Raw genomic sequence first — 57,671 nt, forward strand, 5'->3', positions numbered from 1 at the left:
GGTTACTTGGCCGCCCACGCGTTAAAGCGCTGCTCCAGTTGCTCACCGTTATCCGCCCAGAAGCTCACGTCGATCTGCACCTGGTTGGCGATGTTTTCCGGGGTAGTCGGCATATCCTTCAGGATGTCCTTCGCCAGCAACGGTACCGCCTGGGTATTGGCCGGGCCGTAGGCGATGTTTTCCGAATAGGTCTTCTGCTGCTGCGGCTGCACCGAGAAGGCGATGAACTTCTTCGCCGCGTCAGCACGGTCCTTGGCCAGGCCTTTTGGAATGGCCCAGGCGTCGAAATCGTAGATCCCGCCGTTCCACACCACTTTCAAATTGCTTTCTTTCTGCACGGCAGCGATCCGGCCGTTGTAGGCAGAACTCATCACCACGTCGCCAGAAGCGAGGTACTGCGGCGGTTGGGCGCCCGCTTCCCACCACTGGATATACGGCTTGAGCTCATCGAGCTTCTTGAACGCACGGTCCTGGCCATCTTTGCCGGCCAGCACCTTGTACACATCCTTCGGCGCCACACCGTCAGCCATCAAGGCGAATTCCAGGGTGTACTTGGCGCCCTTGCGCAGGCCGCGTTTGCCCGGGAATTTCTTGGTGTCCCAGAAATCGGCCCAGCCGCCTGGCGGTGCTTTCAGTTTGTCGGCGTTGTAGGCCAGCACCGTGGACCACACGAAGAAACCCACGCCGCACGGCTGGATCGCGCCCTTCACGTAGTCGCCCGGGTTGCCGAACAGTTTCGGGTCCAGGGGCTCGAACATGTCTTCGTCACAGCCACGGGACAGTTCCGGCGACTCCACTTCCACCAGGTCCCAGGACACGCTCTTGGTGTCGACCATGGCCTTGACCTTGGCCATTTCACCGTTGTATTCGCCGGCGACGATCTTGCCGTTGCCCGCGCTTTCCCACGGTGCATAGAAGGCCTTGACCTGCGCCGCCTTGTTCGCGCCACCAAAGGACACCACCGTCAAATCAGGGCCTGCCATGGCCTGTGTCGCGCCCATCAAGCTCAGAGCCAGGGCGGAATATTTCAGGGATCTCAACATTGTTGTTCTCTCCACGTGCGAGGTTGGTGAAGCAAGGGGGCGATCAATTCGCCTCTAGAAGTGGGTCGAGTGCGCGAACGTGCTCGACTTGCCAGCCAATCGGTACCACGTCGCCGACCGCCAGGGCTGTGTCCAGCTCGGCGATCGGTTGTTTCACAAAAAAATCGGTCTTGCCGCAGACTTCCAGGCGCACCCGCACGTGGTCGCCCAGGTAGATGAACTCGGCCACGCGCCCGGAGAATCGGTTGACGCAGCTTTCACTGGAGCCATTCAGGCTGACGCGCTCGGGGCGCACCGACAGGGTCACCGGGCCGCCGACCTGGCCGACGTTCACCGCCAGCGCCTCGACCTTTTCGCCGCGCGCCAGTTCGACCACGCAGCGGTCGCCGGTGTGGCTGTGCAGGCGGCCATTGAGGCGGTTGTTCTCGCCGATGAAGTTGGCGACGAAGGTGTTTTTCGGTTCTTCGTACAAGGTACGCGGGGCAGCGATCTGCTGGATCTCGCCCTGGTGGAACACCGCCACCCGGTCGGACATGGTCAGTGCTTCGCCCTGGTCGTGGGTCACGTACACCACCGTCACGCCGAGGCGCTGGTGCAGGTGCTTGATCTCCATCTGCATGTGTTCGCGCAGTTGCTTGTCGAGGGCGCCGAGGGGTTCGTCCATCAGCACCAGCTGTGGCTCGAACACCAGCGCCCGGGCCAGGGCCACCCGCTGCTGCTGGCCACCGGAGAGTTGCGCCGGGTAGCGCTGGGCGAAGGCATCGAGCTGGACCATGCTCAGTACACGCTTGACCCGCTCGCTGATGTCGGTCTTGCTCAGGCCGCGTACAGAGAGCGGAAACGCCAGGTTCTCGGAGACGGTCATGTGCGGGAACAGCGCGTAGTTCTGGAACACCATGCCGATGTCGCGYTTGTGSGGCGGMACRTTGTTGATGGAGCGGCCGGCCAGCTGGATCTCGCCGGCGGTGGGGGTTTCGAAACCGGCGAGCATCATCAGGCTGGTGGTCTTGCCAGACCCGGACGGCCCGAGCAGGGTCAGGAACTCGCCCTTGCGAATCTCCAGGTTGAGGTCTTTGACGATCAGGTTCTCGCCGTCGTAGCTCTTCTGCACGCCACGAAAGCTGACCAGCACATCATTTGAATCCACCTCGCTCATACCCGCACCTTTTTGTTTTGGACTGCCGTGGAACAAGCGTAGTCCCAGGGCAAGGCCGCGCAAATCGGGGGCCCGGAGAGATTGGCATCAGCAGGATGGAAGGTTTGGGGTAGGGATTGCCCTACACGGATGGCGGGGATAGAACAGAGCAGTTACAAACCCCACGCTACAAGCAGCAAGACCGGGCAGCGCGGCGCTCGGCAGGCAGTCGCAAACAGGTATGCCGCTATAGGAGTTTGTGCTCCATGGCGTACTTCACCAGTTCCGCCAGGGAGGTGATATTGAGCTTTTGCATCAGGCGCGCCTTGTGGGTACTGATGGTTTTGCTGCTCAACGCCAACTGCTGGGCGATGTCGTTGACGTTGGCGCCCTGGGCCAGGCGCTCGAATACCGAGAACTCGCGCTCCGACAACAACGAGTGCAATGGGCGGGAATCGGTGAGGCCGACTTCGAAGACCATGCGGTCGGCCAGGTCCGGGTCGATGTACCGTCCGCCCGCCGCGACCTTGCGGATCGCGGTCAGCAGCAGCGCCGGGTCGCTGTCCTTGGTGGCATAGCCGGCGGCACCGACCTTCAGCGCACGGGCGGCCATTTGCGCTTCGTCGTGCATCGACAGCACCAGGATCGCCGGGGGATTGTTCAGCGCACGGATCCGCGGGATGGCTTCCAGGCCGTTGACGCCAGGCATCGAGATGTCCAGCAACACCACCTCGCAAGGCACGTGGCGCAGAGTCTCCAGCAACTGCTCGCCATTGCTCGCCTCGCCCACCACCAGCAGGTCCTTGGCCAGGCCGATCAGTTGCTTGATGCCTTCGCGAACGATGGTGTGGTCTTCAGCTACCAGTACACGGATCACTGTGGATGTCCTCTTCTTTTGGTTATCAATCCAGCGGCACCGTCACACTCAGGGTGGTGCCTTCGCCCAATGTGCTGTCCAGGCTCAACTGCCCGCCCATGATCAGCACCCGCTCGCGCATGCCCACCAGGCCAAACGATACCGGGCGCCCGGGAGCCTGGACGAAACCTGCACCGTCGTCGCTGATGGTCAGGCGCAAGTGCGCGCCCTCCACCACCAGCGTCAGCTCGACAGTATGCGCCTGGGCATGGCGCATCACATTGGTCAGTGCCTCTTGCAGGATGCGGAACAGGCCGATGGCCTTGGCGTCGCTCAGCGCCGGCAGATTATCCGGCACCTGCACCAGGCACGGAATCTGCGTGCGGGCCTCGAAACGCCGGGCTTGCCATTCGATTGCCGAGGCAATCCCGGCGTCGAGAATCGGCGGGCGCAGGGCAGTAGCCACGTCGCGCACCAGTTGGAACAGTTGGGCGATCAGGCGCTTCATGCTGTTCAGCCGCTCGTGCAGGCCGGGATCCAGTTGGGCGTAGGTCAGCTCGCACATCGAGGTCTCCAGCTTGAGCACGGTGAGCATCTGCCCCAACTCGTCGTGCACTTCCCGGGCGATGCGGGCCTTCTCTTCCTCGCGCACGGTTTCCAGGTGGGCCGACAATTCCCGCAATTGCGCGCGGGACGCGTCCAGCTCCAGCTCGATGCGCTTGCTCTCGCTGATGTCCCAGACAATTCCGTCCCAAACCACGGCGCCGTCTTCCAGGCGCCGGGTCACGGCCTTGATATCGGCCCAGCGCTGCTCGCCCAGGCGGGTCAGGATGCGGCCCTGCCAGGCCCAGTTGCTCTCGGTCTCGATGGCCTGGTCCTGGGTGCGGTGATAACTGGCGCGGTCGTCGGGATGCACCAGGCTGCGAATGCCCATGGCCGGATGGCTGAGCACTTCCGGCGCGTACCCCACCAGGCCCTCGCTGCCCTGGCTGATGTAGGCGAACTCGATCGCCTCGCTGCGCGGCAAGCGCTCCAGGCGAAACACCAGCCCCGGCACATTGGCGGCGATCCCTTGCAGCCGCGCCTCACTTTCCTGCAAGGCCGCGAGGGCCCGGCGACGCTCGGTGACATCGTTGAGGTAGACCACCAGGTATTCGCCGTCGGCAAAGCGCAGGAAACTCAGGGACACATCGGCTGGCAATACGCTGCCATCGGCGCGCAGGCAATTGGTGGCAAAACTCTGTGGCCCGTCTTCGCTGGCCCGGGCGCGCTTCCACAGGTTGAGCCAGCGGTCCATGGTCAGCGTCGGGTCGAATTCGATCAGCGGTCGTTCGATCAGGGCGCCGGGGCCGTAGCCGAGCATGGTTTCCGCCGCCTGATTGGCGTAGCGCACATGGCTGTCCCAATTGACCCAGAGGATACCGACGGTGCTTTGGTCGATGGAGAACTGGGTCAGGCGCAAGGCTTCGGCACCCGCGGCGCGGGCGGCGCTTTCTTCGCGGGCGGCCAGCAGATTATGCTCCAGGCCGCGTTGCTGGCGGCGCTGCCAGAACACCACGGCCAGGCTGGCGAGCAATAGCAGGCCCAGCAGCAACGTGAGGTTTTGCCAGAAGCCGGGGGACTCGGTCACCCGTGGGTATTTGGGCTGCAGCCAGCGGCTGTGCAACTGGTCCAGATCACGAGCGGGAATCGCGCGCAAGGCGCTTTGCATGATATCGGCCAGCTCGGGCCAGTCGCGCCGCGTGGCCACCCGCAGCAATTGCGGCAGGCCGATATCGCCGACCACGGCAAGGCCGGCGAACTCGGTTTCGCCCGACAACCGGCTCAATTGCGCCTCATCCACCACCGCATACCGCGCCTGCTGGCTCACCAGTAATTGCAGGGCCTGGCGCTCCATGGGCACGCCTTGCAGGTTGAGACTCGGGTAGGTGCTGCGCAGGTAATCCGCCACTGCGCTGGGCATGCGCACGGCGACGCGGGATTGATCGTCGAGTTTCTCCAGGTCGACTGCGGTGCTGCCATCACGAACCCCGACAATGTGCTGGGGCACCCGCATATACGGATCGGAGAATAACCACAGGCGCAGGCCGGCCGGGGTTTGCAGCAGGCCGGGGGCGAGGTCGACCTCGCCGTCACGCACCGCCGCCTCCAGTTGCTCCTGATTGGGAAAGTTGCGCCAGGTCAGTTCGATATTCAGCGCCTTGGCCAACCACTGCATCAATTCGACATTGGCCCCGGACAGCCGCTGCAAGCGCCGATCGTATTGGGCATAAGGCGCCTGTAACACCAGCCCGACCCGCAGGTCGGGATGCTGTTCGAGCCATTCGCGCTGGCCGGCATCGAGCTGCGCCTGGTGAGTGGCAGGCGCAGGCACGGCGCCCGCGATCAAGGGAAAGCATATACAGCCGATAACCAGCAGGTAGCGAAAACCCATGATCCACGTCTCATATCACTGACAAATACTGACCAACCCATTAGGCTGCCGGAATCACTTCTGGCCGGAAATCAACGATGCCACTTTCCCACCGCTCGGCACTGCCAGCATTGTGCCTGTCGCTGCTGTTTACCAGCGCCTTTTGTGTCGAGGCCGCCGACACTCCCGCTCCCGCCCCGGAAAAGCCAGTGGTGCGCCAGCCCTTGCTGGAGCGCAGCCAGGAAGAAGCCAACGCCCTGGAACGACAAATCCCGCAGCAGGAACAACAACAGTTGCAGGCAGGCAGCGATTCTTTCCTGGCTTTGTGGAAGCCGGCCAACAGCGGTGAGCCTGAAGGCGTGGTGATTATCGTCCCGGGCAACGGCGAAAGTGCTGACTGGCCTCAAGCAATCGCGCCGTTGCGCAAGAAATTGCCGGACGCTTCCTGGGGCTCCCTGAGCTTGTCGCTGCCGGACCTGACCCTGGACACCTTGCCACCCCGCGTCATCGAATCGCCCAAGGCGACCGTGGAGACCAGCAGCAAAGACGCCAGCACCGTCGCCAAACCCGTGGAGCAAGCCGCCAGCGCCGAAGCGGAAGGCACTGACCCGGCCGTGGTTCCCGGCACCGATGAACAAGACAAGACCGACGCCACGCGAATCTTCGCGCGCATTGACGCCGCCCTCGCCTTCGCCCAGACCCAAAATGCCCGCAGCGTCGTATTGCTCGGCCACGGCACCGGCGCCTGGTGGGCCGCGCGTTACCTGAGTGAAAAACAACCGGCGCAGGTGCAGAAATTTGTCATGGTGGCCGCGCAGACCCCGGCGGGCCGTGCCCCGGACCTGCAACAACTGGCACCGAAACTGAAGCTGGCCACGGCAGACTTTTTCTACCAGGACAACGCCCAGGCACGCAAAGCGGCCCAGGAACGTTCCCAGGCCAGCAAGCGTTTGAAGAATGACAGCTACAAGCAGGTGTCGTTGAAGGCCTTCCCCGATAACAGCCAGGCCGGACAAGAGCAGCTGTACCGGCGGATTCGCGGGTGGTTGAGCCCGCAAAATCCCGGAGACTGATCGTATAATCTCAAAAACACTGGAGAACAAAATGTGGGAGCGGGCTTGCTCGCGAATGCGGTGAGTCAGTCACTGCATCTGTTACTGATCCACCGCATTCGCGAGCAAGTCGAATCGTCGCACCGCCACTCCCACAGTTGATCCGGTTTACGCCATAAAAAAGCAGCGCCTGATAATTCTGTTAGCGAAAGTCTCGCCTTTCGCGAATCAGCGCGTAGGCGTTGTGCAGCTCGCGGGTACGTTCGGTCGCCTCCCGCACCTGGGCTGGACTGGCGCCACTGCCGGCAATCTTGTCCGGGTGGTGCCGGCTGAGCAGGCGCCGGTAGGCACGCTTGATCACCGCGGGCTCCGTCGTCGACGTCACCCCCAGAATCCGCAACGCCTCCTGATAAGCCCCGCCACGATTGGCCAACGGCTTGCGCTCCGGCTCATAGTCAGCCGCCAGCGCCTGGATCTGCTGGACCGTCCAACCCAGCCATTTGCCCCATTGTTCAATCAACTCGCGCTCGGCCGTACTGGCCTTGCCGTCCGCCCAGGCCATGCGCCAACAGGCACGCAGCACACCTTCCGCCGCATGGGGCTGGGCCTTGAGCACGCCCAGGTAACTGCGTACCCGGTCCGAGCCGGATTTACCTCGATTGAACGCGGCAATCGCACGGCGCTGGGCCGGCTCGGCCATGTCCAGCGAGCGCATTTCCTGGCGCGCCTGCTGGATATGCCCGTCCACCACCCGGCCGTTGCTCTTGGCCAGGCGACCGAGCAACACGAACAGCAGTTCGTCATTGCGCAACGCCGGCCGGCCGCCAAGGCGCTCGCGTAACTGGGCCCAGCTTTGCAGTTCCAGGCGCCGGTCCAGCGCCTGGCCCAGCAGTGCGCCCAACATGGCCCCCGGAATGCTGGCAATGGCAAAGCCCGCCCCGGCTCCGATCAGAGTCCCTGGCCACAACATCCTAGTGCCCCGCTGTCAGCAGGGTTTCGACTTGCGCCAGACGCTCCAGCGTCCCGACATCGATCCAGCGTCCGTTCATGTGTTCCCCCGTCACCAACCCTTTCGCCATGGCGTCACGCAACAGCGGCGCCAGCTTGAAGGCACCCGCACTGCAACCCGCGAACAGCTGGGGGTGGAGTACGGAAATGCCACTGAAGGTCAGGTTATCGGCACCGGCGGCGGCATCATGAAGCGCGCCGTCCTTCAGGTAGAAATCACCACCGGACGGATGGTGCGGCGGGTTGTCGACCATCACCAGGTGGGCCAGCCCATCCAGTGGCTGGTGGAGGCTGGCGAAGTCGTAGTCGGTCCAGATGTCGCCATTGACCACCAGGAACGGTTCGTCCCCCAACAGCGGCAAGGCCTTGAAGATCCCGCCACCGGTTTCCAGCGGCTCGCCTTCGGCCGAGTAGTGGATGCGTACGCCGTACTGCGAGCCATCGCCCAGATAGCCTTCGATCTGCTGGCCGAGCCACGCATGGTTGATGACGATATCGGTAAAGCCCGCTTTCGCCAGCGCCTCGAGGTGGTACTCGATCAGGCGCTTGCCGCCGGCCTGGATCAGCGGCTTGGGCGTGTGCAAGGTCAGCGGGCGCATCCGCTCACCTTTGCCGGCGGCCAGGATCATGGCCTTCATACCACCGCCTCGACGCGCAGGCTCGCCAGCAATTCACCCAGTTCGCTCAATTCTGGTCGGTCCGCGAGCACCGCCTCTATATAAGCGAAGAAGCGCGGCACGTCCGCCAGGTAGCGCGGCTTGCCATCGCGGTGGCAGATGCGCGCAAAGATGCCGATCACCTTGAGGTGACGCTGCACGCCCATCAGGTCGCTGGCCCGCAGGAACTCCTCGAAGTCCGCCTGCACCGGGATACCCAGCGCGCCGGCGCGTTGCCAGTAGCCGCGCTGCCATTCCCGCACGCGGGCCTGCGGCCAACTGAGAAAGGCGTCCTTGAACAGGCACGTGATGTCGTAGGTCACCGGGCCGTAGACTGCGTCCTGGAAGTCCAGCACGCCGGGATTCGGCTCGCTGATCATCAGGTTGCGCGGCATATAGTCGCGATGCACCAGGACCTTGGGCTGGGCCAGGGCGCTGTCAATCAGGTGTTCGCTGACGCGTTGCCACAGGCCAAGCTGCCGGGCGTCAAACTCGATGCCCAGCTCCCGGCGAACGTACCATTCAGGAAACAATTCCAGCTCCCGACGCAACAGCGCGACGTCATAACTGGGCAACGAGGCTTCCATCGGCAATTGCTGGAAAGCCAGCAATGCGTCGATGGCATCGGCGAACAATTGATCGGCATTTTCAGCCGTAATCACGTCCAGATAGGTTTTTTTCCCCAGGTCGTTCAGCAAAAGAAAGCCGCGAAGCAGATCTTGCGCATAAATTTTCGGAACATTTATTCCCGATTGACCGAGTAAATGAGCGATATCGACGAAAGGTTTGCAGTTTTCCTGGGGGGGGGGAGCGTCCATCACGACAAAACTGCGACCTCCTCCCTCCCACCGGAAGTAACGCCTGAAACTCGCGTCACTGCTGGCCGCAGTCAACGTGGCCGGGGGTACGACACCCCAGCCCTGGGTGGTAAAGAGGCCTGGCAATTGCTCATCAAGCCAGACTTTCAGCTGTTGCAAACGTAGATCTTGGTCGGGCATTACAAGGGTCTCCGACGGCGCTAGCCGTCAAGCGGGTCATGCTTTATTATCACGCATCTTTTTCAGACCATCGAGAGGCGTGCGGCCCACACCGCGGGCAGATGGCACGCAGGAAGCCCGGACTAATAAGATGGCATTGAAATCCCCCGCGTTTCGTAGAAAATTTCCGTTGCTGGTAACCGGCAGTCTGCTGGCCATGCAACCTTTCGCCACCTCATTCGTGGTCGCCGCGGAACAGTATGACTGCTCAGTCTCTGCTTCGGGTGCCTGGGATTGCGCGCCGAAAACGGCCGCAGCCCCGCTGCCACCGCGCCCGGTGCATGACGGCAGTGCCGTCAGCTCTGCCAGTGGCACGCCGCAAGGCGAGTCCGGCGGCACCGCCGAGGCCGTGCCGCAGACCGCTCTGGTCACCGAAGCCAAGGGCCGCGGCCTGCGTTCGCGCAGCGCCGACTACAGCCACCTGGACTGGGTCCCTCGCGAGAAGCTCACCGCCGCACAACTGGCCGAAACCGGCCCGTACTGCTCCGGCGCGTACATCGAGCCGATCCGTCCTGGCATGAACGACAAGACGAACAAGAGCGACGCGCCGACCTTCATCGGCGCCAAGGTCTCTCGTTACGAGCAGGAACAACAAGTTGCTTCCCTGGCCGGTGACGTCGTCATGCGCCAGGGCAGCATGCAGGTCGAGGCCGACGAGGCCAACCTGTACCAGGCCGAGAACCGTGGCGAGCTGAACGGCAACGTCCGTCTGCGCGACAACGGTGCCCTGCTGGTGGGCGACCACGCTGAAGTCCAGCTGGACACCGGCGCCGCCAAGGTCGACAACGCCGAATACGTGATGCACAAATCGCGCATCCGCGGTAACGCGCTGTACGCCAAGCGTGCCGAGAACGCGATCATCCGTCTCAAGGACGGTACGTACACCACCTGCGAGCCGAACAGCAACGCCTGGCAGCTCAAGGGCAACAACATCACGCTCAACCCGGCCACCGGTTTCGGTACCGCGACCAACGTGACGTTGCGGGTCAAGGACATTCCGATCCTTTACACCCCGTATATCTATTTCCCGATCGACAACCGTCGTCAATCCGGCTTCCTGCCGCCGAGCTTCAGCACCGGTAGCGAGACTGGCTTTACCCTGGTTACGCCGTACTACTTCAACCTGGCGCCGAACTACGACGCCACGTTGTACCCGCAATACATGACCAAGCGCGGCCTGTTGATGGAAGGCGAATTCCGCTACCTCACCAAGTCCAGCGAAGGCCAGTTCGGCGGCGCGTACCTGAACGATGATAACGACGAGCGCAAAAACCAGACCGACTACGAAAAAACCCGCTACATGCTCAACTGGCAGCACAAGGGCGGTCTGGATTCACGCCTGCTGACACAGGTCGACTACACCAAGATCAGCGACCCGTATTACTTCCAGGACCTGAAGTCGTACCAGATTGGCGTTCAGAGCCAGGAATACGTCAACCAACAGGGTTCCGTAAGCTATCGCGGCGACAGCTATACGGCGCGATTGAACGTCCAAGCTTATCAGCTGGCGACTATCTCCAATATTACGCCTTACAACAGGCTGCCCCAGCTCACGTTCAACGGCACGCTGCCATATCATCCAGCCGGTCTGGAGTTTGCCTACGAGACTGAGGCAGTCAGGTTCGAACGAGACCTTGAGAACGGCACGTTTACCGACGAGGACGGCCTTACATCTGACCGACTCGATAAAAACGTAGCCGGCCTGAACCGTGCGAACGGTAACCGCCTGAACCTGGCACCTAGCGTCTCGCTGCCACTGAACTGGACCTACGGTTTCATCACGCCGAAATTGAAGTACGTTTACACCAAGTACGATCTGGACTTGGACAGCATCGGCAAGAATGACCTGGTCACCAATCGCCTTGGCTCCTCCTCGCTTGGCGAGAGCTTCAAAAGCTCTGAGGACCGTGCAGTACCGATTGCCAGTATCGATAGCGGCCTTTACTTTGACCGCAATACCCAATGGTTCGGCGACAACTATCGCCAAACCCTGGAACCACGCTTGTTCTACCTCTATGTACCTGAGAAAGATCAAACCGACATTCCGGTATTCGACACCAGCGAGACAACGTTTAACTACTCATCGCTGTTCCGCGACAACCGCTTCGTCGGAAGCGACCGTATCGGCGACGAGAACAAACTGTCCCTCGGCGTGACCAGCCGCTGGATTCAGGACAACGGTTTCGAGCGTCAACGCGTCTCCATCGGCCAGGCCCTGTACTTCAAGGATCGCGAAGTCCAGTTGCCAGGTATTGATGCCAAGACCCGCGACGATGCGCATTCGAACGTCTCGCCTATCGCACTGGATTACGAGTTCCGCTTCAACCGCGACTGGCGCGCTACTGCAGACTATAACTGGGACACCGACAGCCACAGCCCACGCTCCGGCAGCGCGATGTTCCACTATCAGCCGGAAGACAACCCGAACAAGGTTATCAACGTCGGCTACCGCTATCGCAATGACCAGGTCGTCTACAACCAGTCGACCGGCAAGTGGCAGTTCGGCGGCGACTATGGCACTCCGGGCACCGACAACTTCGTGAAGGATTACTACAAAATCCAGCAACACGACTTCTCGATGATGTGGCCGATCATTCCGCAGTGGAACCTGATCACCCGCTGGCAGTATGACTATGCCCGCAACCGCACCCTGGAAGCCTTTGGTGGTTTCGAGTACGACAACTGCTGTTGGAAACTGCGTGTGATCAACCGTTACTGGGTCTCCAACGACGAATACACCCAGGCTGCCCCGCTGAACGAAAAGGGTGACCACGGGCTCTTCTTCCAAGTTGTCCTCAAAGGACTCGGCGGCCTGACCGGCGCCAAGGTAGAGAGCTTCCTCGACAAAGGCATTGAAGGTTATCGTGAACGTGAAGACCAAGCTTTCTGATTGTCTGCGCCCGCTGATGCTGGGCGCGCTGTTCCTGGGTACCGCCGCAGCTCACGCTGCGGTTCAACCGCTGGACAAGGTAGTGGCCATCGTCGATAACGACGTGATCATGCAGAGCCAACTGGACCAACGGGTCAAGGAAGTTCAGCAAACCATCGCCAAGCGTGGCGGCGGCGTACCGCCGACCAGCGTGCTGGACCAGCAGGTGCTTGAACGCCTGATCGTTGAAAACCTGCAACTGCAGATCGGCGATCGCTCCGGTATCCGTATCAGCGACGAAGAATTGAACCAGGCTGTCGGCACCATCGCCCAGCGCAACAACATGAGTGTTGATCAGTTCCGCGCAGCCCTGGCTCACGACGGCCTGTCCTATGAGGACGCCCGTGACCAGATTCGCCGGGAAATGATCATCAGCCGTGTACGTCAGCGTCGCGTGGCCGAACGGATTCAGGTGTCCGAGCAGGAAGTGAAGAACTTCCTCGCCTCCGACCTTGGCAAGATGCAGCTTTCCGAAGAACTGCACCTGGCGAACATCCTGGTGCCTACGCCAGACAGCGCCAACGCTGAACAGCTCAATGCTGCCGCAGCGAAAACCCAGGCTATCTATGACCGTCTCAAGCAAGGTGCCGACTTTGCCCAGATGGCCATTGCCCAGTCCGGCAGCGACAACGCCCTCGAAGGCGGTGACATGGGCTGGCGTAAAGCCGCGCAACTGCCACCACCGTTCGACCGCGAGCTGAGTGCCATGGAAGTCGGTGGCATCACCCAGCCTGCCCGTACGCCTGGCGGTTTCATCATCCTCAAGTTGCTCGGCAAGCGCGGTGGCGAAGAAGCGCAGATGAAGGACGAAGTTCACGTTCGTCACATCCTGGTCAAGCCAAGCGAGATCCGTACCGAAGCCCAAACCAAGGAACTGGCCCAGAAGCTCTATGACCGCATCGAAGCGGGCGAAGACTTCGGCGAATTGGCGAAGAGCTATTCCGAAGACCCGGGTTCGGCGCTTAACGGCGGCGATCTGAACTGGATCGATCCGAAGGCACTGGTTCCAGAGTTCCAGGACGTCATGGCCAAGACCCCGCAAGGCGTTCTGTCCAAGCCGTTCAAGACCCAATACGGCTGGCATGTGCTGGAAGTCCTTGGCCGTCGCGCCACTGACAACACCACCCAGGCCCGCGAGCAGCAAGCCCTGACCGTACTGCGTAACCGCAAATACGACGAAGAGCTGCAAACCTGGTTGCGTCAGATCCGTGACGAAGCCTACGTAGAGAACAAGCTTCCTGGTGCCGACCAAACAGGCACCGACCAGGCAGCCCAGTGACACCCAAGCGTTTCGCACTGACACCCGGCGAGCCGGCCGGCATTGGTCCTGACCTGTGCCTGCTGCTCGCCTCGCACCCCCAGCCACACCCCCTGATTGCCATTACCAGCCGCGACCTGCTCATTGAGCGGGCCGCGCAGCTGGGTGTGGTTGTCGATCTGCTGCCGGTGGGCCCGGGCAACTGGCCTGATCTGCCGGCACCGGCCAACAGCCTGTACGTATGGGATACCCCGCTGGCGACCAAGGTCGTGGCCGGGCAACTGGACAAGGCCAACGCTGCCTTCGTCCTGGAAACCCTGACCCGTGCCGGCCAGGGCTGCATCGACGGGGATTTTGCCGGGATGATCACCGCCCCGGTACACAAGGGTGTGATCAACGAATCAGGCATCGCCTTTTCCGGGCATACCGAATTCCTCGCTGAGCTGACCCATACCGAACAAGTGGTGATGATGCTGGCAACCGGTGACCTGCGGGTGGCGCTGGTGACCACTCACTTGCCCCTGCGCGAGATTGCCGACGCCATTACCCCCGAGCGACTGGAGCGTGTAACACGCATCCTGCACGCCGACCTGCAACAGAAGTTCGGCATCGCCCAACCACGCATCCTGGTCTGTGGGCTCAACCCCCACGCCGGTGAAGGTGGCCACCTGGGCCATGAAGAAATCGACATCATCGAACCAACCCTGGAGCGTCTGCGCCTTGAAGGCATGGACCTGCGCGGCCCATTGCCTGCCGACACTCTGTTTACCCCCAAATATCTGGAGCACTGCGACGCAGTGCTGGCGATGTACCATGACCAGGGCCTGCCCGTGCTGAAGTACAAAGGCTTCGGCGCCGCGGTCAACGTGACACTGGGCCTGCCGATCATCCGCACCTCCGTCGACCATGGCACCGCCCTGGACCTCGCAGGCAGCGGCAAGATCGATACCGGCAGCCTGCACGTGGCCCTGGAAACCGCCTATCAGATGGCCGAGACCCGTATATGACCGAGCATTACCAACACCGGGCGCGCAAGCGTTTCGGGCAAAACTTCCTGCACGACGCTGGCGTGATCGATCGCATCCTGCGTTCCATCCATGCCAAGCCCGAAGACCGCCTGCTGGAAATCGGCCCGGGCCAGGGCGCCCTGACCCAAGGCCTGCTGAAAAGCGGCGGCCAGCTGGACGTGGTTGAGTTGGACAAGGACCTGATCCCGATCCTCAACCAGCAGTTCGCCGGCATGCCCAATTTCAACCTGCACCAGGGTGATGCGCTGAAGTTCGACTTCACCAGCCTCAATGCAGCGCCCAACAGCCTGCGGGTGGTCGGCAACCTGCCGTACAACATCTCCACCCCGCTGATTTTTCACCTGCTGAACAACGCCGGCATCATCCGCGACATGCACTTCATGCTGCAAAAGGAAGTGGTCGAGCGCCTGGCAGCGGGTCCTGGAGGCGGTGACTGGGGTCGCCTGTCGATCATGGTTCAGTACCATTGCCGCGTAGAGCACCTGTTCAACGTCGGACCTGGCGCGTTCAACCCCCCGCCGAAAGTCGACTCCGCCATCGTGCGCCTGGTGCCTCACGCGGTGTTGCCACACCCGGCCAAAGATCACAAGTTACTGGAGCGCGTGGTGCGCGAAGCCTTCAACCAGCGCCGCAAGACCTTGCGCAATACGCTGAAGGCCTTGCTCAGCAACGCTGAAATCGAGGCCGCCGGCGTCGACGGCAGCCTGCGCCCCGAGCAGCTGGACCTGGCCGCCTTCGTGCGCCTGGCTGACCAGCTCGCCATTCAGCCTGCGCCAGTGGCTGAATAAATAGTAGGCGCCGGCTTGCCGGCGATGGCGCACTCACGATCGCCATCGCTGGCAAGCCAGCGCCTACGGGCCTAGACTGACCGGCATCCGCTGTTCCCCCGCTTTTGCTTTTAAGGCCTCTTGCATGTCCGATCCTCGTTATCAGATCGACGTCAGCGTCGTCACCCGCTTTCTGGCGGAACAATCGCAACCCGAGCAGAACCGCTTTGCGTTCGCCTACACCATTACCGTGCAAAACAACGGCGAGCTGCCTGCCAAGCTGCTGTCGCGCCACTGGGTCATCACCGACGGTGACGGCCAGGTCGAGGAAGTCCGCGGCGCCGGCGTGGTCGGCCAACAACCGCTGATCGCCCCAGGCAAGAGCCACACCTACAGCAGCGGCACTGTCATGACCTCCCGCGTCGGCAACATGCAAGGCAGCTACCAGATGCTCGCCGACGACGGCAAACACTTCGACGCCATCATCGCCCCGTTCCGCCTCGCGGTGCCTGGAGCCCTGCACTGATGGCGACGTATGCCGTCGGCGACCTGCAAGGCTGCCTGGAACCGCTCAAGTGCCTGCTCGAGCGTGTGGCCTTTGACCCGGCCAAGGATCGCCTGTGGCTGGTGGGCGACCTGGTCAACCGTGGCCCGCAATCCCTGGAAACCCTGCGCTTCCTTTATGGCATGCGCGACTCCCTGGTGTGCGTACTGGGCAACCATGACCTGCACTTGCTGGCCGCCGGCAATAACATCGAGCGCCTGAAAAAGGGCGATACCCTGCGGGAAATCCTCGAAGCGCCGGATCGCACCGAGCTGCTTGACTGGCTGCGCCGGCAAAAACTCATGCACTACGACGAGAGCCGCGACACCGCCTTGGTGCATGCCGGCATTCCACCCCAGTGGACGCTGAAGAAAGCCCTCAAGTGCGCGAGTGAAGTCGAAGCAGCCCTGGCCGATGACAACCTGTACACCGCTTACCTGGATGGCATGTACGGCAACGAACCCGTTAAGTGGGACAACGAACTGACCGGCGTCGCGCGGCTGCGGGTGATCACCAACTACTTCACCCGCATGCGTTTCTGCACCGCCGAAGGCAAGCTGGACCTCAAGAGCAAGGAAGGCGCCGACACCGCCCTCCCCGGCTACAAGCCCTGGTTCGCCCACAAGGAGCGCAAGACCCGTGAAACGAAGATCATCTTCGGCCACTGGGCAGCCCTGGAAGGCAAGTGTGATGAACCTGGCGTGTTCGCCCTCGACACCGGCTGCGTATGGGGCGGCGCCATGACCCTGATGAACATCGACACCGGCGAGCGCTCGAGCTGCCAGTGCGACTCCCCCGTTCCCGAACAACTGCAGGCCGCGGCAAAGCGCTGAGCCGCGCTTTCATACAGGCCAAAGGAGCCCGCCATGACTGAATTCAAACGTATCCCTCCCGAGCAAGCCCAGGCCCTGCGCGAGCAAGGCGCGGTGGTTGTCGACATCCGCGACCAGCCGACCTACAACGCTGCCCACATCAGTGGTGCCCAGCACCTGGACAACCACAACATCGCCGACTTCATCCGCGCCGCCGACCTCGACGCGCCGGTCATCGTCGCGTGCTACCACGGCAACTCCAGCCAAAGCGCCGCCGCCTACCTGGTGAGCCAGGGCTTCTCCGATGTCTATAGCCTCGACGGTGGCTTTGAGCTATGGCGTGCGACCTATCCTGCAGAAATTGCCGCAGGCGACGCGCAATAATTTTTTTCAAACCCCGCTATCCCGCGTGACGCTTGGCCTCGCGCCGTTTCTGACGAACGGCGCGGCCAAACTAATTTCGTATCGCGCCTTGACCTCCCGGATTCCGAACTATCCTTAAGCGCAGGCCATCCAAAACAGGGGAGAGCCGGTACACCGGCGTGCGGGTCATCGGTAGCGTTTCAGGGTGTTCTGGGGGGAAAACGGCCATTGGTGTCCACCAATGGCTGCCAGCATCGACTGATTGATCCGGCGTCGGCTCCACGTATCGAGCGAGGTGACGACGTCATGAGTATTTTTAGCCACTTCCAACAACGCTTCGAGTCCACCCGCCAGGAAGAGCTCTCGCTTCAGGAGTATCTCGAACTGTGCAAAAAGGACCGCAGCGCCTACGCGTCTGCCGCTGAACGCCTGCTGTTGGCGATCGGCGAGCCGGAGCTGGTGGACACCGCAGCCAATTCGCGCTTGTCGCGGATTTTCTCGAACAAGGTGATCCGTCGCTACCCGGCCTTTGAAGACTTCCACGGTATGGAAGAATGCATTGACCAGATCGTCTCGTATTTCCGCCATGCCGCCCAAGGCCTGGAAGAGAAGAAACAGATCCTCTACCTGCTCGGCCCCGTCGGCGGCGGCAAGTCGTCCCTGGCCGAGAAGCTCAAACAACTGATCGAGAAGGTGCCGTTCTACGCCATCAAAGGCTCACCGGTGTTCGAGTCGCCCCTGGGGCTGTTCAATGCCACGGAAGATGGCGCGATCCTCGAAGAAGACTTCGGCATTCCACGGCGCTATCTCAATACCATCATGTCGCCCTGGGCGACCAAGCGCCTGGCCGAGTTCGGCGGCGACATCAGCCAGTTCCGGGTGGTGAAGCTCTATCCCTCGATCCTCAACCAGATTGCCGTGGCCAAGACCGAACCGGGTGACGAGAACAACCAGGACATCTCGGCACTGGTGGGCAAGGTCGATATCCGCAAACTCGAAGAATTCCCGCAGAACGACGCCGATGCCTACAGCTACTCGGGCGCACTGTGCCGGGCCAACCAGGGTCTGATGGAGTTCGTGGAGATGTTCAAGGCACCGATCAAGGTTCTGCACCCACTGCTTACCGCCACCCAGGAAGGTAACTACAACAGCACCGAAGGCCTGGGGGCGATTCCATTCACCGGGATCCTGCTGGCCCACTCCAACGAATCGGAATGGCACACCTTCCGCAACAACAAGAACAACGAAGCCTTCATCGACCGGATCTACATCGTCAAGGTGCCGTACTGCCTGCGGGTCAGCGATGAAATCAAGATTTACGACAAGCTGCTGTTCAACAGCTCCCTGGCCAAGGCCCATTGCGCGCCTGACACCCTGAAGATGCTGGCCCAGTTCACCGTGTTGTCGCGCCTCAAGGAGCCGGAAAACTCCAACATCTACTCGAAGATGCGGGTGTATGACGGCGAAAACCTCAAGGACACCGATCCGAAGGCCAAGTCGATCCAGGAATACCGCGACACCGCCGGCGTGGATGAGGGCATGAACGGCCTGTCGACACGTTTTGCGTTCAAGATCCTGTCCAAGGTCTTCAACTTCGACCCGCACGAAATCGCCGCCAACCCGGTGCACCTGCTCTACGTGCTGGAACAGCAGATCGAACAGGAACAATTCCAGGCTGAAACCCGCGAGCGCTATCTGCGCTTCCTCAAGGAATACCTGGCACCGCGCTACATCGAGTTCATCGGCAAGGAAATCCAGACCGCGTACCTGGAGTCCTACAGCGAATACGGCCAGAACATCTTCGACCGCTACGTGCTGTACGCAGACTTCTGGATCCAGGACCAGGAATACCGCGACCCGGAAACCGGCGAGATTCTCAACCGCGTAGCCCTCAACGAGGAACTGGAAAAGATCGAAAAACCCGCCGGCATCAGCAATCCGAAGGATTTCCGCAACGAAATCGTCAACTTCGTGCTGCGCGCCCGGGCCAACAACAACGGCAAGAACCCTACCTGGCTCAGCTACGAGAAGCTGCGGGTGGTCATCGAGAAGAAAATGTTCTCCAACACCGAGGATCTGCTGCCGGTCATCAGCTTCAACGCCAAGGCCAGCAAGGAGGATCAGCAAAAACACAACGACTTCGTCACTCGCATGGTCGAGCGTGGCTACACCGACAAACAGGTACGACTGCTCTCCGAGTGGTACTTGCGGGTCCGCAAATCGCAGTAAGGCAGCGACAAGCGTGCAATGCCAGGCTCCCGGTGCGCCGGTCAGCCTGGCAATCGACCGCTTGTCTTTAAGCTTCCAGCTTGCCGCTTGAAGCTTGTAACTTGAAGCTGCCCGGAGGGCTCCTGCATGAGCTATGTGATCGACCGACGTCTCAATGGCAAGAACAAGAGCACGGTAAACCGCCAGCGGTTCCTGCGGCGTTACCGTGACCACATCAAAAAGGCCGTCGAAGAGGCCGTCAGCCGCCGTTCCATCACCGATATGGAGCATGGCGAACAGATCAGCATCCCCGGACGCGACATCGATGAACCGGTGCTGCACCACGGCCGGGGCGGCAAACAGACCGTCGTGCATCCCGGTAACAAGGAATTCACCAGCGGCGAACATATCCAGCGGCCCCAGGGCGGCGCGGGCGGCAAAGGCCCGGGCAAGGCCGGTAACTCCGGCGAAGGCATGGATGAGTTCGTGTTCCAGATCACCCAGGAAGAGTTCCTGGAGTTCATGTTCGAAGACCTGGAACTGCCCAACCTGGTCAAACGCAACCTGACCGGTACCGACACCTTCAAGACCGTGCGCGCCGGGATCAGCAACGAAGGCAATCCGTCGCGGATCAACATCATCCGCACCCTGCGCTCGGCCCATGCGCGACGTATCGCCCTATCTGGCAGCAGCCGGGCAAAACTGCGGGATGCCAAGGCGGAACTGGAACGCCTGAAACGCGAAGAGCCGGACAACTTCGGCGATATCCAGGAAATTGAAGCCGAAATCGCCAAACTCAGCGCGCGAATCCATCGCGTGCCGTTTCTCGACACCTTCGACCTGAAGTACAACCTGCTGGTCAAGCAACCCAATCCCAGTTCCAAGGCGGTGATGTTCTGCCTGATGGACGTGTCCGGCTCCATGACCCAGGCGACCAAGGACATCGCCAAGCGCTTCTTCATCCTGCTGTACCTGTTTCTCAAGCGTAACTACGACAAGATCGATGTGGTGTTCATCCGCCATCACACCAGCGCCAGGGAAGTCGACGAGGAGGAATTCTTCTACTCGCGGGAAACCGGCGGCACCATCGTCTCCAGCGCCTTGAAGCTGATGCAGGAAATCATGGCCGAACGCTATCCGGCCAACGAGTGGAACATCTACGCCGCCCAGGCTTCCGACGGCGACAACTGGAACGACGACTCGCCGATCTGCCGCGACATCCTGATCAACCAGATCATGCCGTTCGTGCAGTACTACACCTACGTCGAAATCACCCCGCGCGAGCATCAGGCCCTGTGGTTCGAATACGAGCGCATCAGCGAAGCCTTCGCTGACACCTTCGCCCAGCAACAATTGGTCTCGGCCGGCGATATCTATCCGGTCTTCCGTGAACTCTTCCAGCGCAGGTTAGTGACATGACCGCCAAAGAGCATAAGCGCCAACCCATATCCACGGGGTCCGAATGGACCTTCGAACTGATCCAGGCCTATGACCGGGAAATCAGCCGCATCGCGGCGGGTTATGCCCTGGATACCTACCCCAACCAGATCGAAGTGATCACCGCCGAACAGATGATGGATGCCTATGCGTCCGTGGGCATGCCCCTGGGCTATCACCACTGGTCCTACGGCAAACACTTCCTCAGCACTGAAAAGTCCTACACCCGCGGCCAGATGGGCCTGGCCTACGAAATCGTCATCAACTCCGACCCGTGCATCGCCTACCTGATGGAAGAAAACACCATCTGCATGCAGGCGCTGGTGGTGGCCCACGCGTGCTACGGGCATAACAGCTTCTTCAAGGGTAACTACCTGTTCCGCACCTGGACCGATGCCAGCTCGATCATCGATTACCTGGTATTTGCCAAGCAGTACATCATGCAGTGCGAGGAGCGCCACGGCATCGATGCGGTGGAAGACCTGCTGGACTCCTGCCATGCGCTGATGAACTACGGCGTCGACCGCTACAAACGCCCGTATCCGATTTCCGCCGAAGAAGAACGGCTGCGCCAGAAGGACCGTGAAGAGCATCTGCAAAAGCAGATCAACGACCTGTGGCGCACCATTCCCAAACGCGCCGGCAAGAACAACGACAAGGACAATGCGCGCTTCCCCGCCGAACCTCAGGAAAACATCCTGTATTTCATCGAAAAGCACGCGCCATTGCTGGAGCCCTGGCAGCGGGAAATCGTGCGGATCGTGCGCAAGATTGCCCAGTATTTCTACCCACAACGCCAGACCCAGGTGATGAACGAAGGCTGGGCCACGTTCTGGCACTACACCCTGATGAACGACCTGTATGACGAAGGCCTGGTCACCGACGGTTTCATGATGGAGTTTCTGACGTCCCACACCAGCGTGGTCTTCCAGCCGGGCTTCGACAGCCCCTACTACAGCGGTATCAACCCGTATGCATTGGGCTTTGCGATGTACCGCGATATCCGGCGCATGTGCGAGCACCCCACCGAAGAAGACCGCCGCTGGTTCCCGGAGATTGCCGGCAGCGATTGGTTGTCGACCATCAAGTTCGCCATGAGCAGCTTCAAGGATGAGAGCTTCATCCTGCAGTACCTGTCCCCCCAGGTGATTCGAGACCTCAAGCTGTTCAGCATCATGGACGACGACCTCAAGGACGATCTGCTGGTGCCCGCCATTCATGACGAGCCGGGCTATCGCACCATCCGCGAAACCCTCGCGGCGCAGTACAACCTGGGCAACCGCGAACCCAATGTGCAGATCTACAGCATCGACGTACGCGGCGACCGCTCGCTGACCCTGCGCCACCAGCAGCACGACCGCAAACCGCTGGGAGAGTCCACTGAGGAGGTTCTCAAGCACCTGCACCGGCTGTGGGGGTTCGATATCCACCTGGAGACGCTGCAAGGCGACCAGGTCATGAAAACCCACCACGTTCCGCCCCGCAACGAACACGGCGATAACGATTACGGCCGCCTGGACCTGGCAGTCGTACATCTGTGAAACGGCAAAGCCTCCATTGGCGGGCCGCAGGCGTTATCCTGTGCCGCTAATGGAGGCTTTTCATGCAAATCTACAAAGTCGGTGGTGCGGTACGTGATCGCCTGCTGGGCATCCCCGTTACCGATATCGACCGTGTCGTAGTCGGCGCTACCACTGAAGAAATGCTCGCCCTGGGCTACAAGCCTGTGGGTTCGGACTTCCCGGTATTTCTTGACCCGAAAAATGGTGACGAGTACGCCCTCGCCCGCACGGAGCGCAAGAGCGGCCGGGGTTATGGCGGCTTTGTGTTTCACGCCAGCCCCGAAGTTACCCTGGAAGAAGACCTGATCCGCCGCGACCTGACCATCAACGCCATGGCCGAGGATGACGCGGGCCACCTGACCGACCCTTATCACGGCCAGCAGGATCTGGACGCACGCATTCTGCGTCACGTTTCCCCGGCGTTTGCCGAAGATCCACTGCGTGTCCTGCGCGTTGCCCGCTTTGCCGCGCGCTATGCCGGCCTCGGCTTTACGGTAGCGCCCGAAACCCTGGAACTGATGCGCGAACTCAGCGCGTCGGGCGAACTGGAAGCCTTGACGCCCGAACGCAGCTGGAAGGAGATTTCCCGCGCATTGATGGAAAACCAGCCACAGGTGTTTATCCAGGTGCTGCGCGATTGCGGCGCCCTGAAAACCCTGATGCCGGAAATCGACGCACTGTTTGGCGTGCCGCAACCCGAGGCCCATCACCCCGAAATCGATACCGGCGTGCACACATTGAGCGTGCTGGAACAGGCAGCCATCCATGCCCAACCGTTGACCGTCCGCTGGGCCTGCCTGCTGCACGATCTGGGCAAGGGGCTCACGCCTGTGGATAAGTTGCCGCAGCACATCGCTCATGAGCAACGCGGCGTGAAGCTGATCAAGGCGATGAACGAACGCTTCAAGGTGCCAAGGGATTGCCAGGAGTTGGCGTTGCTGGTGGGCGAATATCACACCCACGGCCACCGCGCACTGGAGCTGAGGCCCTCGACATTGCTGGAGTTGCTGCAAAGCTTCGACGTTTACCGTCGCCCGCAACGCTTTGAAGAGTTTGTGGTGGCATGCGAGATGGACGCCCGCGGGCGCAAGGGCCTTGAGCAGAGAAGTTATCCACAAGCCGATTATTTGCGCGGTGCGGCGCTGGCGGCCAGAGGTGTGGCCGTCGCGCCGCTACTGGAACAAGGCTACAAAGGTCCCGAACTGGGCGAAGCGCTGAAACGCGAACGACTCAAGGCGCTAAAAGCCTACAAGAGCGAGTCCGGCGTCAACGGCTGATCCCGCCATTCGAACGCGACCGGCGCCAGTACCTGGTCAATGTGTGCATCCTGCCACAGCGCGGCAAATGACTTGCCCACCTCAGGATGCACACGCTGCGGCGCCATCAACGACAGCGGCCACAGCACAAACGCGTTCTTCAGGATTTCGGCCCGGGGCAGGATCAGGCCATCGAAGTTACCCACCAGCTCGCCATACAGCAGCACGTCGATGTCCAGCGGCAAGCCCTTGCGATCCGGGGCGTAGCGGCCATTGTCGGCCTCGATGAATTTCAGCCGGCGGTCCAGTTCCATCAACGGCAGGTCGGTATACGCCGACACCACCAGATTGAAGAATGGCCCGCTCTTTATGCCCACAGGCTGGCTTTCAAACACCGGCGAACAGCGCATCTGCGTCAGGAAACCCGCCAGCGCATCAAGGCCAGCGTGCAAATGGGCCTCACGCTCGATGTTACTGCCAAGACCAAGGTAAACCTGAGTTAGCGACATCCGCGCTCGATCTCCACGCCCACGCCCTTGGCGGCCGGTACGGCGCCGGGCTTGGTCAGTTTGAGGTGCAGCCAGGGAATCTGGAACTCACTCATCAACACTTCAGCCAGGCGCTCGGCGAAGGTTTCCACCAGCTGGAATTGCGCCTGCTCGGCAAAGGCCTGGATCCGCGCGGACACGCTCGCGTAATCCAGCGCCAGGGTCAGGTCATCACCGGCAGCGGCCGGGCGGTTATCCCAGGCGAAGCTCAGGTCCAGACGCAGGCATTGCCGGATACCGCGCTCCCAGTCGTAGGCCCCGATCACGGTGTCGACTTCCAGGCCTTCGATAAACACTCTGTCCAAGCACTCTTCTCCGCTGCACGACAAGGGCGCGATGCCCCGTTAGAATCAGGGCGTCCTCGCCCGGAATAGTTAGCATGTTTTGGTTACTGGCGACTCTCGCCTACCTGCTCGGCTCGCTGTCCTTCGCCATTTTGCTCAGCCGCCTGACGGGAAATCCCGACCCGCGAATGAGTGGCTCAGGCAATGCCGGCGCCACCAATATGTTGCGCCTGGCCGGCAAGAAACTCGCCGTACTCACGCTGTTCGGCGACGTCTGCAAGGGCCTGCTGCCGGTGCTGATCGCCGATCTCGCCGGGCTCTCGCTGCAACAGCAAGCCTGGATCGGCGTCTGCGCGGTGCTCGGCCACCTGTTCCCGCTGTACTTTCGCTTTCGCGGCGGCAAAGGCGTTGCGACGGCGGCCGGCATGCTGCTGGGGATCTACCCACCGGCGGCGCTGCTGGCCATCCTGGCCTGGCTGCTGACGTTCTACCTGACACGCACCAGCTCGCTGGCCGCCCTCATCGCCACGCCCCTGACCCTGCCGTTGCTGGCGTGGCAGGAACCGGAGGCGCTGGTGCCGATGAGCGTGCTCACGCTGCTGATCGTCTGGCGCCACCGGGGCAATTTACGCGACCTGTTTGCCGGGCGCGAACGGCATTTTTAAATACGCCCGGTGAACCCGGCTCACGTTCGCCCGTTACAGCGGCGGCAACTGCTCCATCGGCCAGCGCGCCTGCACGCTGATTGCCAGGCTTTCATGCTGCCCGGCCTGCAAACGCTGGCAACCGGCATAGGCGATCATCGCACCGTTATCGGTGCAGAATTCGGGACGCGCATAAAACACGTCGCCCTTCATGTCGCCGAGCATTTTCTCCAGGGAGCTGCGCAGCGCCTTGTTCGCGCTGACGCCGCCCGCGATCACCAGGCGCTTCATGCCCGCCTGCTTCAGGGCCCGCTTGCACTTGATGGTCAAAGTCTCCACCACGGCCTGCTGGAACGCCAGCGAGATGTCGCAACGGGCTTGCTCACTGTCGTCTCCGGCGCTGACGCTCTGCTGCCAGGTGTTCAGGGCAGAGGTTTTCAAGCCGCTGAAGCTGAACATCAGGCCAGGGCGATCGCACATCGGGCGCGGGAAGGTATAGCGCCCCGGAACGCCTTTTTCTGCCAAGCGGGCGATTTCCGGGCCGCCCGGATAATTAAGGCCCATCATCTTCGCAGTCTTGTCGAAAGCTTCACCGGCAGCGTCGTCCAGGCTTTCGCCCAGCAGCGTGTATTGACCGATTCCGTCGACCTGAACCAGCTGCGTATGGCCGCCTGAAACCAACAAAGCGACGAACGGGAACGCTGGCGGGTTTTCTTCCAGCATCGGTGCCAGTAAATGGCCTTCCATGTGGTGCACACCAAGGGCCGGAATGCCCCAGGCAAATGCCAGCGCCTGGGCGCAAGAGGCCCCAACCAGCAGGGCTCCGACCAATCCGGGGCCGGCGGTATAGGCAATGGCGTCGATCTCGGTCGGCACGCAGCCGGCCTCGTCCAGCACCTGGCGAATCAATGGCAGCATGCGTTTCACATGATCACGGCTGGCCAGCTCCGGCACCACGCCGCCATAGGCGCGATGCAGGTCGATCTGACTGAACAGTGCGTCGGCCAAAAGCCCGCGTTCACTGTCGTAAAGTGCGACACCAGTTTCATCGCACGAGGTTTCTAATCCCAGAACTAGCATGGGTTTGCGCCTTGTAGAGGCTGAATTCGAAGGCGCGCATAATAGTCGCCACTCCCCCTCCCGACTAGCGGTTTTCGATCAGAGGCTTTGCATTCCGGGCAATGAGGGGTTAACATCCGCAACCCTTAAAAACCGACGACCTCAGCCGCGAATTTTTTGCGACGAGAACGTTGATTCCCGGTAATGAAAGAAGGTAGCTCTGGATGCCAGCCGTCAAAGTAAAAGAGAACGAACCCTTCGACGTAGCTCTGCGTCGTTTCAAGCGCTCCTGCGAAAAAGCCGGTGTTCTGGCTGAAGTTCGTAGCCGCGAATTTTACGAGAAGCCAACTTCTGAGCGTAAGCGTAAAGCAGCAGCCGCTGTTAAGCGTCACGCCAAGAAAGTTCAGCGCGAGCAGCGCCGCGCCGTTCGTCTGTACTAATACACAGACGTTCGTAGCAAGCTTCTGCCAAGCCCGGCCCTCAGCCGGGCTGTTGGCATTTGCGGATATCGCTTGATGCTTCACCGTTGACGCCGCACACGCGACTGAAACGAACTGCTTCACACGTCAGGACTGGCTCTTTTGCCAGCGGTGCACGTCTCTTCTGACGAGCCTAACAAGGCTACTGACGAGCACACTTATTTTTTAACAGGCGATCAACAGGTCGGCTGCGCCCACCGATGAGCTTCCGAGGCCCCCACATGGCCAAGACCGGACTCCCGGGCAACATTTCTACGCCGGGCACTGATCGGAACTAACGTCAGTGAATGTTCGGCAGATACACTTCCTGACAGACCAAGCAGACGACAGTAGATCGAGCCGCACAACACGCGCGCCTTGAGCACTTTGCGGGCCCTCTTTTACACGCAGTGATGACGAGAACGCCATGGCCGGGCTAATTCCCCAGAGCTTTATTGACGACCTTCTGAACCGCACCGACATCGTCGATGTTGTCAGCTCGCGCCTGCAGATGAAAAAGGCCGGCAAGAACTACACCGCCTGCTGCCCGTTCCACAAGGAAAAGACCCCGTCGTTCAGCGTCAGCCCCGACAAGCAGTTCTACTACTGCTTCGGCTGCGGCGCTGGCGGCAACGCCCTCGGCTTCATCATGGACCACGACAACCTGGACTTCCCCCAGGCCGTCGAGGAACTGGCGAAAGCCGCCGGCATGGAAATCCCCCGCGAAGAAAGTGGCCGCCCGCACAAACCGCGGCAACCCACCGATTCGCCGCTGTACCCGCTGCTTACCGCTGCTGCCGACTTTTACCGCCAGGCACTGAAAAGCCACCCGCAGCGCAAAGCCGCCGTCGATTACCTCAAGGGCCGCGGCCTGACCGGTGAAATCGCCCGCGACTTCGGCCTCGGCTTCGCCCCGCCGGGCTGGGACAACCTGTACAAGCACCTGAGCAGCGACACCCTGCAGCAAAAAGCCATGATCGACGCCGGCCTGTTGGTGGAAAACGCCGAGACCGGCAAGCGTTATGACCGTTTCCGCGACCGCGTGATGTTCCCGATCCGCGACAGCCGCGGCCGCATCATCGCGTTCGGCGGCCGGGTGCTGGGGGACGACAAGCCCAAATACCTGAACTCACCGGAAACCCCGGTGTTTCATAAAGGCCAGGAACTCTACGGCCTGTTTGAGGCGCGCAAGAACAACCGCAACCTCGACGAAATCATCGTGGTTGAAGGCTATATGGACGTGATTGCCCTGGCCCAGCAAGGTTTGCGCAACGCCGTGGCGACCCTGGGCACCGCGACCAGCGAAGAGCACTTGAAGCGCCTGTTTCGCGTGGTGCCCAACGTACTGTTCTGCTTCGACGGCGACCAGGCCGGCCGCAACGCAGCGTGGCGTGCCCTTGAGTCGACCCTGTCGAGCCTGCAGGACGGGCGGCGCGCACGCTTCCTGTTCCTGCCCGAAGGTGAAGACCCGGACACCCTGGTCCGCTCCGAAGGCACCGACGCGTTCCGCGCGCGCATCAACCAACACGCACAACCGCTGGCCGATTACTTTTTCCAGCAACTGACCGAAGAGTCCGACCCGCGCTCCCTCGAAGGCAAGGCCCACATGGTCACCCTCGCGGCCCCGCTAATCGACAAGGTTCCGGGCGCCAACCTGCGCACCCTGATGCGCCAGCGCCTGCTGGAAATCACCGGCTTGAGTGGCGAGGCCGTCAGCCAGCTGGCCCGCAGCGCGCCGCAAGAGGCGCCGCCGGCCTACGACCCGGGCATGGATTACGACGCCATGCCGGACTATTCCGACTTCCACCAACCGCAGGAGGCCTACACGCCCCAGCAGGAGTGGACACCGAAGAAACCCGGCGCCGGCGGCAAGAAATGGGACAAGAAACCCTGGGACAAAAACGGCAAACGTGGCGGTGACCGTGACGAACCGCGCGGCCCACGCGTCCCAGCAGCAGTAGAGCCGCCCACCATGGCAGCCCTGCGTACACTTTTGCACCACCCGCAACTGGCACAAAAAGTCGAGGATGCGGGGCACTTTGCGGCCGAAGACCACACCAATACGCAACTGTTGGTGGCCCTGCTCGAAGCCGTACAGAAGAATCCTAAGCTAAACTCATTCCAGCTGATTGCACGCTGGCACGGCACCGAACAGGGCCGTTTGCTGAAGGCATTGGCAGAAAAGGAATGGCTGATTGATGGCGATAACCTTGAACAACAGTTTTTCGACACCATTACTAGCTTGGTAGCTCGTCAACGCGAGCGAAACCTGGAACAACTTCTTCGAAAAGCGCGTCAGAGTGAATTGACCGCCGAAGAGAAAAATCAACTGCGCGACCTTTTAAGTCGCAATGTTTCCGCATCAAACCCGACCTCAGCTGGCGTGTGAGGTCATAGCTCGGGTATAATCCTCGGCTTGTTTTTTGCCCGCCAAGACCTTCAGTGGATAGGGTGTTATGTCCGGAAAAGCGCAACAGCAGTCTCGTATCAAAGAGTTGATCACCCTTGGTCGTGAGCAGAAGTATCTGACTTACGCAGAGGTCAACGACCACCTGCCTGAGGATATTTCAGATCCAGAGCAGGTGGAAGACATCATCCGCATGATTAATGACATGGGGATCCCCGTACACGAGAGTGCTCCGGATGCGGACGCCCTTATGTTGGCCGACGCCGATACCGACGAGGCAGCCGCTGAAGAAGCAGCCGCCGCGTTGGCAGCGGTCGAGACCGACATCGGTCGCACGACTGACCCTGTGCGCATGTATATGCGCGAAATGGGTACGGTAGAGCTGCTGACACGCGAAGGCGAAATCGAAATCGCCAAGCGTATCGAAGAGGGCATCCGTGAAGTGATGGGCGCAATCGCGCACTTCCCAGGCACGGTTGACCACATTCTCTCCGAGTACACTCGCGTCACCACCGAAGGTGGCCGCCTGTCCGACGTCCTGAGCGGTTATATCGACCCGGACGACGGCATTGCGCCACCTGCGGCTGAAATTCCGCCACCGATCGATGCCAAGGCTGCGAAAGCAGACGACGACACCGACGACGACGAAGCTGAAGCCAGCACTGATGACGAAGAAGAAGTCGAAAGCGGTCCGGATCCGATCATCGCAGCGCAGCGCTTTGGCGCGGTCTCCGATCAGATGGAACTGGCTCGCAAGGCCCTGAAGAAGCACGGTCGCGGCAGCAAGCAGGCAACTGCTGAATTGCTGGCCCTGGCTGAACTCTTCATGCCGATCAAACTGGTACCGAAGCAATTCGAAGGCCTGGTTGAGCGGGTTCGTAGCGCCCTTGAGCGTCTGCGTGCACAAGAGCGTGCGATCATGCAGCTCTGTGTCCGTGATGCGCGCATGCCGCGTGCCGACTTCCTGCGCCAGTTCCCGGGCAACGAAGTCGACGAAAGCTGGACCGACGCACTGGCCAAAGGCAAAAGCAAATACGCTGAAGCCATTGGTCGCTTCCAGGCCGACATCGTTCGTTGCCAGCAGAAGCTGACTGCATTGCAGACCGAAACCGGTCTGACGATTGCCGAGATCAAGGACATCAACCGTCGCATGTCGATCGGTGAGGCCAAGGCCCGCCGCGCGAAGAAAGAGATGGTTGAAGCGAACTTGCGTCTGGTGATCTCCATCGCCAAGAAGTACACCAACCGTGGCCTGCAATTCCTCGATCTGATCCAGGAAGGCAACATCGGCTTGATGAAAGCGGTGGACAAGTTCGAATACCGTCGCGGCTACAAGTTCTCGACTTATGCCACCTGGTGGATCCGTCAGGCGATCACTCGCTCGATCGCCGACCAGGCCCGCACCATCCGTATTCCGGTGCACATGATCGAGACGATCAACAAGCTCAACCGTATTTCCCGGCAGATGTTGCAGGAAATGGGTCGCGAACCGACCCCGGAAGAGTTGGGCGAACGCATGGAAATGCCTGAGGATAAAATCCGCAAGGTATTGAAGATCGCTAAAGAGCCGATCTCCATGGAAACCCCGATCGGTGATGACGAAGACTCCCATCTGGGTGACTTCATCGAAGACTCGACCATGCAGTCGCCAATCGATGTTGCTACCGTTGAGAGCCTGAAAGAAGCGACTCGCGACGTACTGTCCGGCCTCACTGCCCGTGAAGCCAAGGTACTGCGCATGCGCTTCGGCATCGACATGAATACCGACCACACCCTTGAGGAGGTTGGTAAGCAGTTCGACGTTACCCGTGAGCGGATTCGTCAGATCGAAGCCAAGGCGCTGCGCAAGCTGCGCCACCCGACGAGAAGCGAGCATTTGCGCTCCTTCCTCGACGAGTGATCACAAAAACCCCGGCCCAGGCCGGGGTTTTTGCTTCTACAGATTAAATCCTCGCTGCCTCCCCTCCCCCGCAATGCCCGTCTACACTCGAAACATTCCCCGTGCCATAACGAGACCGTTATGCCCAGATTGCCGACCGTGTTACTGCTGTCGCTGCTGACCTGGACCGCAACGGCTGGCGCGTTGACTCTCACCGATGAAGAGCGTGGCTGGCTGGCGGACCACCAAGAGTTGCGCCTGGGCGTCGACGCCTCTTGGCCACCCTTTGAATACCGCGATGAAGACGGTCGCTACCAGGGCCTGGCCGCTGATTATGTGCGGCTGATGCAGGATCGCCTTGGCGTCAGGATCAAACTGATCGAGCCGGTGAACTGGAGCGCCGTGCTGGAACAGGCCCGCAACAACCAGCTCGACCTGCTGCCGGGCATCATGTCCACACCGGAACGCCAGGGTTTCCTGTCGTTTACCCGGCCTTATCTCGACTTCCCCATCGTCATCCTCGCCCACGAAGGCGGCCCGCAACCACGCAGCCTCAAAGACCTGTACGGGTTGAAGGTGGCCGTGGTGGAAAACTACGCGCCCCATGAACTGCTGCGCACTCACCACCCGGACCTCAACCTGGTGGCCATGCCCAATGTCAGCGCTACGCTGCAGGCCCTGGCCACCGACAAGGTCGACGCCGTAGTGGGCGATCTGGCGTCCAGCGTGTGGAGCCTGCGCCAACTCAAGCTGGAAGGCCTGTACATCAGCGGCGAAACGCCTTACCGCTATCAATTGGCCATGGGCGTGCCGAAGGACGACAAGATGCTGGTGGGCATCCTCGATAAAGTCCTGGCCGACATCAGCCCGGCTGAGACCGAGGCCATCCAGCAGCGCTGGGTCGGCAACGTCATCGACCACCGCACGCTCTGGACGGATGTGCTGCTCTACGGGTTGCCTGCCGTGCTGTTGCTGAGCATCGTGCTGGCCGTGGTTATCCGGATCAATCGTCGGCTCAGCTCGGAAATTTCCCGCCGGGTCGCCCTCGAACAGGAACTGCGCAGCAGCGAATACCACTATCGCGGCCTGGTGGAGAGCCTTTCCGCGATCGCCTGGGAAGCCAGCATCAGCGATTTCACCTACAGCTACGTGTCGCCCCACGCCGAGGAACTGCTGGGTTACCCCCGTGCCCACTGGCTGATCCCGGGCTTCTGGCGCAACATCATCCACCCCGCGGACCTGACCCGCACCGAATCCTATTGCTACGCCGAAACCCGGGCCAACCGCGACCACAGTGTCGACTACCGGGTGATCACCGCCGATGGACGCTGCCTGTGGGTGCGGGACATCGTCAGCCTGATCGAACACGGCCACGAGCCCGTGCTGCGCGGCCTGATGATCGACATCAGCGAGGCCAAGCGCACCGAGGAAGCGTTGCAGCTTTCGGAACAGAAATTCGCCTCTGTGTTCCAGCAATGCCCGGACATCCTGGTCATCGCCCGGCTGTCGGACGGCTGCCTGATGGAGGTCAATAAGGCATTCGAAGACCAGATCGGCCTGAGCGCCGAAGCAGTCGTAGGAAAAACCGCCACTGAACTGAATATCTGGGGCATCCAGGGCGTAGGCCCCGGCCTGCTGCAACGGGTACAGACCACCAGCATCCGCAACCTGGAAATGCCCTTCCTGCGCAGCAACGGCCAGGCCTTCACCGGACTGATCTCCGCCGAACCCTTTCAACTGGATACCACCGAAGCCCTGGTCGTGGTGGTGCGTGACATCACCCAGCTGAAAGAAACCCAGCAGCGACTGCAGACCTCCGAAGAGAAATTCGCCAAGGCCTTTCATGCCTCTCCCGACGGCCTGCTGTTGTCCCGCCAAAGCGACGGTTTGCTGATTGAGGTCAACGAAGGATTCAGTCGAATTACCGGCTTTAACAGCGTGATGTCACTGGACCAGTCAACCCTGGACCTCGGGATCTGGGTCGACCTGAACGAACGCAAAGATATGTTGGAGCGGCTGCAACGGGATGGATTTGTCCGCGACTTTGTCTGCCACATCCGCCGCAGTGACGGCGAAATTCGCCTGTGTGAAGTCTCCAGCCGCCCGCTGCCCATCGGCGACGACGACTGCATGCTGACCATCGCCCGGGACATCACCGAACGCCAACTGATGCAGGAAAAACTGCAACAGGCCGCCACCGTGTTCGAGAGCACGGCCGAAGGCGTACTGATCACCGACACCCGACAAAATATCAGCGCCGTGAACCGCGCCTTCAGCGAGATCACCGGCTACAGCGAAGCCGAGGCCCTTGGCCAAACCCCGCGCCTGCTTGCCTCGGGCCTGCACGACAGCGCCTTCTACGCGGCCATGTGGCACCAACTGACGGCCAACGGCCACTGGCAAGGCGAGATCTCCAACCGGCGCAAGAACGGCGAGCTGTACCCCAGCTGGCTGACCATCAGCGCCGTGCGCAACCGCGAGGAGTCGATCACCCACTTCGTCGCCGTGTTTGCCGACATCTCCAGCCTCAAGCACGCCCAGGCGCGCCTCGATTACCAGGCCCACCACGACCCGCTGACCGGCCTGCCCAACCGCACCCTGTTTGAAAGCCGCCTGCAAGCCGCCCTCAACAACCAACAGGAAACCGGCAGCCAGGGCGCCGTGCTGTTCCTCGACCTCGACCGCTTCAAACACATCAACGACAGCCTCGGCCACCCGATTGGCGACCTGCTGCTCAAGGACATCGCCGTTCGCCTCAAGGACCAACTGCGAGACGTCGACACCGTCGCGCGCCTGGGTGGCGACGAATTCATCATCCTGCTGCCCGGCCTGCAACAAGCCAGCGACGCCGAACACCTGGCCAATAAGCTGCTGGCCTGCTTCACTCCACCATTCCAGGCGGGCGAGCATGAGTTCTTCATCAGCGCCAGCATCGGCACCAGCCTGTACCCACGGGACGGCAACGACGTCGCCACCCTGGTCAAAAACGCCGACGCCGCCATGTACCGCTCCAAGGCCAAGGGCCGCAACCGCGTCGAAAGCTACACCCAGGACCTCACCGCCCAGGCCAACGAGCGCGTGGCCCTGGAACACGAACTGCGCCGAGCGATCGAGCGCGACGAATTGTCTCTCTATTACCAGCCGAAACTCAGCCTCGACACCCAACAACTGATCGGCGCCGAAGCCCTGATTCGCTGGCGCCACCCCACCTTCGGCGAAGTGCCGCCCGAGCACTTCATTGCCCTGGCCGAAGAGAACGGCATGATCCTGCAGATTGGCGACTGGGTACTGGAGCAGGCCTGCCGACAGATGCACGACTGGCGAGAAATTTTTGATGACTTCGGCCCGCTGTCCGTCAACCTCGCCGGCGCGCAACTGCGCCACCCCAACCTGCTGGCGCGCATCGAGCAACTGCTGCGGGACAACCGCCTGGAGCCTGGCTGCCTGCAACTGGAGATCACCGAAAACTTCATCATGAGCCAGGCCGAAGAAGCGCTGGAGGTGCTGCACCAGCTCAAGCATCTGGGCGTGCAACTGGCCATTGATGACTTCGGCACCGGCTATTCGTCCCTCAGCTACCTGAAACGCCTGCCGCTGGACTTCCTGAAGATCGACCAATCCTTCGTCCGTGGCCTGCCCGACGACCCACACGATGCGGCGATCGTGCGCGCCATTATTGCCCTGGGGCACAGCATGCAATTCACCATCATTGCCGAAGGTGTGGAAACGCCGGCCCAGCAAGCGTTTCTGGCGGCTGAAGGTTGTGAGCAGATGCAAGGCTATATCGTCAGCCTGCCGCTGCCGCCGGACCTTTTCGCCGCTACGTTCCTTCGTATGAGTGTTTCGGACTTTTCGGATGGCACAGCGAAGAAACCATCGCTATAATCCGCGGCCTACTGAGGGCCTATAGCTCAGTTGGTTAGAGCAGGGGACTCATAATCCCTTGGTCGTAGGTTCGAGTCCTACTGGGCCCACCATCTTGAAAGCCGCGCATTGCGCGGCTTTGTCGTTTCTGGCGCGTGAGTCGTGCAGCAATGAAACATTAGTTAGTTGTCCCGAACGGCTACGGCGAAGACCATGATTCCCAGTCAACGTCACTCCAGCACGAGGGAAAATTGTTCAATGCATCAGAAGAAACGCTCGCCGCGCAACGCAATCCACGGCCTGGGCATACGTGCCACAGCCGCCGTCGCAATCACCCTCGCAACCTTGAGCGGCGCACAAGCCGCCCCCGCCGCCACTGACTCCATCAAGGCATTCAAGCTCTGCACCGGCGCCGACAACAATTCGCACGTACTGGAAGGCACCATCGACCAGAGCATGCGCAATGACGTGACCGCCATTCACTTCAAGCAAACGGCGGCGCATTCCTCGTATAGCTGGCATAACGACCCGGAGCCACAGTACGTCATGACGCTGTCCGGCACCCTGGCGTTCGTGACACGCGGCGGTGAGAAGTTCACGTTGCATCCGGGTGAAGTACTGATCGCCGAAGACAACACCGGCACAGGGCATCGCTGGAATCTGGTGGACGATCAACCGTGGCGGCGAGGGTACGTGGTGCTGAAGCCGGGCGCGCCGGATTCATTTATCCCGAACGATGCTGCCGCTGCGAAGGTGTGCAAGGGGTCGTAGTCTCGCTGATCACACCTCCTCGAATAAAAGAAAGACTTACGCTTTGCGGCGTAAGCCTTTTTTGTACTGCGTGCTCTACCGGCCCGTTATCAAACGGAAAGTTCGCGCAAAGCCGCCGTCGCCAGGAACCCAGAGCGCGAGGCATAGCGATGGTCTTTTTGCACTCGCTCATCGATACGATTCAAAAGTTGCTCAGGCAGTGAGGCGTTGAACCTGACTGACTTGCCCAGGTAAGGAGTGAGATCAAAGTCGATCACCGCCCACACGCCACCCGCAAAGTCCGGATTCTCCAAATGGACGTCGACCTCTCTAGCCTGAGGAAGCCGCTCCTCATCAGCAACCAATCCCTCGAGGTGCAGCGCTAAAGCTTCGCGGACATTATCCAGAGCTTCGGAAAAGGTTGTGCCCGCAGAAAAGCAACCTGGCACGTCCGGGACGGTCACGCTGTAATCTGAATCAGCGTCTTTGTGTATCACCACTGGAAATTTCATTTTTCCTCCTTTGAATGAGCCGCAGCGGGATCATTCACCACATAACCTACGGTCATCACTTCAGGCCTGCTGATTTCAAAATGCTGTGCAAGGTCCCCTTGGCTATCTCTGATTTAGGATGAGGAACCGTCACCCGGCCGGGCTTGGTTGAGTGCTTGAATTGATGGTGACTGCCTTTCGCCGCCACCTCAAACCATCCATCCGCCATCAGCAAGTCAATTACCTCTCTGCTTCTCATCGCGCCCGCTCCACAGTGTGTATCTTACACACCGAAGGTATCCTGCAGCATCTTTTATACACACAGGACACACCAATGAAAAAAGCCCGCTCATTTCTGAACGGGCTCATGCGAAGAATATGATGACTACGCCTATCGCCGCTTCGCCAGCGAACTAATGTCAGTTTTTGTGCCTTGACTGACTCTCAGCTTACCAACGCATTAACAATGACTTGCGCCGTACCTAGCAACGGCGCATCCCCTCTAAACGCCCCAATTACCTGCAACCCCACCGGCAACTCCCCTTCCCCACGCATCACCGGCACATTCACCTGCGGCAATCCAAACGCGCCCCAGAACTTGATGAAGTCCGACGGGCCCGTGGTCGCCAACCCCACCGGCGCCAGCATCCCGCAGGAAACACTCAACATCGCATCAAACGGCTGGCAGATTTGCGCGAGCTGCGGGGCGAGTTGTGCGAGGCGTGCCTTCGCAGCCGACTCCTGTTCCCAGCTTGTAGCCTTCGCACGCTCAATCATGGCCAACGTCGAATCACTGAGTAACTCAGGATGAGACTGAAACTCCTTGGCCAATGAACGGGCACCTTCGCAATCGTTGATCAACTGGTGATCGTCGAATACTCCGTCGAACGCCTCAGGCAACACGACTTCACTGACAAGAGGCCCCAACCGGGCAACCGCTCGTTCAATTGCCTCGGCCACCAACGGCTGCACATCCGACCAGCGAGAGGTACGGCAGAAACCAAGCCGCAAGGGCCGACGCCCCGCCTCAACAGCCGGAAACCCCGGGATCAACACCCGCGCCACCCGCTCAAGATCACGCACCGAACGGCCATACCAACCCACGGTATCGAAGCTCGGCGCCAGGGGTTTCACGCCTTCCAGCGAGACCAGTCCAAACGACGGTTTGAAGGCAAACAACCCGCAATAAGCCGCAGGCTTGAGCAACGACCCCGCCGTTTGGGTACCCAACGCCAACGGGAAAAACCCGGCCGCCATCCCCGCAGCAGAACCCGCGCTGGAGCTACCCGGAGTGCAGGACAAATCCAGCGGATTACGCGTCGGCCCGGTGTTCATGTAGGCAAATTCGGTGGTGTGGGTCTTGCCCATGATGATCGCGCCCGCCTGGCGTAGCAGCGTCACCACATGGGCATCCCGCGATGGACGATTACCCAGGTAAATCGGCGAATAGAATTCCGTTGGGTGGTCGGCGGTATCAAAGATGTCCTTGACCCCCACGGGCACGCCGGCGAGCAGACCGGCGCAGCCCTCAAGCTGCCACGCTTGCTTGCTCACCGCCTCAGCGTCGAAGGATACAAACGCCTGGATATCTGGCTCGTCGGCACCTATGCGCGCAAGAAAGTGTTCAGCAACCAAAGCCGGCGTAATCGCCCCCGAACCCACCGCCACGGCGATGCCCGTTGCATCCAGGCCATTCATCAATGCGCCCTCATTTAGCAAACAACTGCCCAATGTCCTTGAACGCCTTGAACTCCAACGCGTTGCCGCACGGGTCAAACAGAAACAACGTCGCCTGCTCGCCCACCTGGCCTTTGAAACGAATATGCGGTTCCAACACAAACTGGGTATTGCGCGCCTGCAAGCGCTCCGCCAACGCATGCCAATCATCCCAACTCAACACCACGCCAAAATGCGGCACCGGCACGTCGTGACCGTCTACCGCATTGGTGTGCGCCGCCTCTTGAGAAGCGGTTTTCGGATGCTCATGAATCACCAATTGATGCCCGAAGAAGTCGAAGTCGACCCAGTGATCACTGGCTCGTCCCTCCTCCAACCCAAACACCTCGCCATAAAACTGCCGCGCTGCCGCTAGGTCGAATACCGGAATTGCCAGGTGAAAAGGAGCCAGTGCCATCAGGTTTAACCTCTATGGGTATTAAGTCCTTGCGAGTCTAGCCTTGCCGTAACCGATGGAAAGACGATAGTTTTCGCAGCGAGCTCAAATTATTTTGATCAATCGAGACGCCCATGCTGCGGGAACTGAAAACCTTTATCGCCGTTACCCGCCATGGCACGTTCGCCGCAGCGGGCATGCATATCGGGCTGACGCAATCGGCGGTGAGTGCGCAGATCCGTCAGTTGGAGCAGGTGCTCGGCGTGCAGTTGTTCGAGCGAACCGGGCGCCAGGCCACGCTGAACGCGGCGGGGATCCGCGCGCTGCCGCTGGCCAGGGAGATTCTCGAGACGTTCAACCGCATGGCTGTGCCGGTGGATGCCAATGAGTACAGGGGCGAGTTGAAGGTCGGCGCCATCACCACCGCCCAGACCGGCCTGCTGCCCCAGGCCCTGGTGCGTTTGCGCCAGGCGGCGCCGACGGTGGAGTGCAAGTTGGTGCCGGGAGTTTCCCTGGAGCTGCTCAGCCAGGTGGATGCAGGCGAACTCGACTCGGCGATCATCATTCGCCCACCCTTTGACTTGCCCAAGGAACTGCACGTGCAACTGCTGCGCAGGGAGCCGTTTGTGTTGATCGCGCCGTTGACGGTCGAGGGGGATGACCCGCTGCGACTGCTCGCCGCTCATCCTCACGTGCGCTACGACCGGGCTTCGTTTGGCGGGCGGCTGGTCAGTCGCTTTCTGCGGGATCAGCGGCTGGACGTGCAAGTGGCGCTGGAACTGGACGAGATCGAGGCGCTGGTCAAAATGGTCGAATGCGGCCTGGGCGTTTCACTGGTTCCCCACGCCGGACTATGGCTGGACCGATCCCCGCAGGTGCGTGTCATCCCGCTGGGCGAGCTGACCTTTAACCGGGAAATCATCTTGCTGAGCCGCTACAGCCAGCGCAACCTTCCGGTGCCACAACTCTTTGCCCGATGCCTGCTGGCAGACACGATCTAAGACGCAAAAAAAAAGCCGCACATCCGTGCGGCTTTTTCAGGCCCTATTTCTTGGGCAACGCGTAGGCAATCACATAGTCCCCACGGTCCGGCGACTGTCGCGCGCCGCCGGCGGTTAGCACGATGTACTGGGTGCCAGTCTTGGGCGACACATAGGTCATCGGCCCCGATTGGCTACCCACAGGCAGGCGGGATTTCCAGATCTCATTGCCGTTGCCGGTATCGAAGGCGCGCAGGTAGAAGTCCTGGGTGCCGGCGAAAAACAGCAAGCCGGACTGGGTGGCCAGGGACGCGCCAAGGGTCGGCATGCCGATCGGAATCGGCATGTGCATGCGGATGCCCAGCGGCCCGGTGTCTTCAACCGTACCCACCGGCACTTGCCACATCAGCTTGTGGGTTTTCAGGTCGATGGCCGACAGGGTGCCGAACGGCGGCTTCTGACACGGAATGCCCGCCGCCGAGAGGAAGCGCTCGCGCATCGCACCGAACGGCGTACCTTCTTGCGGCACCACGCCCATTTCGATGCCACTGGCACCGGCGGCAATCTTGTCGCGCGGGATCATGTAGTTGGCCAAACCCAGGCGCATGTCGTTGACGAACATGTAGTGGGTGTTCGGGTCCACTGACACGCTGCCCCAGTTCATTCCGCCCAGGGAGCCCGGGAATTGTAGCGCGCGGTCCAGGCCTGGCGGCGTATAGACGCCCTGGTGGCGCATGCCCTTGAACTGGATGCGGCACATCAACTGGTCAAACGGCGTGGCGCCCCACATGTCGGATTCGGTCAGTTGCTGATTGCCGATCGAAGGCATGTCCACCGAGAACGGCTGGGTCGGCGAATAACGTTCGCCGGGCACATTGCCCTGGGGCACCGGGCGCTCTTCTACCCGGGCGATGGGCACGCCGGTTTCGCGGTTGAGCAGGAAGATTTCACCTTGCTTGGTGACTTGGGCCAGTGCCGGTTGCACGCCGCCGTTGCCATCCGGAATGTCGTAGAGCAGCGGCTGTGCCGGCAGGTCAAAGTCCCACAGGTCGTGGTGAGTGGTCTGGAAGTGCCAGCGCACCTGGCCGGTCTTCACGTCGATGGCGACGATGGAGGAGCTCCACTTGTCGTCATAGGCGGTACGTTCACCGGCGAAGAAGTCCGGGGTGGCGTTACCGGTGGGCAGGTAGACCAGGCCGAGCTTGGCGTCGTAGGACATGGCCGACCATACGTTCGGCGTGCCGCGGGTGTAGGTCTCTCCTGCAGGTGGGCGTTTGGTGGTGTTCGGGTTACCCGGGTCCCAGGCCCACACCAGTTCGCCGCTGTGAACGTCAAATGCGCGCACCACGCCTGGCGGTTCACCGGTGGAGAAGTTGTCTGCCACACGCCCGCCCACGATCACCACATCGCCCGCCGCCAGTGGCGTCGAGGTTTGCTGGTAATAACCGGGCTTCACTTCGCCCATGTCGGTCTTCAGGTCGACGGTGCCGTGGTCGCCGAAGTCTTCGCAGGGCGCGCCGGTTTCAGCATTGATCGCAATCAACCGGGCATCGCCGGTCGGCAGAAACAGACGTTTCACACAGGCTTTGGCGCCGGCGGGTTGCTCGCTGGCACTGCTGTCGAAATAACCCAGGCCACGGCAACGCTGCCAGTTGGGGCCGCTGCCCTGGGGGTCGAATTTCCAGCGTTGGGCACCGGTATCGGCGTCCAGGGAAAACACTTTGCCGTAGGCGGTGCACACGTAAACGCTGTCACCGATCTGCAGCGGGGTGTTCTGGTCTTCGGCACCGGCGCCATTGCTCTCGGGGATGTCGCCGGTGTGGAAGGTCCAGGCCACCTGCAACTTGTCGATGTTGCCTTTGTTGATCTGGTCCAGCGCGGCAAACCGATTGCCGGCGGTGGTGTTGCCCCAGTGGGCCCAGTCTTTTTGCTCGGTGCCCGGCGTTACCGCAGTCACCGCAGGCTCACTGCTGGCCTTGACCAGGTGGGTCGGTACAAACATGTACGCCAGGGTGGCGACCACGCCCAGGCCCAGCAGCCCGGCAACGCCATAGGCGCCGCGCCCGGGTGTCGATCCGGAAGCGCGGGCGAGCTGTGGATAAATCAGCGCGACTACCAGGCCGATGACGGCGAAGGTCAGGACTCGCGAAACCAACGGCCAGTATTCCAGACCGGTATCCCACACCGCCCAGATCGCAGTCAGCACCAATGCCACGGCGTACAGCCATGCGCCCTGAGGCCGGCGCTTGGCGATCAGCACACCAGAGACCAGCATCGCCAGGCCCATCAGCAGGAAATACCAACTGCCGCCCAGCACTACGAGGTAACCGCCACCGCCTGCCAAACCCAGGCCGATCAAGGCGATCAGCAGGCCCAGCCCAACCAGCAACCATCTGCTGCCGGTGGCAGCCCCAAAGTTATTCATCGCGCAAACGTCCTTCCTGTATACCTAACGCAAAATAATGTACCAAACAGTTACTTTTCACAATCTGGCACAAAATAATGTGTTCGATCAGCGGCGAAAATAAATTCCCGGCGGGGCGGGCAGTATCGCCAGGACCGAGCCTGTAACATGCTCGCCCATTGATGCCCGCGCCGGAGAACACCTTGCCCGCCTCTCACCCTCCCGTCCTCGATGAAATCGATCGCCAGTTGATCGCCGCCTTGCAGATCAACGCGCGTGAAAGCGTGGCCATGCTTGCCCGGCAACTGGGCATCGCGCGCACCACCGTCACCTCACGCCTGGCGCGCCTGGAAAAAACCCAGGTGATTACCGGCTATGGCGTGCGCCTCAGCCAGCGGGTGGTGGACGGTGGTTTGCAGGCCTACGTGGGGATCACCGTGCAACCGCGCTCCGGCAAGGAAGTGCTGCGCCGGATCAGTGCCATGGCGCAGGTTCAGCAGTTATGTGCGGTAAGCGGCGAGTTCGATTACGTGGCCTGGCTGCGCACCGATTCGCCGGAACAGCTGGATCAACTGCTGGACCAGATCGGCAGCGTCGACGGCGTGGAGAAGACCACCACCTCGATCATCCTCAGTAACAAACTGGATCGCGGCCAACCAATCTGACCAGCAAGATCGTCACTCTGACTAAAAACAATTCAATCCGACGACACATTGCGTCTTATTAACGAACGCTACGCTCCCTAGAATGGCTGCCATCTTTTCCTATACTCAGCGGGTCGCGCCCCGCCGAGCCGCCAGCAAGGTCAGCCATGAGCATTCCTTCCAGCACCATCAGCAAGACCAATCGCCACCCGGCAAACGGCAAGAAGCCCATCACTATCTTTGGCCCGGACTTCCCGTTTGCCTTTGATGACTGGATCGAACACCCGGCGGGCCTGGGTAGCATTCCGGCGGCCAACCACGGCGCCGAAGTGGCGATCGTCGGCGCCGGGATTGCCGGGCTGGTAGCCGCCTATGAGTTGATGAAGCTGGGCCTTAAACCCGTGGTGTATGAAGCCTCGAAAATGGGTGGCCGCCTGCGCTCCCAGGCGTTTGAAGGCGCCGAAGGCATCATTGCGGAACTGGGTGGCATGCGCTTCCCGGTGTCCTCCACCGCGTTCTACCACTATGTGGACAAGCTCGGGCTGGAGACCAAACCCTTCCCCAACCCGCTGACGCCGGCTTCCGGCAGCACGGTCATCGACCTCGAAGGCCAGACGCACTACGCACAGAAACTCGCTGACCTTCCTGCACTGTTCCAGGAAGTGGCTGACGCCTGGGCCGACGCCCTGGAAGCCGGCTCGCAGTTCGCCGATATCCAGCAAGCCATCCGCGACCGTGACGTACCGCGCCTGAAAGAGCTGTGGAATACGCTGGTTCCGTTGTGGGACGACCGCACCTTCTACGACTTCGTGGCGACCTCCAAAGCGTTCGCCAAGTTGTCCTTTCATCACCGCGAAGTGTTCGGCCAGGTCGGTTTCGGCACCGGCGGCTGGGACTCGGACTTCCCCAACTCGATGCTGGAAATCTTCCGCGTGGTGATGACCAACTGCGACGATCACCAGCATCTGGTGGTCGGCGGCGTCGCCCAAGTGCCCATGGGCATCTGGCGCCATGTGCCGGAGCGTTGCGCCCACTGGCCCGAAGGCACCAGCCTCAGTTCCCTGCACAACGGTGCGCCACGGGCCGGGGTCAAGCGCATTGCCCACGCGCCGGACGGCTGTTTCGCCGTCACCGACAACTACGGTGACACCCGCGAATACGCCGCCGTGCTGACCACCTGCCAGAGCTGGCTGCTGACCACCCAGATCGAGTGCGACGAAACCCTGTTCTCGCAAAAGATGTGGATGGCCCTGGACCGCACCCGCTACATGCAGTCGTCGAAGACCTTCGTGATGGTCGACCGGCCATTCTGGAAGGACAAGGATCCGGAAACCGGCCGCGACCTGATGAGCATGACGCTGACGGATCGCCTGACCCGCGGCACCTATCTGTTCGACAACGGCGACGACAAGCCGGGGGTGATCTGCCTGTCCTACTCCTGGATGAGCGATGCGCTGAAAATGCTTCCGCAACCCATCGAGAAACGCGTGAAACTGGCTCTGGATGCGCTGAAGAAGATCTACCCGAAAGTCGACATCGCCGCGCGGATCATCGGCGATCCGATCACCGTGTCATGGGAAGCAGACCCGCATTTCCTCGGTGCTTTCAAAGGCGCACTTCCCGGCCACTATCGCTATAACCAGCGGATGTACGCGCACTTCATGCAGAAGGACATGCCGGCGGAGCAACGCGGTATTTTCATCGCCGGTGACGACGTGTCCTGGACCCCGGCGTGGGTTGAAGGCGCCGTGCAAACCTCGCTGAACGCGGTGTGGGGCATCATGACTCACTTCGGTGGCAGCACTCACCCGCAGAACCCGGGGCCGGGGGATGTGTTCGACGAGATCGGGCCGATCGCACTGCCCGAGTAAGGAGTTGCCCATGCGTGTTGCCCTGTATCAATGCCCGCCTTTGCCGCTGGACGTGGCCGGTAATCTCAAGCGCCTGCATCAGTTGGCGCAAGAGGCCACCGACGCCGACCTGCTGGTACTGCCGGAGATGTTTCTCACCGGCTATAACATCGGCGTGGAAGCGGTCGGCGCCTTGGCTGAAACCCAGGACGGTCCCGCTGCCCAATCCATCGCCGCGCTGGCGAGAAACTCGGGCGTGGCGATCCTCTATGGCTATCCGGAGCGCGGTGCAGACGGGCAGATCTACAACGCCGTGCAGCTGATCGACGCCAATGGCCAGCGCCTGTGCAACTACCGCAAGACCCACCTGTTTGGCGACCTCGACAACTCGATGTTCAGCGCCGGGGACGATGATTTTCCGCTGGTGGAATTGAACGGCTGGAAGCTGGGTTTCCTGATTTGCTATGACCTGGAGTTCCCGGAGAACACCCGGCGCCTGGCGCTGGCCGGCGCGGAGTTGATCCTGGTACCGACGGCCAATATGGTGCCCTTCGATTTCGTCGCCGATGTGACCGTGCGGGCGCGGGCGTTTGAAAACCAGTGTTATGTGGCCTACGCCAATTACTGTGGGCAGGAAGGCGAGATCCAGTATTGCGGGCAAAGCAGCATCGCCGCACCGGATGGCCAGCGGATTGCCCAGGCAGGTCTGGATGAAGCGCTGATCGTGGGCACACTCGATCGGCAGTTGATGGTCGACTCACGCGCGGCCAATCGCTACCTGCTGGACCGTCGTCCCGAGCTTTATGGGGCGTTGCACAAGCACTGATCCCGGCTGCTTTGCGCTAGCATAGGCACTTCCTACGTTTCGGAAGTGCTCATGCCTGCGCCGGCCCACCCTCATCACCTTCAATTGACCCTGGCCAGCGGCCTGCGGGTTTCCTTGCATCATGCGCCGCGCTTGAAGCGCGCCGCGGCTGCCTTGCGCGTTGCAGCGGGCAGCCACGATGTACCCCTGGCGTGGCCGGGACTGGCGCATTTTCTTGAGCATTTATTGTTCCTGGGCACCGAGCGTTTTCCTGCAAGCGACGGGCTGATGGCCTACGTCCAGCGCCAGGGTGGACAGGTGAATGCCAGCACCCGCGAGCGCACTACCGACTTTTTCTTTGAGGTGCCTGTTACGGCATTTGAAGCCGCACTGGAGCGCCTGGGGGACAGGCTCGCCCATCCGCGCCTGGCCCTGGAAGACCAGTTGCGTGAGCGCGAAGTATTGCAGGCGGAGTTTATTGCCTGGTCGCAAGATGCCACGGCGCAACAGCAACAAGCGTTGCTGGGAGGGGTTGCGGCGGGTCATCCGTTGCGCGCGTTTCATGCGGGCAACCGGGATAGCTTGCCGGTAGAGCGTGAGGATTTTCAGCAGGCCTTGCGGGATTTTTATGAAGGTTTCTATCATTGCGGGCAGATGACCTTGAGCCTTGCGGGCCCTCAGTCGCTGGTGGAGCTGGAGGCATTGGCGCATCAGTTTGGCGCTGCGCTGAAGACTGCACCTCTGCGGCGACAGACGCCGGCGCCAGCGTTGCTGGCCGGCAATCAACGTACTTATCAACACACCGATGAACACCACTGGCATCAGGTGGTTGTGAGCGAGGCTTCCCCTGAGGCGCTGGATTTCCTCTGCCTGTGGCTGAACACTTCGGCGCCCGGCGGGTTGCTCGCCGAGTTGCAGTCGCGGCAGTTAGTCAGCGCCATTAACGCAACGGCGCTGTATCAATTTGCCGGACAGGCGTTGCTGGATATCAAGTTCACCCTGGACACTCAGGGTGCGCAGCAGACGACACTGATCGAAGAACTGCTGCACGACTGGCTGAGCTTTTTCGCACACAGTGACTGGGCGCCCCTGCGGGAAGAGTACGCCTTGCTGCTTGCTCGCAAACAACAGGTCAGTGGTGCCCTGGCATTGGCCCGGCAGGACAACGAACTGGTCCTGTCCGAGCAAAGCGCCAGCTCCCTCAAGACCCTGCTGGACTCGCTGCAATTGCCGCCGTCCCGGCACGCCTGGCAACTGCCGCCCACCAATCCGTTCCTGCAGCCGGCAGCCAGGGAAGAGCGCCCGGGGCTGATTCGCGGGCAAACCAGCGCCCATCGCGGCCTGCGCACGTTCGCCCAGGATCGCTCCCGTGGGCGGAAGGACCTTTCGGCGCTGACCTTCAGCCAGGCCTTGCCAGGCGACACAGATGAAGGCGCGCTCTACCTGCGCTGGCATCTGGATTCGCCGCTGGATGCAGAGCTTTTCCCACGGCTGCGTGAGAACGCCAGCCAGGCTGGCGTTCAGTTGTCTTTCGAGACAATCGGCGGTCACTGGCAGCTGAAGATGGTAGGGCTGCACGAACCCATGCCCGCGATATTGGAGGAAGTGGCACGCAAGCTGACCCGGCTCGACGAAAATGCCGGAGCGTCATCCTCCCCGGCGCCGGCAATGGCGATCCGGCAGTTACTCAAGGCATTGCCCGGGTATTGCGCCGACATCCAAGCTGCACAGCAGGTTGCTGGGCGAGACCGATGGTCAACCGCTCGCTGGCAAGGGCTCGCCGTGGGGCTGCCCGCCGCCTGCGAGACGGCGATAAAACGTGCAGCCGGGAAACTGCCCGGCCAACCGCAAGCGGCTATCAGCGAACTGCCGTCAATCAGCAGCCAGCATCGTTGGCACGAAGTCAGGACCGATTCCAGCGACGCCGCGTTGCTGCTGTTCTGCCCGACAGCCACACGCTCCCTGGCGGACGAGGCTTGCTGGCGTCTACTCGCACATCTGGTGCAAGCGCCGTTCTACCAGCAACTGCGTGTTGAGCTTCAATTGGGCTACGCGGTGTTCAGCGGCATCCGACAGTACAGCGGGCAAACCGGCCTGCTGTTTGGGGTGCAATCCCCAAGCGCGTCTCTTGCGCAAATACTTGATCACCTGCAGGCGTTCCTGAAGCAACTGCCCGCGCTGATCAACGCCAGCGAACTGCCGAACGATCTGGCTCGGCAATTTTCCCTCGACGCCCTACCCACTTCCCAAGCCGCTGAACTGCTCTGGCACGCGCACTTGGCAGGCCACCCGTCGGATTACATCCAGCAGCTGCAAGATTTCATCCAGACCCGCACCCGTGAGGATTTAATGGTATCTGCACAGCAACTCAATGCTGCTGCAGGCGGATGGTGCTGTGTGGCCAATGGCGCTTGTGCCGCCGGCTCCTGGCAACGACCTGGCTGATCATTGCCGCTTCGGTAAAAGGCTTTTTCCCGCAGGACAGCGCTATCTTCAAAAGAAGTACGTAACATTCACATGCACACATCTGAACATCTCCGCTTGGAGGTGGACTATATGTATTACTTGGTAGTAAACGTCCCTTCCCTTCGTAGGAGTAAGAACATGACCTGGTCCAAACCTGCTTACACTGATCTGCGTATCGGCTTTGAAGTCACCATGTACTTTGCCAGCCGCTGATTGGCTTTGTATCGCAATGCAACGCCTCGGCTCGCCCGGGGCGTTTTTATTTTTGAGTTGTGTGTAATGGAGCGGCCATGTTTGTCCAGATTCTAGGTTCCGCCGCGGGCGGTGGTTTCCCGCAATGGAACTGCAACTGCGTGAACTGTGCAGGTTTTCGCGACGGCAGCCTGCGGGCCGAGGCGCGTACCCAGTCGTCCATCGCGATTTCCGATGACGGCGTGAACTGGGTGCTGTGCAACGCCTCGCCAGATATTCGCGCCCAGCTTCAAGGCTTCGCCCCGATGCAACCGGGCCGCGCGCTGCGGGATACCGGCATCAGCGCGATCATCCTGATGGACAGCCAGATCGACCACACCACCGGCCTGCTCAGCCTGCGCGAAGGCTGCCCGCACCAGGTGTGGTGCACCGACATGGTCCATGAGGACCTGAGCACCGGCTTCCCGCTGTTCACCATGCTGACCCACTGGAACGGCGGCCTGGCCTGGAACCGCATCGAGCTGGACGCCAGCTTCACGATCCCCGCCTGCCCCAACCTGCGCTTCACACCATTGCCGCTGCGTAGCGCGGCACCGCCCTACTCGCCTCACCGATTCGACCCACACCCGGGCGACAACATCGGCCTGATCGTCGAAGACCTGCGCACCGGCGGCAAGCTGTTCTATGCGCCGGGCCTGGGCAAGGTTGACGCACCGTTGCTGGAAATAATGGCCGGCAGCGATTGCCTGCTGGTGGACGGCACGATGTGGGACGACGACGAAATGCAGCGCCGTGGCGTCGGCACCCGCACCGGTCGCGAGATGGGCCACCTGGCACAAAACGGCCCCGGCGGCATGCTGGAAGTGCTGGAGCAGTTGCCCAAGCAGCGCAAGGTGCTTATCCACATCAACAACACCAACCCGATCCTGGATGAAGACTCGCCCGAGCGAGCCGAGCTGCTGCGACGCAATGTGGAAGTGGCGTACGACGGCATGAGCATTGAATTGTAGGAGCGAGCCAAATGACTGACACACCGCTGACCACCGCCGAGTTCGAACAGGCCCTGCGCGCCAAGGGCGCCTTCTACCATATCCATCACCCGTATCACGTGGCGATGTACGAAGGCCGCGCCACCCGCGAGCAGATCCAGGGCTGGGTCGCCAACCGTTTTTATTACCAGGTGAACATTCCCCTCAAGGACGCCGCGATCCTGGCCAACTGCCCGGACCGGGAGATTCGTCGTGAGTGGATCCAGCGCCTGCTGGATCACGACGGCGCTCCCGGCGAAGACGGCGGCATTGAAGCCTGGTTGCGCCTGGGACAGGCCGTCGGCCTCGACCCGGATCAACTGCGCTCCCAGGAGTTGGTACTGCCGGGCGTACGATTTGCGGTAGACGCCTACGTCAACTTCGCCCGCCGGGCCAGCTGGCAGGAAGCCGCCAGCAGTTCCCTGACCGAGTTGTTCGCCCCGCAGATCCACCAGTCGCGCCTCGACAGCTGGCCCCAGCATTACCCATGGATCGACCCCGCCGGCTACGAGTATTTCCGCACCCGCCTGGGCCAGGCTCGCCGGGATGTGGAGCACGGTCTGGCCATCACCCTGCAGCACTACACCACCCGCGAAGGCCAGGAGCGCATGCTGGAAATTCTCCAGTTCAAACTGGACATTCTTTGGAGCATGCTCGATGCAATGAGCATGGCTTATGAACTGAAACGCCCGCCGTATCACAGCGTGACCGACCAGCGTGTATGGCATAAGGGGATCACCCTATGAGCTTCGATCGCAGCAAAAAACCGACCTGGCGCCAGGGCTATCGTTTCCAGTACGAACCGGCGCAAAAAGGCCATGTGCTGCTGTACCCGGAAGGCATGATCAAGCTCAACGACAGCGCCGCGTTGATCGGTGGCTTGATCGACGGCGAGCGCGATGTCAGCGCAATCATCGCCGAGTTGGACAAGCAGTTCCCTGGCGTGCCCGAGCTCGGTGAAGACATCGAGCAATTCATGGAGGTTGCCCGTGCTCAGCACTGGATCGAACTTGCCTGACCTGCCACCCAAGCCGGAAATCGGCCTGCCGCTCTGGTTGCTGGCCGAGCTGACCTACCGCTGCCCGCTGCAATGCCCGTACTGCTCCAATCCGCTGGATTTCGCCGAGCAGGGCAAGGAACTGAGCACGGAACAGTGGATCAAGGTATTTCGTGAAGCCCGGGAAATGGGCGCTGCGCAACTGGGGTTTTCCGGCGGTGAGCCGCTGGTGCGCCAGGACCTCGCCGAACTGATCGCCGAGGCGCGCAAGCTGGGTTTCTATACCAACCTGATCACATCCGGCATCGGCCTCACCGAGCAGAAGATCAGCGACTTCAAGAAGGCCGGCCTGGACCATATCCAGATCAGTTTCCAGGCCAGTGACGAGCAAGTGAACAACTTGCTGGCCGGCTCGAAAAAAGCCTTCGCGCAAAAACTCGAAATGGCCCGGGCAGTGAAAGCCCATGGCTACCCGATGGTGCTGAACTTCGTCACCCATCGGCACAATATCGACAAGATCGACCGCATCATTGAGCTGTGCATTGCCCTGGAAGCGGACTTTGTCGAGCTTGCCACCTGCCAGTTCTACGGCTGGGCCCAGCTCAATCGTGTCGGCCTGTTGCCGACCCAGGAACAGCTGGTGCGCGCCGAACGCATCACCAACGAATACCGCGCCAAGCTCGAAGCCGAAGGCCACCCGTGCAAGCTGATATTCGTCACGCCGGATTACTACGAGGAACGCCCGAAAGCCTGCATGAATGGCTGGGGCAGCATCTTTCTGACAGTAACGCCGGACGGTACTGCCCTGCCGTGCCACGGAGCCCGACAGATGCCGGTGCAATTTCCCAATGTGCGCGACCACAGCATGCAACACATCTGGTACGACTCGTTTGGCTTCAACCGCTTTCGCGGCTACGACTGGATGCCCGAGCCGTGCCGTTCATGTGACGAGAAGGAAAAGGACTTCGGTGGGTGCCGCTGCCAGGCGTTCATGCTGACCGGGGATGCCAGCAACGCCGACCCGGTGTGCAGCAAATCGGAGCACCACGGCATGATCCTCCAGGCCCGCGAAGAAGCGGAGCACGCCACCCAGACCATCGAGCAACTGGCCTTTCGCAATGAGCGCAACTCACGGCTGATCGCGAAAGGCTGAGGTCTTTTTAGCGTTTGGCGATGATGTACACCGCGTGCACGATGCCGGGAATGTAACCGCACAAGGTCAGCAGGATGTTCAGCCAGAACGCGCCAGCGAAACCCACTTGCAGGAACACACCCAGTGGCGGCAGCAGAATAGCGATGATGATGCGAATGATATCCATGGGTTCAGCTCCAGAAAATCGGCTCGTGTGAGCCGTACAAGCTAATCGACCTTGGCCGTTGGTAAGGGTTCAGTGGGATCTGGCACTCAGCCATCGTCTAATTCGCGGACAAAAAAACGCCCCCAGCCAAAAGAATCAGGCTGGAGGCGCCGCGTATACCGCGAGACGGTTCAGGAAATATGGGGCTTAAACGGCAATGCCCTTGCGGCATTGCAGCTGTGCAGTGCGCACCCGGGAGAAGGTACGGGCCAGACGCAGGAGCATTTCGTCGACGTTGCTTTTGCTCAATGTGAGCGCCGGGGTAAAGCGCAGGCAATCGGGTTGCGGCGCGCTCAGGATCAGGCCTTCACTGAGCGCGGCGTTTACCACCGCATCTGCCGAATCCTCCGACAGAGTCAGTCCCCACATCAGGCCCTGGCCGCGCAGTTCACCCTGGTCATAGCGATGCGCCAGGCGGGCAAGCCCTTCGCCCAGATAAGCGCCAACCTCGCAAACGTGCTCCAGAAATTCGTGACTCAGTACGGTATCGAGCACCGCTATACCAGCGGAAGCCATCAGCGCGTTGCCATGGTGGGTGCCTTCCAGCTCACCGATTTCAAAACAACACGCCTTGCCCCGCGCGAGCAACGCCGCCAGTGGCACACCACCACCCAAGCCCTTGCCCAGGCAGATGATGTCGGCACGTACGCCGTAGTACTGTTCGGCGAGCAACGTGCCACAACGGCCGGTGCCGGTTTGCACTTCATCGAGGATCAACAGAATTCCCAGCTCACGGCACAGACGTTCGACACCCTTGAGGTAATGCTCGGTCGCGGGAATGACGCCGGCATCGTTCTGGATCGGTTCCAGCATGATTGCCACGGTTTGCGCATCCACCGCCGCGTGCAGCGCCGGCAGGTCGTTGAACGGCACGTGGCTGAAGCCTGGCAACTGGGGCTCAAAACGGTTTTCACTGGCGGCTGCCGAGGCCGACATCGCGGCAAAGCTGCGGCCATGGCAACCGTTGCTCGCGGTGATGATGCGATAGGCGCCACCACGGTGCAGTTGGCCCCATTTGCGCGCCAGCTTGATGGCCGCTTCGCAGGCTTCCGCGCCGCTGTTGAGCAGGTAGGCGTGGTCGCTGCCGGTGCGATGGCACAGGCGGTCGGCGAGGTTCAGTTGAACGCGGTTGTGCAGGCTGTTACCGGGATTGATCAGCGATTGGGCCTGATCGGCCAGCGCCTTGGTCACTGCCTGTGGGCTATGGCCCAGGCTGTTGGCGCCGCCACCCTGGCTGAAGTCGAGATAGGCGCGGTCTTCGCTGTCCCACAGCCAGGAGCCCTGGCCGCGTACAAACACCTGGGGCGGGCGGGCCACGCTGGGCATCAGGCAATCGCTGGAAAGATCGTCTCGCAGAGCCGGGGTCTTCGCCTCGAGGATCAGATCATCCAGGCTGGGGGCGGGGCGACGCAGGTTGAACAGGTTCATGGATGAACCTCTTTGGCAATCGCACCTTGGTCGGTATTACCGATAAACCCATGGCGGAGGTTTTTTGCCTTGCCTATGCAAACACCGTCAACATAAACACTACTCATCTTGCTTTCCGGCCCTGTAAGCCCTGTGAATAGGCGCTAGACTAGGCGCCTCGGGGGCACTCGGCCATTTCGATTTTCCAGCATTTTCGATAAGCATTACTTATGGATTTCAAGCAACTGCGTTATTTCGTCGCGGTGTACGAAGAAGGCCATGTGGGGCGGGCAGCGGAGCGCCTGTCGATCTCCCAGCCAGCTTTGTCGCAGCAGATTCGCCAGCTCGAGCAAAACCTTGATGTGAGCCTGTTCGAACGCAGCAGCAAGCGCCTGCTGCCGACCCTCGCCGCCCACACTTTGTATAACCACGCCCTGCCCTTGCTCGACGGTATGCAGCACGCGGTGGAAGCACTGCGCAACTTCAAGGGCCAGGCACTGCGCACCTTGGCGATCGGCGTTCTGCAAACCGTGCACACCAGCCTGGTGCCGCAGATGCTCGAACGGGTGCGCAAGGCCCAGCCGCACCTGGTCGTACAGATCTACGAGCTGACCGGGATGGAAATCGAACGCCGGCTGCTCAACGGCTCGCTGGATATCGGCATCAGCTACCTGCCGCCACGCCAGCCGGGGCTGCACGGCGTGCTGCTGTATGAAGATGAACTGAAGGTGGTCATCCCGGCTGATCACCCGCTGCGGGAATTCAAGAAAGTCTCCCTGAAGCAAGCCGCCGAGTTACCCATGTTGCTGCTGGGGGAAGAGTTTCAGGTGCGCCAGATATGGCAAGGTCAATTGGCCAACCTGGGCCGACGCCCGCAAGTGCAGGCCGAGTTGAATACGATGGCGGGGATTCTCGACAGCCTGCCCCACACCAAGCTGGCGACGGTGCTTCCCGGACGCTCCCAGGATGAACACAACAGCAAGGCGTTGCTGTGGAAACCCTTGAGCGAACCACGGGTGCCGTTGAAAGTGGGGTTGGTGTGCCGGGATGTGCAGCGCCAGCAGGCGACGCTGGAATTGTTGCGCACGCTGCTGGAAGACGTGATGAACGCGCCCGCCTGACTTTTTCGCAGGCAAAAGAAAACCCCGCCGAAGCGGGGCTTTGCAGACTGTTTCCCTGACATCCATTTCACTCCGCCTTCCTGGCAGAATCCTACGTGTCCGTGTTGTTGCTTTGCGCTTCCTGCGCGACGTCCATGTGAAGTAGATTATCCGTGGATCCAATTTGGCGATAGAGGACGAATAGCAGCACGTCATGTAAGAGAATGCTTACACGCCCTCCAAGTCCTTAGAACAGTGCTTCATCCAGCAAGAACAGCGATTCGCTACCGGCTTTTACCGAGGCGCTGAGGGACGCGATCCGCGGCAGCAAGCGTGCAAAGTAGAAACGCGCAGTGCCCAGCTTGCTGGCGTAGAAGTCTTCCTGAGCCTCTTTACCCAGAGCCGCCTTGGCCATCAGGGTCCACATGTAGGCATAAGCCATATAGCCGAACGCGTGCAGGTATTCCACGGATGCCGCGCCGATTTCATTCGGGTTGGATTTGGCGCGGTCCAGCAGCCAGGCGGTCAGTTCGTCCAGGTCATCCACGGCCGCGTTCAGCGGCTTGGTGAATTCGGCCAGTTCGGCGCCGGCAGTGGCGGTGAAATGGCGGATCTCATCAGCGAACAGCTTGTAGAACGCCCCACCGCTGCCGACGATCTTGCGTCCCACCAGGTCCAGGGCCTGAATGCCGTTGGTGCCTTCGTAGATCTGAGTGATGCGCACATCACGCACCAGTTGCTCCTGGCCCCATTCGCGAATGTAGCCGTGGCCGCCGAAAATCTGCTGGCCGTGCACGGTGGTTTCCAGGCCCAGGTCGGTCAGGAACGCCTTGGCAACCGGGGTCAGCAGAGCAACCAGATCGTCCGCGCGTTTGCGGACGGTGGCGTCTTCGCTGAACTTGGCGGTGTCGAGCTGCATCGCCACATAGGTGGAGAACGCACGGCCACCTTCGTTCGAGGCTTTCATGGTCAGCAGCATGCGCCGCACGTCCGGGTGGACGATGATTGGGTCAGCGACCTTGTCCTTGGCTTTCGGACCGGTTGGCGAACGGCTTTGCAGGCGGTCGCGCGCATATTCGATAGCGTTCTGATAAGAGCGCTCACCGGAGGCCAGGCCCTGGATGCCCACACCCAGGCGCTCGTAGTTCATCATGGTGAACATCGCGGCCAGGCCACGGTTAGGCTCGCCCACGAGGTAGCCCACGGCTTCGTCGAAGTTCATCACGCAGGTCGCAGACGCCTGGATGCCCATCTTGTGTTCGATGGAGCCGCAGGTCACCGGATTGCGCGCCCCCAGGCTGCCGTCGGCATTGACCATGAACTTGGGCACCAGGAACAGCGAAATACCCTTGGGACCCGCCGGTGCGTCCGGCAGCTTGGCCAGCACCAGGTGGATGATGTTCTCGGTGAGGTCGTGCTCGCCACCGGTGATGAAGATCTTGGTGCCGCTGACCTTGTAGGAACCGTCTGCCTGAGGCTCGGCCTTGGTCCGAATTATCCCAAGGTCAGTGCCGGCATGAGGTTCGGTCAGGCACATGGAACCGGCCCACACGCCGGAGTACATATTCGGCAGATAAGTGGCCTTGAGCTCTTCACTGGCGTGGGTGTTGATCGACACGCAGGCGCCGGAGGTCAGCATCGGGTAGAGGCCGAAGGCCAGGCCCGAGGAGTTGATCATCTCTTCTACCTGGGCCGACACTGCCTTGGGCATGCCCATGCCGCCGTACGCCGGGTCGCCGCCAACACCTACCCAACCGCCTTCAGCGTAGGTTTTGTAGGCGTCCTTGAAGCCAGCCGGGGTGAAGACCGCGCCATTCTCCCAGCGGCAGCCTTCTTCGTCGCCGCCGCGGCTGAGCGGGGCGACGGTCTTGGAGGTGACTTTGCCGGCTTCTTCGAGGATTGCCTCAACGGTCTCGGCGTCGACGGTTTCTGCCAGCGCGGGCAGTTGGGCCCAGAGTTTGGCGACCTCGAAAACTTCGTTGAGGACGAAGCGCATATCGCGCAGCGGCGCTTTGTAGTCAGCCATGGCAAACCTCGTGAGAACTTTAACGTTATTCGGGTGGGGTCGGTTTTACAGACCCCGAGTGTAACCGAACAACTTTTGTGACACATAGGGTCTGCTTGTGACCAACAAGTATTTTACGGTCACTAAAGCGCAAACAGCTCCGCCGGCAGACTCATCAGGCACTCACTGCCCGCCTCCACCGCCGCCCGGTGCGCGGCCGTGCGCGGTAGCAGGCGCTTGAAGTAGAACTCGCAGGTCGCCAGCTTGCCTCGGGCGTAATCGGCATCACCGCTACCGCTGTCCAACTGCTCCTGCGCCACCAGCGCCATGCGCAGCCACAAGTAGGCAAGGATTATGTAGCCGCTGTACATCAGGTAATCCAGGGCTGCAGCGCCGACTTCATCCGGGTTTTTCATGGCTGCCATGCCTACCTTGACCGTCAGCTCACCCCACTGCTGATTCAACTGGTTGAGCTGAGCCACATGGGCCTTGAGTTGCGGATGTTCGGCGTTGGCCGCGCAAAACTTGTGGACGATTTTGGTAAAGCCGCGCAGCAGCTTGCCCTGGCTGCCGAGCACCTTGCGCCCGAGCAAATCCAGGGCCTGGATGCCGTTGGTCCCTTCATAGATCGGCGCAATCCGGCAATCGCGAACCAGTTGCTCCATGCCCCATTCACGAATGAAGCCATGGCCACCGAACACCTGCATGCCGTGGTTGGTCACCTCCAGCCCGGTTTCGGTCATGAACGCCTTGCAGATCGGCGTAAGGAAGGCCAACAGGTCTTCGGCTTCCTGGCGTTGCCCCTCGTCGCCACTCAGGTGTGCGGTATCGAGCAACTGTGCCGAGAAGTAGGTCAATGCGCGGTTGCCTTCATTGAAGGCTTTCATGGTCAGCAACATGCGCCGCACATCCGGGTGGACGATGATCGGATCAGCGGCTTTTTCGGGTGCCTTGGCGCCGGTCAGCGAGCGCATCTGCAAGCGGTCGTTGGCGTACTTGATCGCACCCTGGAAGCTCGCTTCCCCCAGGCAAAGGCCCTGCATGCCGGTGCCCAGGCGCGCATGGTTCATCATGGTGAACATGCAGTTGAGGCCCTTGTCCGCCTCACCGATCAGGAAACCCCGGGCGCCATCGAAGTTCAGCACACAGGTGGCCGACGCCTTGATGCCCATCTTGTGCTCGATGGAGCCGCAACTCATCGTGTTGCGCTCGCCCGAGTCGGCATGGAACTTGGGCACGATAAACAGCGAGATTCCCTTGGTGCCGGCCGGCGCATCCGGCAGCTTGGCCAGCACCAGGTGGATGATGTTGTCACTCATGTCATGCTCGCCGGCCGAGATGAAAATCTTGCTGCCGGTGACTGCATAACTGCCGTCGGCCTGCGGTACGGCGCGGGTCTTGATCAGGCCAAGGTCGGTGCCGCAATGGGCTTCAGTCAGGCACATGGTGCCGGTCCACTGGCCCGCGGTGAGTTTGCTCAGGTAGGTGTTTTTCTGCTCTTCAGTGCCGTGGGCACGGATCGCCGACATCGCACCGTGGGTCAGGCCGGGGTACATGCCCCAGGACGTATTGCTGGAGGAGATCATCTCCGCGAGCACCAGGCCCAGGGACATTGGCAAGCCCTGCCCGCCGTAGGCCGGGTCAGCCGCCAAACCGTGCCAGCCGCCTTCCACGTACTGCGCGAAGGCTTCCTTGAAGCCCTTGGGCGTGGTCACCACACCGTTGTCGAAATGGCAGCCTTCTTCATCGCCGGAGCGGTTCAACGGCGCCAGGACGTTTTCGCAGAACTTCGCACCTTCCTCGAGGATCGCGCCGACCATGTCCGGGCTGGCATCGCTTGCACCCAGCGCGGCGTAGTGGCCGTGGAAGTCAAAGACGTGATCGATCAGAAAGCGCATGTCGCGCAGGGGAGCTTTATAGTCAGGCATGGCAATGTCTCCGGCAGCAGATGCCTTCAACCTACTGCCGCACGGCCCACCGGACAATCACTGTAGGGCCGCTGAATACACCACCATCACTCAACCGGCAGCGCTGTCCATGCGGACCGCGCCGCGGCGGGTCTGCCCCGCAGCGACCACGCAGTTACGCCCCGCGCCCTTGGCGTTGTACAGCGCCTGGTCGGCGGATTTGAGCACTTCTTCAGGGCTGCGCTGCTCGGCCTGGCGTTCGGCCACACCGATGCTGACGGTCACCGACACGCTGGAAGCGCCATTGCCCACACGACGCTGGCGCCCCTGCTGGTCGTCGTGGGGACGGTCCGGGTTACGCAGTTTGATGTCGTAGTTGGCGATGATTTCGCGGATCTCTTCCAGGTGCGGCAGGCATTCATCCAGGGTCTTGCCGGCGAATACCACGGCAAATTCCTCACCGCCATAGCGGTAGGCCCGGCCGCCGCCGTTGACCTTGGACAACTTGCTGGCCACCAGGCGCAGTACCTGGTCGCCCACGTCGTGGCCATGGGTATCGTTGAAACGCTTGAAGTGATCGACGTCGCCCATGGCCAGCACATAATTGCGCCCCAGGCGCTGCATGCGCTCATTGAGCGCGCGGCGGCCCGGCAACCCGGTCAGCTCG

General features: G+C 61.1%; 49 protein-coding genes and 1 tRNA gene (1 of these 50 cut by a window edge). 30 read left to right on the forward strand and 20 right to left on the reverse strand.

What is annotated here, in order from left to right; translation table 11 throughout:
* Positions 1–2 precede the first annotated feature (2 nt).
* The 4 genes from JV201_RS26620 to JV201_RS26635 all read right to left on the reverse strand — a co-directional run bounded on the left by JV201_RS26620 (position 3) and on the right by JV201_RS26635 (position 5,468).
* A complete protein-coding gene (locus tag JV201_RS26620; RefSeq protein ID WP_010167251.1) occupies positions 3–1,043 on the reverse strand; it encodes an ABC transporter substrate-binding protein in 1,041 nt (346 codons plus the stop codon).
* Positions 1,044–1,086: 43 nt separating this feature from the next.
* Positions 1,087–2,199: an ABC transporter ATP-binding protein gene (locus JV201_RS26625; protein ID WP_003210974.1), complete on the reverse strand. Its 1,113-nt coding sequence runs from the start codon at positions 2,197–2,199 to the stop codon at positions 1,087–1,089.
* A 226-nt stretch (positions 2,200–2,425) separates the two neighbouring features.
* Positions 2,426–3,055 (reverse strand): response regulator transcription factor, encoded by a 630-nt coding sequence (locus tag JV201_RS26630; protein ID WP_003210977.1) that lies wholly within the window; start codon positions 3,053–3,055, stop codon positions 2,426–2,428.
* 25 nt (positions 3,056–3,080) lie between these two features.
* Positions 3,081–5,468 (reverse strand): PAS domain S-box protein, encoded by a 2,388-nt coding sequence (locus tag JV201_RS26635; RefSeq protein ID WP_219406214.1) that lies wholly within the window; start codon positions 5,466–5,468, stop codon positions 3,081–3,083.
* A gap of 77 nt (positions 5,469–5,545) precedes the next feature.
* On the opposite strand from JV201_RS26635, the gene JV201_RS26640 reads away from it, so the two are divergent.
* A complete protein-coding gene (locus JV201_RS26640) occupies positions 5,546–6,520 on the forward strand; it encodes an alpha/beta hydrolase family protein (RefSeq protein WP_219406215.1) in 975 nt (324 codons plus the stop codon).
* Between the two features lie 181 nt (positions 6,521–6,701).
* On the opposite strand, the gene JV201_RS26645 is transcribed toward JV201_RS26640, so the two are convergent.
* From JV201_RS26645 to JV201_RS26655, 3 genes are read right to left on the reverse strand one after another with little or no spacing between them, the layout of a single operon-like run.
* A complete protein-coding gene (locus JV201_RS26645) occupies positions 6,702–7,469 on the reverse strand; it encodes a TerB family tellurite resistance protein (protein ID WP_003210983.1) in 768 nt (255 codons plus the stop codon).
* Between the two features lies 1 nt (position 7,470).
* Entirely contained in the window at positions 7,471–8,145 is a 675-nt protein-coding gene (gene murU, locus JV201_RS26650) for an N-acetylmuramate alpha-1-phosphate uridylyltransferase MurU (RefSeq protein WP_219406216.1), read from the reverse strand.
* Entirely contained in the window at positions 8,142–9,161 is a 1,020-nt protein-coding gene (locus JV201_RS26655; RefSeq protein WP_219406217.1) for an aminoglycoside phosphotransferase family protein, read from the reverse strand. Before JV201_RS26655 ends, murU begins: the two co-directional genes overlap by 4 nt.
* Before the next feature lie 130 nt (positions 9,162–9,291).
* On the opposite strand from JV201_RS26655, the gene JV201_RS26660 reads away from it, so the two are divergent.
* The 11 genes from JV201_RS26660 to JV201_RS26710 all read left to right on the forward strand — a co-directional run bounded on the left by JV201_RS26660 (position 9,292) and on the right by JV201_RS26710 (position 23,385).
* A complete protein-coding gene (locus tag JV201_RS26660; protein WP_102604411.1) occupies positions 9,292–12,090 on the forward strand; it encodes an LPS-assembly protein LptD in 2,799 nt (932 codons plus the stop codon).
* Positions 12,071–13,408 carry a peptidylprolyl isomerase gene (locus tag JV201_RS26665; RefSeq protein ID WP_003210991.1) on the forward strand — a complete coding sequence of 446 codons (1,338 nt, stop codon included), beginning with the start codon at positions 12,071–12,073 and terminating at the stop codon, positions 13,406–13,408. The genes JV201_RS26660 and JV201_RS26665 overlap by 20 nt, the downstream gene beginning before the upstream one ends.
* Entirely contained in the window at positions 13,405–14,394 is a 990-nt protein-coding gene (pdxA, locus tag JV201_RS26670) for a 4-hydroxythreonine-4-phosphate dehydrogenase PdxA (protein ID WP_003210992.1), read from the forward strand. The genes JV201_RS26665 and pdxA overlap by 4 nt, the downstream gene beginning before the upstream one ends.
* Positions 14,391–15,203: a 16S rRNA (adenine(1518)-N(6)/adenine(1519)-N(6))-dimethyltransferase RsmA gene (gene rsmA, locus JV201_RS26675; protein WP_003210994.1), complete on the forward strand. Its 813-nt coding sequence runs from the start codon at positions 14,391–14,393 to the stop codon at positions 15,201–15,203. Before pdxA ends, rsmA begins: the two co-directional genes overlap by 4 nt.
* 124 nt (positions 15,204–15,327) lie before the next feature.
* Complete coding sequence (gene apaG / locus JV201_RS26680) at positions 15,328–15,708, forward strand: Co2+/Mg2+ efflux protein ApaG (protein ID WP_003210996.1); 381 nt, start codon at positions 15,328–15,330, stop codon at positions 15,706–15,708.
* Positions 15,708–16,559, forward strand: coding sequence for a symmetrical bis(5'-nucleosyl)-tetraphosphatase (locus tag JV201_RS26685; RefSeq protein WP_003210997.1), 852 nt, complete (start codon positions 15,708–15,710; stop codon positions 16,557–16,559). Before apaG ends, JV201_RS26685 begins: the two co-directional genes overlap by 1 nt.
* A 33-nt stretch (positions 16,560–16,592) precedes the next feature.
* Positions 16,593–16,922 (forward strand): thiosulfate sulfurtransferase GlpE, encoded by a 330-nt coding sequence (gene glpE / locus JV201_RS26690; protein ID WP_008434417.1) that lies wholly within the window; start codon positions 16,593–16,595, stop codon positions 16,920–16,922.
* A gap of 285 nt (positions 16,923–17,207) precedes the next feature.
* Positions 17,208–19,130 carry a PrkA family serine protein kinase gene (locus tag JV201_RS26695; protein WP_003210999.1) on the forward strand — a complete coding sequence of 641 codons (1,923 nt, stop codon included), beginning with the start codon at positions 17,208–17,210 and terminating at the stop codon, positions 19,128–19,130.
* 126 nt (positions 19,131–19,256) lie between these two features.
* Positions 19,257–20,528: a YeaH/YhbH family protein gene (locus JV201_RS26700; RefSeq protein WP_003211000.1), complete on the forward strand. Its 1,272-nt coding sequence runs from the start codon at positions 19,257–19,259 to the stop codon at positions 20,526–20,528.
* A complete protein-coding gene (locus tag JV201_RS26705; protein ID WP_003211001.1) occupies positions 20,525–22,087 on the forward strand; it encodes a SpoVR family protein in 1,563 nt (520 codons plus the stop codon). The genes JV201_RS26700 and JV201_RS26705 overlap by 4 nt, the downstream gene beginning before the upstream one ends.
* Positions 22,088–22,149: 62 nt before the next feature.
* Complete coding sequence (locus JV201_RS26710) at positions 22,150–23,385, forward strand: multifunctional CCA addition/repair protein (RefSeq protein WP_003211003.1); 1,236 nt, start codon at positions 22,150–22,152, stop codon at positions 23,383–23,385.
* Here JV201_RS26710 and folK read toward each other — a convergent pair.
* Both folK and folB read right to left on the reverse strand, forming a co-directional pair.
* Positions 23,355–23,873, reverse strand: a complete 519-nt coding sequence (gene folK / locus JV201_RS26715; protein WP_003211005.1) for a 2-amino-4-hydroxy-6-hydroxymethyldihydropteridine diphosphokinase — start codon at positions 23,871–23,873, stop codon at positions 23,355–23,357. The two genes, JV201_RS26710 and folK, sit on opposite strands and share 31 nt — an antisense overlap.
* The gene (folB, locus tag JV201_RS26720; protein ID WP_003211007.1) at positions 23,864–24,217 is read right to left on the reverse strand and encodes a dihydroneopterin aldolase; all 354 of its coding nucleotides are present in this window, start codon (positions 24,215–24,217) and stop codon (positions 23,864–23,866) included. Before folB ends, folK begins: the two co-directional genes overlap by 10 nt.
* Positions 24,218–24,291: 74 nt before the next feature.
* On the opposite strand from folB, the gene plsY reads away from it, so the two are divergent.
* On the forward strand, positions 24,292–24,861 hold the full coding sequence (plsY, locus tag JV201_RS26725; protein WP_003211009.1) for a glycerol-3-phosphate 1-O-acyltransferase PlsY: 570 nt from the start codon (positions 24,292–24,294) through the stop codon (positions 24,859–24,861).
* A 33-nt stretch (positions 24,862–24,894) separates the two neighbouring features.
* On the opposite strand, the gene tsaD is transcribed toward plsY, so the two are convergent.
* Positions 24,895–25,920, reverse strand: a complete 1,026-nt coding sequence (gene tsaD / locus JV201_RS26730; protein WP_087694726.1) for a tRNA (adenosine(37)-N6)-threonylcarbamoyltransferase complex transferase subunit TsaD — start codon at positions 25,918–25,920, stop codon at positions 24,895–24,897.
* Positions 25,921–26,123: 203 nt separating this feature from the next.
* Here tsaD and rpsU point away from each other — a divergent pair, with 203 nt between their 5' ends.
* The 6 genes from rpsU to JV201_RS26760 all read left to right on the forward strand — a co-directional run bounded on the left by rpsU (position 26,124) and on the right by JV201_RS26760 (position 35,278).
* Entirely contained in the window at positions 26,124–26,339 is a 216-nt protein-coding gene (gene rpsU / locus JV201_RS26735) for a 30S ribosomal protein S21 (protein ID WP_002551877.1), read from the forward strand.
* A 445-nt stretch (positions 26,340–26,784) separates the two neighbouring features.
* The gene (gene dnaG / locus JV201_RS26740) at positions 26,785–28,746 is read left to right on the forward strand and encodes a DNA primase (RefSeq protein WP_003211012.1); all 1,962 of its coding nucleotides are present in this window, start codon (positions 26,785–26,787) and stop codon (positions 28,744–28,746) included.
* Between the two features lie 67 nt (positions 28,747–28,813).
* Positions 28,814–30,664, forward strand: coding sequence for an RNA polymerase sigma factor RpoD (gene rpoD / locus JV201_RS26745; RefSeq protein WP_003211014.1), 1,851 nt, complete (start codon positions 28,814–28,816; stop codon positions 30,662–30,664).
* Positions 30,665–30,784: 120 nt separating this feature from the next.
* Positions 30,785–34,528, forward strand: a complete 3,744-nt coding sequence (locus tag JV201_RS26750; protein WP_134327411.1) for a bifunctional diguanylate cyclase/phosphodiesterase — start codon at positions 30,785–30,787, stop codon at positions 34,526–34,528.
* Positions 34,529–34,543: 15 nt separating this feature from the next.
* Positions 34,544–34,620, forward strand: a tRNA-Ile gene (locus JV201_RS26755).
* 145 nt (positions 34,621–34,765) lie between these two features.
* A complete protein-coding gene (locus JV201_RS26760; RefSeq protein ID WP_219406218.1) occupies positions 34,766–35,278 on the forward strand; it encodes a hypothetical protein in 513 nt (170 codons plus the stop codon).
* Positions 35,279–35,367: 89 nt separating this feature from the next.
* Here the strand turns inward: JV201_RS26760 and JV201_RS26765 are convergent, their stop codons facing one another.
* The 4 genes from JV201_RS26765 to JV201_RS26780 all read right to left on the reverse strand — a co-directional run bounded on the left by JV201_RS26765 (position 35,368) and on the right by JV201_RS26780 (position 37,882).
* Positions 35,368–35,769 (reverse strand): type II toxin-antitoxin system HicB family antitoxin, encoded by a 402-nt coding sequence (locus JV201_RS26765; protein ID WP_003211020.1) that lies wholly within the window; start codon positions 35,767–35,769, stop codon positions 35,368–35,370.
* Between the two features lie 55 nt (positions 35,770–35,824).
* Positions 35,825–36,007 carry a type II toxin-antitoxin system HicA family toxin gene (locus JV201_RS26770; RefSeq protein WP_003211022.1) on the reverse strand — a complete coding sequence of 61 codons (183 nt, stop codon included), beginning with the start codon at positions 36,005–36,007 and terminating at the stop codon, positions 35,825–35,827.
* 185 nt (positions 36,008–36,192) lie between these two features.
* Positions 36,193–37,446, reverse strand: coding sequence for an amidase (locus tag JV201_RS26775; RefSeq protein ID WP_219406219.1), 1,254 nt, complete (start codon positions 37,444–37,446; stop codon positions 36,193–36,195).
* Positions 37,447–37,456: 10 nt separating this feature from the next.
* Positions 37,457–37,882 carry a VOC family protein gene (locus JV201_RS26780; protein WP_003211024.1) on the reverse strand — a complete coding sequence of 142 codons (426 nt, stop codon included), beginning with the start codon at positions 37,880–37,882 and terminating at the stop codon, positions 37,457–37,459.
* Between the two features lie 113 nt (positions 37,883–37,995).
* On the opposite strand from JV201_RS26780, the gene JV201_RS26785 reads away from it, so the two are divergent.
* Positions 37,996–38,862, forward strand: a complete 867-nt coding sequence (locus JV201_RS26785) for a LysR family transcriptional regulator (protein ID WP_219406220.1) — start codon at positions 37,996–37,998, stop codon at positions 38,860–38,862.
* 43 nt (positions 38,863–38,905) lie between these two features.
* On the opposite strand, the gene JV201_RS26790 is transcribed toward JV201_RS26785, so the two are convergent.
* A complete protein-coding gene (locus tag JV201_RS26790; protein ID WP_219406221.1) occupies positions 38,906–41,266 on the reverse strand; it encodes a glucose/quinate/shikimate family membrane-bound PQQ-dependent dehydrogenase in 2,361 nt (786 codons plus the stop codon).
* Positions 41,267–41,427: 161 nt separating this feature from the next.
* On the opposite strand from JV201_RS26790, the gene JV201_RS26795 reads away from it, so the two are divergent.
* The 9 genes from JV201_RS26795 to pqqE all read left to right on the forward strand — a co-directional run bounded on the left by JV201_RS26795 (position 41,428) and on the right by pqqE (position 50,380).
* Positions 41,428–41,910: an Lrp/AsnC family transcriptional regulator gene (locus tag JV201_RS26795; RefSeq protein WP_050543199.1), complete on the forward strand. Its 483-nt coding sequence runs from the start codon at positions 41,428–41,430 to the stop codon at positions 41,908–41,910.
* 167 nt (positions 41,911–42,077) lie between these two features.
* On the forward strand, positions 42,078–43,760 hold the full coding sequence (locus JV201_RS26800) for an NAD(P)/FAD-dependent oxidoreductase (protein WP_219407228.1): 1,683 nt from the start codon (positions 42,078–42,080) through the stop codon (positions 43,758–43,760).
* A gap of 10 nt (positions 43,761–43,770) precedes the next feature.
* A complete protein-coding gene (locus tag JV201_RS26805; RefSeq protein ID WP_219406222.1) occupies positions 43,771–44,565 on the forward strand; it encodes a carbon-nitrogen hydrolase family protein in 795 nt (264 codons plus the stop codon).
* Between the two features lie 51 nt (positions 44,566–44,616).
* Positions 44,617–46,989: a pyrroloquinoline quinone biosynthesis protein PqqF gene (pqqF, locus tag JV201_RS26810; protein ID WP_219406223.1), complete on the forward strand. Its 2,373-nt coding sequence runs from the start codon at positions 44,617–44,619 to the stop codon at positions 46,987–46,989.
* A gap of 159 nt (positions 46,990–47,148) precedes the next feature.
* Positions 47,149–47,223, forward strand: coding sequence for a pyrroloquinoline quinone precursor peptide PqqA (gene pqqA, locus JV201_RS26815; protein ID WP_003194766.1), 75 nt, complete (start codon positions 47,149–47,151; stop codon positions 47,221–47,223).
* 77 nt (positions 47,224–47,300) lie between these two features.
* Positions 47,301–48,212: a pyrroloquinoline quinone biosynthesis protein PqqB gene (gene pqqB, locus JV201_RS26820; protein WP_003211040.1), complete on the forward strand. Its 912-nt coding sequence runs from the start codon at positions 47,301–47,303 to the stop codon at positions 48,210–48,212.
* Positions 48,213–48,223: 11 nt separating this feature from the next.
* Positions 48,224–48,976 (forward strand): pyrroloquinoline-quinone synthase PqqC, encoded by a 753-nt coding sequence (gene pqqC / locus JV201_RS26825; RefSeq protein WP_003211042.1) that lies wholly within the window; start codon positions 48,224–48,226, stop codon positions 48,974–48,976.
* A complete protein-coding gene (gene pqqD / locus JV201_RS26830; protein WP_003211043.1) occupies positions 48,973–49,248 on the forward strand; it encodes a pyrroloquinoline quinone biosynthesis peptide chaperone PqqD in 276 nt (91 codons plus the stop codon). Before pqqC ends, pqqD begins: the two co-directional genes overlap by 4 nt.
* Positions 49,241–50,380 (forward strand): pyrroloquinoline quinone biosynthesis protein PqqE, encoded by a 1,140-nt coding sequence (gene pqqE, locus JV201_RS26835; protein ID WP_008434380.1) that lies wholly within the window; start codon positions 49,241–49,243, stop codon positions 50,378–50,380. Before pqqD ends, pqqE begins: the two co-directional genes overlap by 8 nt.
* Positions 50,381–50,387: 7 nt before the next feature.
* Here the strand turns inward: pqqE and JV201_RS26840 are convergent, their stop codons facing one another.
* Together JV201_RS26840 and JV201_RS26845 are read right to left on the reverse strand one after the other, a co-directional pair.
* Positions 50,388–50,546 carry a YqaE/Pmp3 family membrane protein gene (locus JV201_RS26840; RefSeq protein WP_003211049.1) on the reverse strand — a complete coding sequence of 53 codons (159 nt, stop codon included), beginning with the start codon at positions 50,544–50,546 and terminating at the stop codon, positions 50,388–50,390.
* 186 nt (positions 50,547–50,732) lie between these two features.
* Positions 50,733–52,013 (reverse strand): aspartate aminotransferase family protein, encoded by a 1,281-nt coding sequence (locus tag JV201_RS26845; protein WP_219406224.1) that lies wholly within the window; start codon positions 52,011–52,013, stop codon positions 50,733–50,735.
* Positions 52,014–52,222: 209 nt separating this feature from the next.
* Between JV201_RS26845 and JV201_RS26850 the strand changes: the two genes are divergently transcribed.
* Entirely contained in the window at positions 52,223–53,113 is an 891-nt protein-coding gene (locus JV201_RS26850) for a LysR family transcriptional regulator (protein ID WP_003211052.1), read from the forward strand.
* 226 nt (positions 53,114–53,339) lie between these two features.
* On the opposite strand, the gene JV201_RS26855 is transcribed toward JV201_RS26850, so the two are convergent.
* The 3 genes from JV201_RS26855 to JV201_RS26865 all read right to left on the reverse strand — a co-directional run.
* Entirely contained in the window at positions 53,340–55,118 is a 1,779-nt protein-coding gene (locus JV201_RS26855) for an acyl-CoA dehydrogenase C-terminal domain-containing protein (protein ID WP_008434378.1), read from the reverse strand.
* A 122-nt stretch (positions 55,119–55,240) separates the two neighbouring features.
* Positions 55,241–57,025, reverse strand: a complete 1,785-nt coding sequence (locus tag JV201_RS26860) for an acyl-CoA dehydrogenase C-terminal domain-containing protein (RefSeq protein WP_219406225.1) — start codon at positions 57,023–57,025, stop codon at positions 55,241–55,243.
* A gap of 90 nt (positions 57,026–57,115) precedes the next feature.
* Positions 57,116–57,671, reverse strand: the 3' portion of a protein-coding gene (locus tag JV201_RS26865; protein ID WP_023659318.1) for a diguanylate cyclase. The gene runs 734 nt beyond the window's last position; the window shows 556 of its 1,290 coding nt (coding positions 735–1,290); its start codon lies beyond the right edge, outside the window; the stop codon is at positions 57,116–57,118.

Origin of the sequence: Pseudomonas sp. Colony2 (assembly GCF_019382755.1) — a bacterium.
GTDB lineage: Bacteria > Pseudomonadota > Gammaproteobacteria > Pseudomonadales > Pseudomonadaceae > Aquipseudomonas.

What these genes read in the sequence shown, in the direction of transcription:
- JV201_RS26805 (WP_219406222.1), top strand. Translation starts at nt 43,771, where the DNA reads ATGCGTGTTGCCCTGTATCAATGCCCGCCTTTGCCGCTGGACGTGGCC.
- JV201_RS26620 (WP_010167251.1), bottom strand. Translation starts at nt 1,043, where the DNA reads ATGTTGAGATCCCTGAAATATTCCGCCCTGGCTCTGAGCTTGATGGGC.
- pqqF (WP_219406223.1), top strand. Translation starts at nt 44,617, where the DNA reads ATGCCTGCGCCGGCCCACCCTCATCACCTTCAATTGACCCTGGCCAGC.
- JV201_RS26655 (WP_219406217.1), bottom strand. Translation starts at nt 9,161, where the DNA reads ATGCCCGACCAAGATCTACGTTTGCAACAGCTGAAAGTCTGGCTTGAT.
- JV201_RS26710 (WP_003211003.1), top strand. Translation starts at nt 22,150, where the DNA reads ATGCAAATCTACAAAGTCGGTGGTGCGGTACGTGATCGCCTGCTGGGC.
- JV201_RS26685 (WP_003210997.1), top strand. Translation starts at nt 15,708, where the DNA reads ATGGCGACGTATGCCGTCGGCGACCTGCAAGGCTGCCTGGAACCGCTC.
- apaG (WP_003210996.1), top strand. Translation starts at nt 15,328, where the DNA reads ATGTCCGATCCTCGTTATCAGATCGACGTCAGCGTCGTCACCCGCTTT.
- JV201_RS26750 (WP_134327411.1), top strand. Translation starts at nt 30,785, where the DNA reads ATGCCCAGATTGCCGACCGTGTTACTGCTGTCGCTGCTGACCTGGACC.
- pqqC (WP_003211042.1), top strand. Translation starts at nt 48,224, where the DNA reads ATGACTGACACACCGCTGACCACCGCCGAGTTCGAACAGGCCCTGCGC.
- JV201_RS26790 (WP_219406221.1), bottom strand. Translation starts at nt 41,266, where the DNA reads ATGAATAACTTTGGGGCTGCCACCGGCAGCAGATGGTTGCTGGTTGGG.
- JV201_RS26850 (WP_003211052.1), top strand. Translation starts at nt 52,223, where the DNA reads ATGGATTTCAAGCAACTGCGTTATTTCGTCGCGGTGTACGAAGAAGGC.
- rpoD (WP_003211014.1), top strand. Translation starts at nt 28,814, where the DNA reads ATGTCCGGAAAAGCGCAACAGCAGTCTCGTATCAAAGAGTTGATCACC.
- plsY (WP_003211009.1), top strand. Translation starts at nt 24,292, where the DNA reads ATGTTTTGGTTACTGGCGACTCTCGCCTACCTGCTCGGCTCGCTGTCC.
- JV201_RS26765 (WP_003211020.1), bottom strand. Translation starts at nt 35,769, where the DNA reads ATGAAATTTCCAGTGGTGATACACAAAGACGCTGATTCAGATTACAGC.
- murU (WP_219406216.1), bottom strand. Translation starts at nt 8,145, where the DNA reads ATGAAGGCCATGATCCTGGCCGCCGGCAAAGGTGAGCGGATGCGCCCG.
- folK (WP_003211005.1), bottom strand. Translation starts at nt 23,873, where the DNA reads ATGTCGCTAACTCAGGTTTACCTTGGTCTTGGCAGTAACATCGAGCGT.
- pqqB (WP_003211040.1), top strand. Translation starts at nt 47,301, where the DNA reads ATGTTTGTCCAGATTCTAGGTTCCGCCGCGGGCGGTGGTTTCCCGCAA.
- JV201_RS26860 (WP_219406225.1), bottom strand. Translation starts at nt 57,025, where the DNA reads ATGCCTGACTATAAAGCTCCCCTGCGCGACATGCGCTTTCTGATCGAT.
- JV201_RS26845 (WP_219406224.1), bottom strand. Translation starts at nt 52,013, where the DNA reads ATGAACCTGTTCAACCTGCGTCGCCCCGCCCCCAGCCTGGATGATCTG.
- pqqD (WP_003211043.1), top strand. Translation starts at nt 48,973, where the DNA reads ATGAGCTTCGATCGCAGCAAAAAACCGACCTGGCGCCAGGGCTATCGT.
- JV201_RS26855 (WP_008434378.1), bottom strand. Translation starts at nt 55,118, where the DNA reads ATGGCTGACTACAAAGCGCCGCTGCGCGATATGCGCTTCGTCCTCAAC.
- dnaG (WP_003211012.1), top strand. Translation starts at nt 26,785, where the DNA reads ATGGCCGGGCTAATTCCCCAGAGCTTTATTGACGACCTTCTGAACCGC.
- JV201_RS26785 (WP_219406220.1), top strand. Translation starts at nt 37,996, where the DNA reads ATGCTGCGGGAACTGAAAACCTTTATCGCCGTTACCCGCCATGGCACG.
- rpsU (WP_002551877.1), top strand. Translation starts at nt 26,124, where the DNA reads ATGCCAGCCGTCAAAGTAAAAGAGAACGAACCCTTCGACGTAGCTCTG.
- JV201_RS26645 (WP_003210983.1), bottom strand. Translation starts at nt 7,469, where the DNA reads ATGTTGTGGCCAGGGACTCTGATCGGAGCCGGGGCGGGCTTTGCCATT.
- JV201_RS26760 (WP_219406218.1), top strand. Translation starts at nt 34,766, where the DNA reads ATGCATCAGAAGAAACGCTCGCCGCGCAACGCAATCCACGGCCTGGGC.
- JV201_RS26705 (WP_003211001.1), top strand. Translation starts at nt 20,525, where the DNA reads ATGACCGCCAAAGAGCATAAGCGCCAACCCATATCCACGGGGTCCGAA.
- glpE (WP_008434417.1), top strand. Translation starts at nt 16,593, where the DNA reads ATGACTGAATTCAAACGTATCCCTCCCGAGCAAGCCCAGGCCCTGCGC.
- JV201_RS26840 (WP_003211049.1), bottom strand. Translation starts at nt 50,546, where the DNA reads ATGGATATCATTCGCATCATCATCGCTATTCTGCTGCCGCCACTGGGT.
- JV201_RS26700 (WP_003211000.1), top strand. Translation starts at nt 19,257, where the DNA reads ATGAGCTATGTGATCGACCGACGTCTCAATGGCAAGAACAAGAGCACG.
- JV201_RS26635 (WP_219406214.1), bottom strand. Translation starts at nt 5,468, where the DNA reads ATGGGTTTTCGCTACCTGCTGGTTATCGGCTGTATATGCTTTCCCTTG.
- JV201_RS26775 (WP_219406219.1), bottom strand. Translation starts at nt 37,446, where the DNA reads ATGAATGGCCTGGATGCAACGGGCATCGCCGTGGCGGTGGGTTCGGGG.
- JV201_RS26780 (WP_003211024.1), bottom strand. Translation starts at nt 37,882, where the DNA reads ATGGCACTGGCTCCTTTTCACCTGGCAATTCCGGTATTCGACCTAGCG.
- JV201_RS26640 (WP_219406215.1), top strand. Translation starts at nt 5,546, where the DNA reads ATGCCACTTTCCCACCGCTCGGCACTGCCAGCATTGTGCCTGTCGCTG.
- JV201_RS26795 (WP_050543199.1), top strand. Translation starts at nt 41,428, where the DNA reads ATGCCCGCGCCGGAGAACACCTTGCCCGCCTCTCACCCTCCCGTCCTC.
- tsaD (WP_087694726.1), bottom strand. Translation starts at nt 25,920, where the DNA reads ATGCTAGTTCTGGGATTAGAAACCTCGTGCGATGAAACTGGTGTCGCA.
- JV201_RS26770 (WP_003211022.1), bottom strand. Translation starts at nt 36,007, where the DNA reads ATGAGAAGCAGAGAGGTAATTGACTTGCTGATGGCGGATGGATGGTTT.
- JV201_RS26695 (WP_003210999.1), top strand. Translation starts at nt 17,208, where the DNA reads ATGAGTATTTTTAGCCACTTCCAACAACGCTTCGAGTCCACCCGCCAG.
- rsmA (WP_003210994.1), top strand. Translation starts at nt 14,391, where the DNA reads ATGACCGAGCATTACCAACACCGGGCGCGCAAGCGTTTCGGGCAAAAC.
- JV201_RS26660 (WP_102604411.1), top strand. Translation starts at nt 9,292, where the DNA reads ATGGCATTGAAATCCCCCGCGTTTCGTAGAAAATTTCCGTTGCTGGTA.